Here is a 54,803-nt window from a genome sequence, read left to right on the forward strand (position 1 = left end):
CTATCGGTCACCAGTCGCCAGGGAGAAGTTGGCGGCGTGAAACCTTAATCGGTGTCCAAGATTACTTGACCAGTTCAGCTTGCCCCCGATGAGGCCTTCAGACCTGCAAAAAAGGGCGATCAGATCGCCCTTTTTTGTGTTGCCTGTCAGCCCCGACGACGCAACGCGTCGATCCGCTCTTCCAGCGGCGGGTGGCTCATGAACAGGCGAGCCATGCCTTGCTTGATACCGCCGTTGATGCCGAAGGCGGTCAGGCTGTCCGGCATATGCACCGGCAGGCCTTGTTCGGAACGCAGGTGTTGCAGCGCTGCGATCATTGCCCCGGTACCGGCCAGGCGTGCACCGGCTTCGTCTGCACGGAACTCCCGTTTGCGCGAAAACCACATGGTGATTGCGCTGGCCAGGAAACCCAGCACCAGCTCGGCAAAGATGGTCGCCACGAAGTAGGCAATGCCGCGGCCGCCTTCGTTCTTGAAGATCACCTTGTCGACAAAGTTGCCGATGATCCGCGCGAAGAACATCACGAAGGTGTTCACCACACCCTGGACCAGCGCCAGGGTGACCATGTCGCCATTGGCTACGTGGCCGATTTCGTGGGCCAGCACGGCTTTCACTTCGTCGTAGGAGAAGCGTTCCAGCATGCCCTGGCTGACTGCAACGAGTGCGTCGTTCTTGTTCCAGCCGGTGGCAAAGGCGTTGGCTTCATAGGCCGGGAAGATCCCGACTTCAGGCATCTTGATGCCGGCCTCGCGGGACAACTCCTCGACGGTCTGCAGCAACCATTGCTCATGCCGGGTACGTGGCTGGGTGATGACCTGGGTGCTGGTGCTCATCTTCGCCATCCACTTGGAGATGAACAGCGAGAACAGCGAGCCGGCGAAACCAAAGACCGCACAGAAAACCAGCAGCTGATTGAGGTTCAGGTCAACCCCGTTGGCCGCCATGAACCCGTTGAAGCCGAAAAGGCTCAAGGTGATGCTGGCAATCAGCACGACCGCAAGGTTAGTGGCCAAGAACAGCAGGATGCGCATCATGGTTGTAGAGTTCTCCTCATGCTTAATATGTCGCGTACTGCGGGGTATATAAGGTGCCGCATAGGGTGATTCAACCGAGCGACTATTTCAAACTGTGTCCTACAGCCGGAATGTAGAGGCTTGAAGGGAATTTCCGACGGGGAAAAGATCGTTCGATTGGTTCATCGTTGCCTTGAAGCCCTTTGATTTAGGGGGCGAGTGGTTTTTGCGGCGTCGGTGAAGTGGCAGGGCAGGGGAGAGGAAGAGAAGTGTTGCCAGATACTCGCCGTACGACCGATTGTCGGTCGTACGGCGCCGTTTCTCTTACTGGCGATAGGACTTGAGGAAGTTGCCGATACGACCGATGGCCATGTCCAGGTCATCCACGCGCGGCAACGTCACCACACGGAAGTGATCCGGCCACGGCCAGTTGAACGCGGTGCCTTGCACCACCAGCAGTTTTTCCGACAGCAACAGGTCGAGCACGAACTTTTCGTCGTTGAGGATCGGGCATACCTTTGGGTCGATCCGCGGGAACGCGTACAACGCCCCCATGGGTTTCACGCAACTGACGCCCGGGATTGCATTGAGCAGTTCCCAAGTACGGTTGCGCTGCTCCAGCAGGCGGCCTTGGGGCAATACCAGATCATTGATGCTCTGGTAGCCGCCCAGGGCGGTCTGGATGGCGTGCTGGCTCGGCACGTTGGCACACAGGCGCATGTTGGCCAGCATGTCGATGCCTTCGATATAACTCTGGGCGTTGTGCTTGGGACCAGAGATGGCGATCCAGCCGGAACGGAAACCCGCCACGCGGTAAGACTTGGACAGGCCGTTGAAGGTCAGGCACAGCAGGTCTGGCGCCAGGGAGGCGGTGCACACGTGTACGGCGTCATCGTAGAGGATCTTGTCGTAGATCTCGTCGGAGAACACCACCAGGTTGTGCTGGCGTGCCAGTTCGAGCATGCCCAGCAGCACTTCCTTGGAATACACGGCGCCGGTCGGGTTGTTCGGGTTGATGATCACCAGGGCCTTGGTATTCGGGGTGATCTTGGCCTTGATGTCGGCCAGGTCCGGGAACCAGTCGGCGCCTTCGTCACACAGGTAGTGCACCGGGTGGCCACCGGCCAGGGTCACGGCGGCGGTCCACAATGGGTAGTCCGGCGCCGGTACCAGTACTTCGTCGCCATTGTTGAGCAGGGCCTGCATGGACATCACGATCAGCTCGGACACGCCATTGCCCAGGTAGATGTCTTCGATGCCGACACCTTCGACCTGCTTCTGCTGGTAGTACTGCATCACGGCCTTGCGCGCACTGAACAGGCCTTTGGAGTCGCTGTAGCCCTGGGCGGTGGGCAGGTTGCGGATCACGTCCTGGAGGATTTCCTCCGGCGCTTCGAAACCAAAGGGCGCCGGGTTGCCAATGTTCAGCTTGAGGATGCGATGGCCTTCCTCTTCCAGGCGTTTGGCGTGCTTGAGCACTGGGCCGCGAATGTCGTAGCAGACGTTGGCGAGCTTGTTCGATTTGCTGACCTGCATGGCGATGTGATCCTGAAAATGAACGATCCAGACGGTGTGGGCACTACCGTACTGTGAATCCTGCGAAGGCCGCACCCATAAATACGTTTGAATGCCGGTAGCGCGGGTGCCAGACTGGCGTTTTGAAGAGGCGCAATCATACGTGCCGCCTGATCCATGGAAAAGACACAGATCAGGCTTTTTCAGTTGCCGAGGTGTACCGATGGAAAAGTTGGATAAAACGCTGGAGGAATGGCGGGAGATGCTCGACCCCGCGCAATATCAGGTCTGTCGACTGAAGGGCACTGAGCGCCCGTTCTCCGGCAAGTACAACGCCACCACCACGGATGGCGTGTACCACTGCATTTGCTGCAACGAACCGCTGTTCGATTCCAGCACCAAGTTCGATGCGGGCTGTGGCTGGCCTAGCTTCTACGAGCCGATTGCCGAGAGCGCGATGATCGAGATCCGCGACGTCAGCCACGGCATGATCCGCACCGAAGTCACCTGCGCCAGATGCGATGCGCACCTGGGGCATGTGTTCCCGGACGGCCCGCCGCCGACCGGCTTGCGTTACTGCATCAACTCGGTGTGCCTGGACCTCGTTCCGCGTTGAATTGAACCGCGCTGCACCCTGCAGGAGCCCGGCAAGACGGGCTCCTGCAAGGGAGGGGTAATAGCGAGGTATCAATTTCGCCAATTAAATTGCACGCAATTTAATTGGCGACTATCTTTTTCCTTCTTTCCCCGCTATCCGAGGCACTGCCATGAGCAACAACCTGCTGAGTATTCCTTGCACCACCATCAAGGGTGAGCAAAAGACCTTGGCCGATTTCGCCGGCAAGGCCATCCTCGTGGTCAACACCGCCAGCAAGTGCGGCTTCACCCCGCAGTACAAAGGCCTGGAGCAACTCTGGCAGCAGTACAAGGACCAGGGTTTGGTGGTATTGGGTTTTCCTTGCAACCAGTTCGGCAAGCAAGAGCCCGGTAACGAAGGCGCGATTTCCGAATTCTGCGAGCTGAATTTTGGTGTCAGCTTCCCGCTGTTCAAAAAGATCGACGTGAATGGCAGCGACGCCCACCCTTTGTTCGTACAGCTGAAAAAGCAGGCACCGGGTCTGCTGGGTTCCAAGGGGATCAAGTGGAACTTCACCAAGTTCCTGATCGGTCGTGACGGCCAGGTGGTCAAGCGTTTTGCCCCGACCACCAAGCCCCAGGACCTCACCCAAGAGATCGAAGCCCTGCTCAAATGACTGTCTCCCTGGCGCTCGACCATCAACTGTGTTTCAAGCTCTACGCAGCTTCCCGGGCGGTGACCCGAGCCTACAAGCCGATGCTCGATCAACTGGGCCTGACCTACCCGCAGTACCTGGTGATGCTGGTGCTATGGGAGTGGCACGCCGCAACGCCGGCGCTACCCACGGTCAATGCCTTGGGCGAGCGCCTGATGCTCGACTCTGGCACGCTCACGCCACTGCTCAAGCGCCTTGAGCAGCTTGGCTGGGTCAGGCGTCAACGCAGCGCCAGGGATGAGCGCGAAGTGCACCTGAGCCTGAGCGAAAGCGGTGTGCAATTGCGCGACCAGGCCCATGGCCTGAAAACCCGGCTGCTGTGCGACAGCGGCATCGACCTGAACCAGGCCGACACGTTGCGCGATGGCCTGGACCAGTTGCTCCGGCAGATCAAAGACTTGTCGCCTTCGGCACCCATAGATCCAGCAAGCCGCTGAGCTCCTCGCGGCGAAATGGCTTGGCCAGGTAGTCATTCATGCCTGCAGCCCGGCAACGCTCGCGTTCTTCCGACAGGGCGTTGGCGGTCAGTGCGACAATCGGCAGGTCCGGCCAGCGCCCGCTGCGACGGATCTGTCGGCTGGCCTCGTAACCATCCATCACTGGCATATTGCAGTCCATCAGCACCATGTCGAAGGGTTGTTCCTCAAGAAACCTGAGTGCTTCGCCACCGTGGGCGGCCACGATCACCTCACACCCCAGTTTGCTGAGCATGCCCTTGGCCACCAGTTGGTTGACCGGGTTGTCCTCCACCAGCAGGATGCGCGCCCGGTGCATCAGGGGCGCGGCGTCCATCTGGATCGGGTCGAGGATCAGTTGCGCTTCGCTGCGCAGGTTGCGTTGCAGGATCTGATACAGCGCGTTGCGGCTCAATGGGCGCGCCTGTTGCTGCAACGGCGCCAGTGCCGCGACTTCTTCGCTGGGCATGAAATTGCCATAGGCGGTCACCAGCAGGATCGGCGCGCTAATGGCGGGGCGCAGGCGGAACAGGCATTCGGGGCAGTCGGTGATCAGCAGGTCCGGGGCTTGTCCGCTCAAGTCATCGTCTTGCGTGTAGCAGTGCGGTGTCAGCCCCCAGTGGGGCAGCAGGGTGGTGAGCAGCTCTGTGAGGCCACTGCCGGCACTGGTAATGGCGATGACTTCCCCCTTGAGCGGTGTCGGTTGCACCGCAGGCAAATGGGTCGGCAATGGCAGGTCGGCGCAGAACTGGCTGCCGAAGCCCACCTCCGAGCTGATGCTCAAGCGGCCCTGCATCGCTTCACACAGGTTGTGCGTCAACGCCAGGCCCAGGCCCGTGCCGCCAAACTGGCGGGTGATGCCGGCGCCGGCCTGGGTGAAGGGTTGGAAGATCTTCACCTGAGCTTCCTGCGCAATGCCGATGCCGGTATCACACACCTCGATGCGTACCCGGCCCTCCTGCGCGCTGAGGCGAACATCCACACGGCCGAAGCGGGTGAATTTCAAGGCGTTGGACAGCAGGTTACTGACGATTTGCCGCACGCGGGTCGGGTCGCCCAAGACCTGGGCGGGAAACTGCGGGTCGATCAGGCAGGTCAGTTCGACGCTCGGCGCCGCGTTCTGCGACAACAGGTTGGCGGTGTCTTCCACCAGTGAGCCCAAATCGAACGGGATGCGCTCCAGCTCCAACTGGCCGGCGTCGAACTTGGAGAGGTCGAGGATATCGTTGAGCAGCTCCACCAGCACTTTGCCAGAGTCATGGGCAATGGACAGTTGCTGGCGTTGCTCGGCGTTGAGTGGGCTGTCCAGCGACAGCGCGATCATCCCCAGCAGGCCATTGAGCGGGGTGCGAATCTCATGGCTCATGTTGGCCAGGAAGGCCGCCCGCGCCTGGGCCATGCCCAGTGCATGCATCTTTGCGGCTTCCAGTTCGTCGTTGGACTGGCTCAGTCGCTGGTTGCTGGCCTTGAGCTCCAGGGTGCGGGCAGAGACGATATCTTCCAGTTGCCCCAGGTATTCGGTCAGCCGATCTTCAGCGTGACGGCGTTGCTGGATCTCTGTCTCCATGTTTTCGAACTGCTGGTTGGCGACGTTCACCAGCACGCCGATTTCGTCGTGCTCGTGGCCCGGTGGGCAGTCCAGGCGGGCCTGCCGGCGATTGCTCAGCTCGCGGATAATGCGCACCAGAGGCTGGGTCAACATCACGTAGAACAAGCCCAGCAGGATGCCGGTCAGCAACAGGCTGCGGGCGAAGCCGTTGAGTAGCGTGATCTCGGCACGGCGCAGAAAGCGGCTGCCAAAGGCGTAGGTATCCACATCCAGGCGCAGCACGCCAAGGGATTCGTTGGGCATGTGGCTGAGGAACAGGCGGTCCTCAAACTGACGGTTGGCACCGAACAGGAAGTCGCTGATAGGGCGGTAGGTGCTTTCTTTGCGCGGTCGGTCGACATCGGCCAGCACCACGCCGTTGTTGTCGATCAACTGGGCGTGAACGATGGCGGGGGAGTGCAAAAGGCCCAGGGTCAGTTCCTGGGCCAGTTCGGCGTCGATGTTGTAGGCGATGCGTGACGCGGGGTTGTGGCTGATTTCGATCAGCGAGCGAATTTCACGGTTGATGGATGCGTCTTCGCTGGCATAATCAATACCGATCTGGATCAGGCTGAGCAAGGTTCCCAAGACGAAACCGACCAGCACAGTCAATCTGGCTTGTTTATAAGACAAGCGGTGGGCGAACTTGATATCCATCGAGTGTTGAACCACTTCACGTTTCCCTTCGCCCGGCAAGCATAGCTGAACATCCACAAGCTCTGGCTTACCCGGCATGAATCGTTTTTTACGCAGCCTCGTGCGGTCTGCCGCAGGGTTGCCAATACGCCATCTTTTGCAAGAACTTGCCAGAGGAATAATCGTGGACTCTCGATTGAATGCCTTTCTTGAACGGGCTGAAACCGTGCTCGCCCGCCTGGAGCCATTGTTGCCCGCGCCGCGCCAGGCCATCGATTGGAACCAGTGCCTGGCGGCGCGCTGGCAGCGCGAAGGCCGCAGTGGTTTCCTGTTGCCGCTGGACGTGAGCCTGGACATGCGCCTGTCCGACCTGATTGGCGTGGACAAGCAACGTGAAACACTGGCGCGCAATACCCAGCAATTTATCGATGGCCTGCCCGCCAACCATGCACTGCTGTGGGGTTCGCGCGGCACGGGTAAATCGTCCATGGTGCGCGCGTTGCTGGCCCAGCACGCCAAGGCGGGCCTGCGCCTGATCGAAATCGAGCGTGATCATCTCGCTGATCTGCCGCGTGTGGTCGAGCAACTGATCAAGTTGCCGCAGCGCTTTATCCTGTTCTGTGATGACCTGTCGTTCGAGGCCGGCGAAGGCGATTACCGCGTGCTGAAAAGCGTGCTGGACGGCTCCCTCGAACAGGCTCCGGAAAACGTACTGCTGTACGCGACTTCCAACCGCCGTCACCTGGTCCCGGAGAACCAAAGCGACAATGACAACTGGAAACGCGTGGATGGCGAGCTGCACCCCAGCGAAGCGGTGGAAGACAAAATTGCCTTGTCCGACCGTTTTGGCCTGTGGCTGTCGTTCTATCCGTTTACCCAGGAGCATTTCCTGGATGTGGTGGAGCACTGGATCGGCGAGCTGGCGAGCAAGGCTGGTTTGCAATGGCAGCGCGATGAAGCCCTCGACATCCTCGCCGTGCGCTGGGCGACCGGACGCGGTAACCGCAACGGCCGTTGCGCGTACCAATTTGCCCGTTACTGGGTAGGCCTTAAATTGTTGGAGCTTCAACCATGATCAATCTACACAGCGCTGGCACCGACCTGGATGGCTATCCGATGCTCTGCGCGCAACTGGAGTCGCTGCTGGCCGATGAGCGCGACTTCATCGCCAACAGTGCGCAGTTTTCTGCGTTTCTGTTCAATCAGCTGGGCGACTTGAACTGGGCCGGCTTCTATCTCAACCGCAACGAAGAACTGGTGCTCGGACCGTTCCAGGGCCAGATCGCCTGTGTGCGCATTCCCTTCGGTCGCGGGGTCTGCGGGGCGGCGGCCGTAACGCGGCAAACCCAGCGGGTGGAGGATGTGCATGCGTTTCCCGGGCACATTGCCTGCGACAGCGCATCGAACAGTGAGCTGGTGGTGCCTTTGGTCAAGGACGGCAAGCTGGTTGGCGTTCTTGACCTCGACAGCCCGTCGCTTGCACGCTTTACGCTCCAGGACCAGGCGGGCATTGAACAGCTGGCGGCGATTTTCCTGCGTCTGACCGACTGCTGATCACGCAAGGGGCAGCAATGCCCCTTACTGACCCTCTAGGCTGTGGAGCTGCACTTGCAGCAACCTTTCCAGTTCCAACATGAACTTTTCCAGGGTTTTCGCACCCGCCTCGATTAACGTCCAGTCATCGCCACGGGCACACGCCTGTTCGAGGGCTTCACACTGCCCGGCCAATGAGGCCGCCTGAACAATACGGGCGGCACCCTTGATCTTGTGGGCCTGCTCAATGATCTCCTGAAGCGGGGCGTGTGCGGTTATCAGTGCGGTCAGTGCCTGGCGATCGTTCCGGCTGCTGCTCAACAGCTCCTCCAGCAGTCGCCTATTCAGCTGTGGGTCGCCGCCGGTCAAGGCCTCGAAGTTGCCAAGGTCCAGGTGCAACTCCACTGTTTGAGGGGCGATCTGCGCCAGTTGTCGCTCCAGAGTCGTGAGGCTGATGGGTTTGAACAGGCAATCGTTCATACCGGCCTGAGCACAGCGTTGTTTCTCTTCAGGCTGTGCATTGGCGGTAAACCCAAGCACCACGCACGGTGGCAGTTGCTCGCGCTGTTCGTATTCGCGGATCGAACGACTCAACTCGTAGCCATTCATGATAGGCATGTTGCAGTCGGCGATGACCAGGTCGAAGCGTTCCTGGCGCCAGGCCTGGAAACCGGCTGCGCCATTCTGGGCTGCCGTGAACTGGTGGCCCAGGTAGCCCAGTTGCTGGCACATCAGCAAGCGGTTGGCGGGATGGTCGTCCACCACCAGCACATTGAGTACCGGCGTGGTTGCGGGCTTCTCGGGTTTCTGTTCATCGGCTGCCTGTTCCGGCAGCAGTCGCGGCATTCGCAGGTTGACATGCACCTGGGTGCCCACCATGGGCACGCTGCTCAGGCTCAGTTCTCCCCCCATCATTGCGCACAGGCTGCGGCAGATCACTAGCCCCAGGCCCGCGCCGCTCCTGGCGAGCTGCCCGGAATTGTCGGCCTGGGCAAAGGGTTCGAACAGGCGTTTCTGATCGTCGCGGCTGATACCTATCCCGGTATCCTCCACCACCAGCTTCATCTCGACCTGTTGCGCCAGTTCGGTGCGCAATACTTCGACGCGGATTTTTACCTGGCCACGTTCGGTGAACTTGATGGCATTGCTGATCAGGTTCGACAGCACCTGCTTGAAGCGCAGCGGGTCGATCAGGACTTCGGTGTCGTCCTGGTCGGGCTTGAACTCTAGGGACAGGCTGAGGGTTTTCTGGCGCGCCAGGCCGTCGAAGACACGCACCACCGACTCGATCACCTCGCGCAGGTTGACCCGTTCCGGCGCCAGGCTCAGGCGGCCGGATTCGATACGTGCGATGTCCAGGATATCGCCGATCAGCTCCAGCAGATCCTTGGCCGAGTTGTAGGCAACTTCGATGGCCGGGCGATCCAGGTGGCCATGGTCGGCGCGTTTGAGGGTCAGCTCCAGCATGCCGATCACCGCGTTCATCGGCGTGCGTATTTCATGGCTCATGGTAGCGAGGAACGTGCTCTTGGCCCGATTGGCTTCGTCGGCGCGCTCTTTGGCCGCGCGGATCTCATCGAACAATTGGCGGCGCTCGCTGATGTCAATCCAGCCACCGATGATTCCCTGCACCTCCCCGGTAGAGTCGCGGTAGGGCAGAATCCAATGATAGATCGTCAGTTTCTTCCCGCGAATATGCAGGGTGCGGTCCAGGATCAGCGGGTTACCTTCGGCCATTACCCGCTGGTAGTCGGCATGGTACTGCTCCGCGTCCGTCTCGAGGGCTTCGCTCATCTGCAGGGCACTTTTGCCGATCACGTCCTCCCGTTTGACTTCGAACACTTGCAGGTAGCTGTCATTGCATGTCTGCAGCAGGCCTTTACGATCGCGCACATAGATGGGGTGCGGGGTTTCATTGACCAGCGCGCGCATGAATTCGAACTGATCGTTGAGGGCACGCTCGGCCATCTTGCGGTGCTTGATCTGACGGCGCATGTAGGCGTTCCAGGCCAGGGAGATCAGCAGTAGCAGCCCGGTGCCGATGATGATACGGGCTATCAGTTGGTGGTAGTTGCGCCAATAACTGTCGGAGGCGGCGGTGTAGCCCCGCCAGCGGCTGTTGATCACCCCCAGTTCATCCGGAGCGATGCTCAACAAGGCCTTGTCGAGAATCGAGCTGAGTTCGGTGGCGCTACGGGATGTGGCCAGGGCAAACGTGGCCGGGAAGGTGCCGATGCTCGTGCTCATCTGCAGCTTGTCCTGGAACACCTGGGACGACAGGAAGTAGTTGGCGACTACCAGGGAGTTCACCGCGCCTTCCACGTGTCCCTGGGCCAACAGTTCCGAAGCCTTGAAGGTGTCGCTGGCTTTGACCAGTTGGACCTGGGGAAAATCGCGACGAAGAATAGCCTCCAGAGGATTGCCTGGCGTGATTGCCAGGCGTTTGCCGGCCATCTGCTCCAGGTTCGAGGGTGCATTGGGTTCTTTGCGTGTCAGCAGGACATAGGAGTTTTCCAGGTAGGGGCGGCTGAAGTTCAGTTGCGCCTCCCGCTCGGCGCTGGGCACGATGGCACCGATGATGTCGGCCTTGCCGGTGTCCACCTGCTCGATCATTGCGTTGACGTCGCGTTCGCGCTGGATCTCGAAGCGCAGCCCGGTGCGCAGGCGGACCAATTCCAGCAGGTCGGCGGTGATGCCGCGGAAGTTGCCATCGGCATCGAAAAAGGTCAGTGGTGCGAAGGTTTCATTCACGACCACCTTGACTACCGGATGGTCTTTCAACCAGCGCTCTTCACGTTGGGTCAGTTGCAGCTTCTGGTCGGACAGCAAGATGTCGCTGCCGGCACTCCAGCGCTTGGCGATCATTTCCCGTTCGTTCATGGGCACGGTGGTCAGAACCGCGTCGACAATACTCAAGAGGGTGCGTTGATGTTGGGACATGGCGAAGCTGAACCCGTAGGCTTCGTGTTTACCGAAGTTGGCCATGCGGATGTTCTTCAGGTAACCCTTGTTGATCATGTAATGGGTGGAAATGGTATCGCCAAGGAAGACGTCTGCCTGGTCGAACGCCACCGCATTCAGGGCATTTTGATAAGAGGGGTAGGCACGGATGATTGCCTTGGGGTACAGCTTTTCCACTTCCGCCAAGGGCAGGTAGTGGTAGACCAGGGCCAGGCGCATGCCGGCCAGGCCATCGTTCAGGCTGCGGGTTTCACCTTCGCGGGTGACCAGCACCGGTTGGTCGACGGCATAGGGTTCGGACAGCGTGAGATTCGGGTTCGCCGCCTCGAAGCCGTTGGAGGAGCCCAGTAAATCGATATCCCCGATTTCGAGCGCACGGATGGCCGCTTCACGGGAAGGGTAGCGCAGTACCTTCACTGGCAAGGCCAGCGCCTTGGCCAACAGGCCGGCGTAATCAGCGGTAAGTCCTTCGTAGTCGCGACCGCTGGACGTGAGGTCGAATGGAGGATAGTCAGGGGCCGCAGTGCCCAACACCAGTTCGCGCTTGTTTTGCAGCCATTGGCGCTGGGTCTTGTTAAGGTTTGTTTCCAGTTGAACGGAGCCTGCACGGCTCAACAAGGTGAAATGTTCCGGGCCCGTTTGATGGTTCGCGAGCACGGCGGTGCTGAAGCACAAACCGGCACTCAATATAATCAGATAGTCCTTTATACGCCTGGGCATCCGCTTTCTCACACTAGCGCGTTTCGTTTTGCCATCTCGATAAGTTCTACCAAGGATTTGGCTTGAAGTTTTTGCATCAGCCTCTTTTTGTAAGTGCTTACTGTTTTGTTGCTCAGAAACATACCTTTTGCAATTTCCTTGTTGGTGCGGCCTTGTGCAAAAAGTTGCAAAACCATAAGTTCGCGGTCGTTGACGTTCTTGAACAGTTCAAGTTCCTGGGACTCGACGCCGTCTGCACCGCTGCTGTTCAGCGCCTGGCTGGGGAAGTAGTTGTAGCCGGACAACACCGCGCGGATGGCACTCAGCAATTCGCTCAGGTCGCCTTCCTTGCACACGTAGCCGTCGGCGCCCGAGCGCATGCAGCGTGTGGCGAACAAGGTGGGGGATTGGGCCGTCAGGATCAGGGTTTTCATCTGCGTGTTCATGGCATTGAACCGGCAGAGCACCTCGAGCCCGTCGAGCTTGGGGATGCTGATATCGAGGATGATGAGGTCAGGCAAGCATTCGCGGACCATTTGTATGGCATCGCATCCGTTGTCTGTTTCTCCCACCACTTTGTAACCTTCGTGTTCCAACAACATTCGGATGGCAAGCCGTATAACCGGGTGGTCATCGATAATAAAAACTGAGTTCATGATCACATTCCGTGCAAGTGCAAATAAAGCGGGCACATTAGCTCAGAAGGGGAGGCAGGAGCATGAGCTCAGGGGGGAGTAGATATAAAACAGGAAAGTTCCTACATTAAAAAAGGTAAATACCTACACGTTGCTCAGGCTGTGCGAAGTGATATGCCAGCGCTTGTGAGGGGAATGAATTAAATGTTGCCGCTATAGAATTAGCTGGCTCGGTACAGAGCTTTTTCTTCGGGACCTGACGTTTAAAATCCTACATGTGCGATCTGAGTAATGGGCAGATCAAACGTGCCAGCTCATCTTTGTTCAGCGGCTTTGACAAATAGCCGAGCAATGGCAGGCCACGGTCCACCGCTTGGGCGATCAGGGCGGAAAGTTCTGTCGCGGGCAGTCCGCTCAGGAGGATGGCAGTTGTGGTAAAGCGTCGGCGACTGGCGATTTCAATCAGCTCGAGTCCCGGCAGGTCGGGCAGGCATTGATCGCACAGGATGATGTCGAAGGGTATCTCGGCCCGCGACATCAAACAGATAGCCTGTTCGGCGTTCTCGGCCGGGGTTACTCGTGCGAAGCCGAAGCTTCTGAGCAGGCACTGGGTGGCGAGGAGTTGAAAGGGATGATCCTCCACCAGCAGGATACGAAGCGGATAACTGGGCATTGGGGGCACACGGTGAGTCAAGCGTCGATGGAGGGCGCGTAGGAACTGTTCGCCTGGGTCGCCCGGAGCGTGCGTGATTATTCAGCAGGTGCCTGTGCGAATTCGATCAGGCCGCTCTGTTCCCTTCGTAGGTCGATTCCTCTCGGACAACAGGCGGCTTGATCGTACTCGTCATTGGGGGCTGGAGCGCCCGGTCATTTCACGGGCCATTTCGGTGGCATAGCTGTCGGTCATGCCGGCGATGAAGTCGATCATGCGCAGGAACGAGGCGTGCAAAGGCCATTGGGGATTTGGCGCGTTGTTACCCAGCAGGTCGAGAATGCGCCGATTCTTGAACGACGGCGTACGCCCGCCATGCTGCTCCAGGGCTGCGCCGCAAAAGGCGTTCAGCAGAATTTCCAAGGTGGTGTAGGCGCCGATTTCATGCAATGTCTTGCGCTTGTCCTGGAAGATCTTCTTGCGCGCCATGTCCTTGGCGTCCAGCACGCAACGCTTGGCCGGGCCGTGCATGTGCTCCACCAGGTCGCCGGGCAGGGTACCGGCGAGCAAGGCATCCTGTTGTTCGACAAAGGCCCGCGCGGCCGCGTTGGTCAGGTGTTCGATAGCCTTGCCCCGCAGGATCGCCAGCTTGCGCCGCCGGGAGTCCTGCGCGCCGAGTTGGCGATAGGTCTGCGGCAGGTCATCGCCTACCAGGTCCAGCAGCAGCGACTCGACCTCGGTGTACTCCAGCAACTCCATTTCCAGGCCGTCTTCCAGGTCGATCAGGGCGTAGCAGATGTCATCTGCTGCCTCCATCAGATACACCAGCGGATGCCGGGCCCAGCGCTGTTCTTCGAGTTGCGGCAGGCCGAGCTTGTGGGCGATCTGCTCGAGGATCGGCAGTTCGCTCTGGTAACAACCGAACTTGTGTTTCTTGTAGCCCAGGGAGTCGGCGTGGCGGGCGGTCCAAGGGTATTTCAGGTAAGTGCCCAGGGTGGCGTAGGTCAACCGCGTGCCACCGTCGAACTGGTGATATTCAAGCTGGGTGAGCACGCGGAAGCCTTGGGCGTTGCCTTCGAAATTGAGGAAGTCATTACGCTCGGCGCTGCTCATGTCATCCAGCCAACCGCGGCCTGCGGCCTGCTGGAACCAATGGCGGATGGCGTCTTCGCCGGAGTGCCCGAACGGGGGGTTGCCGATGTCATGGGCCAGGCAGGCCGATTGCACCACCATGCCCAGGTCGCTCGGGTCGCACCAGTCGGGCAGGGCGCTGCGCAACGTTTCGCCGACGCGCATGCCGAGGGAGCGGCCTACGCAGCTCACCTCCAGGGAATGGGTCAGGCGGGTGTGAATGTGGTCGTTGCTGGAGACCGGGTGCACTTGGGTCTTGCGGCCCAGGCGGCGAAATGCGCCAGAGAAGATAATACGGTCATGGTCTTTGTGGAACGGGCTACGGCCCAGTTCTTCCGGGCTGTGCAGCGGTTTGCCTAGACGTTCGCGAGTCAGCAGGGTGGGCCAATCCAAGGCGGGTACTCTCCGTGCGGTGAATGACCCTCCCAGCTTCCCGGTTCAGCGCGGGCTGGGCAAGCGAAAATCTACAGCCCGGCCGCGTCGATATCGATTAACAGCAAACGCTGACCGTTATCAAAGAACTGTCCGGCGGTGAGGCAATACTGGTTGGTGGTCGCGTCGCGGTAGGTCGAGGAGAGGGTCAGACGACGCTCGTCCCACCCTTCGGCCAACAGGTGATAGAAATACGGGCGCCACGACCAGTTATGGCCCAGATAAAGGCTGTCGGCCTGCCAGGCGTCCTGGCGCCATTCGAAATTGGGCGTCAGCTGAGTGCCGTGTCGGTCGCATTGGTAGAAGCGCAGCAGCCAGGGGAACGCCGGCAGTTGGGGTAATTGGCTCAGCGGCGCCTGTGCCTGGGCCCAGGTTTGCAGGATTTTCATCAGCTCGGCCAATTGCTGGCGCAATTGCATGATGCGCCCGCGTTCCGCCAGTTTTTGCTGAACGTAGGCGGTGCGCAACTCTGCAAAACGCGGCACGAAGGCGTCGGCGGCAAACCAGTCCAACTGTGCCTGGGCAAACAGATAGCCCTGCACATAACGCGAGCCGCACTCCAGGGCGAAGCTCAACTGTGCTTCGGTTTCCACGCCTTCGGCAATGATCCAGCAGCCGGTTTTCTCGGCCATCTGCGCCAGCGCCCGCACCACTTCGCTGCTCGGCCCGCCGCGGGCGGCTTCCTGGAACAGGCGCATGTCCAGCTTGAGAATGTCTGGTTGCAATGCCAGCACCCGGTCGAGCTGAGAATAGCCGGCGCCGAAGTCATCGATGGCGATACGCGCACCGGCCTCGCGGTAACGCGCGACCACGTCAGCCAGGCGCTGGATGTCGCCACCCAGTTCGGTGATCTCGAACACGATCCGTCGCGGGTCGACACCATGGCTGTGAATCTGTTTCAGGCTCGGCAGGGCTTGGCCCGGACGCAGGCGGTTGATCCAGCGCGGCGAGATGTTCAGGCTCAGGAACCAGTCGGCGGGTGCTTCATGCAAGCGGCTCAGGGCATTGTCGCGAATCTGCCGGTCGAGACGGCGCAAGGTCACGCCTGGGGTGCGCGGGTCGGCGAACAGCGGCCCCACCGATTGCAGGCGCCCGTCGGCCTGGCGCAGGCGGCCGAGGGCCTCGACACCGGCGATGCGGCCAGTGGCGGTATCGATAAACGGCTGGAAGCAGGCGAGCGGTTGCCCGTCGATCACGGGGCCTCCTTAAGCGAGGTGGCTGAAAAAAGGCCCGGCCCTCGAAAACGAGGGCCGGGCCGATTCTGTTAGCAAGAATGCAGCCAGCCAGGCTCAACTTTTGCGCGAAGTGCCCTGCATGGCCAATTTGATCAGCGGGATCAACCCGGCACCGAGACGCACCAGGCGTGTCAGGCTGCTGATACCGCCGCCCTTGGCGCCTTTGCCGGTGAAAAAGCCCATCAGCGTCACCGCAGCCACGCCCCACAGCGGCGCGTGCTTGATGCCAAGGCTGTCCTGCCAGTTACTGCCCAGGTTGCGCACCTTGTTCAACGGCAGCATCAGTTGCTGGGACTCGTGGCGGATTTCCTGACGGTGCATTTCCATGCGCAGCCTGATCAACGCTTTACGCATTTCCCGCCGTGACGTGTTTTTTGGCATTTCAGTCAGGCTCATGGCAGCAGACGCTCCCGGTCATTGGCCAGCTCTTCGAGGGTGGCGTGGAATGGCGTGGATTCATCGAACACCGCCGCTTTCAAGCGTACCCCGCAAAAGGCTGCGGCCAGGCTGTAGAACACGCAGAGGCAGATGATTCCGGTCAGGCGGTAGCCGGTGTCCCAGACCAGGATCATCACCAGTGTCGACAACCCCACCAGCAACAGGAGTGCAAACACCAGCGCCAGGCCGGCAAACAGCAGCAGGCTGACGGTGCGAGCCTTCTGTTCCTGCAATTCAATGCCGAACAACTCGACGTGGCTGTGCAGCAAGCCCAGCACGGCTGCGCCCAGGCGCCTTGAAGTCGTCCCCGTGGACGAGCCGGTTTCGCCGATAGACATGATTAGCGCCTTGTGGCCAGCAGGCCGATCAGAAAGCCCACGCCGGCGGCAATGCCCACCGACTGCCAAGGGTTGGCTTGCACGTAATCTTCAGTCGCAGTGACCGCCGCCTGGCCGCGTTCACGCAGCGAGTCTTCAGTCTGCTTGAGGGTTTCGCGGGCCTGGAGCAGGGTATCGTGGATCTTGGCCCGTAGCTCATCAGCCTGGTCACCGGCGAGCACTTTGGTGTCGTCCAGCAACCTTTCGGTATCAGTCACCAGGGTTTGAAAATCCGCCATCAATATTTCTTGAGCAGTCTTTGCAGTTCTTCTGGCCATGGTTATCTCCGTGATGGGCTGTTTTGTACTTAGTGGTTTCGAGTCACCGGCGTCGGTGAAGGTTCAGTGCAATTGTGTGGTACAGCTTTTGCTTTGCCTTGGTGCGCAGGCCCCGGGGCCTGCGCCGAATCCGGGCGGTCGGGCAGGAAGCCTTGAAAAACCTTACCCTAAATAACTGAAACTCGCGGAAAAACCCTGTCGGCAACGGCCTGTTGTGTTGATCGCTGCGCTAAATCGGTTCATGCCCTCTGCAGAGGGGCGGGACCGGCGGTGCCAATTTAGTGCGCGCAACCCGGGCTTGAACCGCTTTGGTGCTTTTTGCCTTACTGCAGGCCTGCCAACTTCCATGGAAAATGTGCAAAGTGCAGTGGACACGCTTGTCCACAGCTCCAACACCCTGTTTATCCTGATCGGTGCGGTCATGGTCCTGGCCATGCACGCTGGCTTCGCCTTCCTCGAAGTCGGCACGGTGCGCCAGAAGAACCAGGTCAACGCCCTGTCGAAGATCCTCAGCGACTTCGCCATCTCCACCCTGGCCTATTTCTTTATAGGCTATTGGATCTCCTACGGGGTGAGCTTCATGCAACCGGCGGCAGTGATCAGCGCCGACCATGGCTACGGCCTGGTGAAGTTCTTCTTCTTGCTGACTTTCGCGGCAGCGATCCCGGCGATCATTTCCGGGGGGATTGCCGAGCGTGCACGGTTTGCGCCGCAACTCTGCGCAACCGCGTTGATCGTGGCGTTTATCTACCCGTTTTTCGAAGGCGTGGTGTGGAACGGCAATTTCGGTCTGCAGGCCTGGTTGCTCGCAACCTTCGGCGCCAGCTTCCATGATTTCGCCGGCTCCGTGGTGGTCCACGCCATGGGCGGCTGGCTGGCGCTGGCGGCGGTGTTGCTGCTTGGCCCGCGCAACGGGCGCTACCGCGAAGGGCGCCTGGTGGCGTTCGCGCCGTCGAGCATTCCGTTCCTGGCATTGGGGTCGTGGATCCTGATTGTCGGCTGGTTTGGTTTCAACGTGATGAGTGCGCAAACGTTGAATGGCGTCAGTGGCCTGGTGGCGGTCAACTCGCTGATGGCCATGGTTGGCGGCACCGTCGCGGCTTTGATCATCGGCCGCAACGATCCGGGTTTCCTGCATAACGGCCCGCTGGCCGGGCTGGTGGCCATCTGTGCGGGTTCCGACCTGATGCACCCGGTGGGCGCACTGGTCACTGGCGCAGTCGCCGGTGGTTTGTTCGTGTGGTTCTTTATCGCCGCCCAGGATCGCTGGAAGATCGACGACGTGCTGGGCGTGTGGCCGCTGCACGGCCTGTGCGGCGTGTGGGGTGGCATTGCCTGCGGCATCTTCGGCCAGACGGCACTGGGGGGCCTGGGCGGTGTCAGCCTGGTCAGCCAGCTGATCGGCACTGCCCTTGGTGTGCTGGTCGCGCTGGTCGGTGGCCTGCTGGTGTACGGCGTGATCAAGCGCGTGCACGGGCTGCGCCTGAGCCAGGAAGAGGAGTATTACGGCGCGGACCTGTCGATCCACAAGATCGGCGCGGTCAGTCAGGATTGATCGGCTCGTCTGCCTGGCGATAAAAACCGTGCAGCAGGCGGTAGCGGTTGTGTCGCACATCGTCAACCCGCGCCTGCACCTGTTGGTCCGGCAGGCCCAGCAGGATCAGGGCGTGGGAGGCGAGCATCAGGCTTGACTCCAACAGTTCGGGCACCACTTCGCTGGCGCCTGCGGCCTTCAGTTCAGCCAGTTGGCTGTCATCGCGGGTGCGCACCAGGATCGGCACTTCGGTGTTGATCCGGCGTGCTTCCTTCAACACCACCAGCGCGACATCGGTGTTGTCCACCGCAATCACCACCAACCGCGCGCGTTCCAGGCCGACCGCACTGAGCAAGGCGCCACGCCGGCAATCACCGTAGTGCACGCTGCTGTCTTCGGTGGCGGCTTCCTGTACCCGTTCCGGGTCGTCATCCAGAGCGATGAATGCCTGTTGTTCCTGGCGCAGAAAGCGCCCGATGGATTGGCCGACGCGACCATAGCCGCAGATCACCGCGTGACCGTGCAGCTCGGCGTTGAGCGCGGTGATGGCTTCCAGTTGTACTTGCTGGTTGGGCTTGCGGTGCAGGCGCAGGGCAATGCCCGGCGCGGCACGCAGCAGCAGCGGCGTCAGTAGCATCGAGCAGAAGGTGGCGGCGAGCAGCAAGCCGTTGAATTCATCCGGGATCAACCGGCTCTGTTGCATCTGTGCCATCAATGCAAAGCAGAACTCGCCGCCCTGGGCCAGCGCCAGGCCGCTGCGCCAGGCGGTTTCGCTGTCGCTGCCGCGCAGCTTGACCAGCGCGGCGACCACACAGCCCTTGACCAGCATCAGGGTGAGGGTCAGGGCGAGGATCAACAGGCTGTGGCTGACGAACAGTTGCAGGTCGATCAGCATACCGATGCTGACGAAAAACAGCCCCAGCAGGATGTCGCGAAACGGACGGATATCTGCCTCGATCTGATGGCGGTAGTGGCTTTCTCCCAACAGCATGCCGGCCAGGAACGCGCCGAGGGCAGGGGAGAGCCCCAGCAGGTGGGTGAGCCAGGCGGTCAGCAACACAATCACCAGCGCCAGCAGTACGAACAACTCGGCCGAATGGGAGGCGGCGACTTCATGAAACAAGCGCGGCAACAACCAGCGACTGGCGAGCAGCAAGCCGACAAACAACACCACGGTCTTGCCCAGGGTCAGTGGCAGCGCCCAGTACCAGGCTTGTTCACCGGTGCCGGCAAACACCGGCACCAGGGTCAGCAACAGCACCGCTACCACATCCTGGAACAGCAACACGCCAATCGCGTTCTGGCCATGGCTGCTGAAGATTTCACCGAGGCTGGTCAACTCCTTGCTGACGATGGCCGTGGATGACAGCGCCAGCCCTGCGCCCAGTAACAACGCGACGCCTGGCGCCACACCCAGGATCATCAACAAGATGCCCAGCAGCGCCCCGCAGCCCAATACCTGCAAACTGCCCAGGCCAAACACCACGCGGCGCAGGGCGAGCATCTTGGTCAGGGAGAACTCCAGGCCCAGGGAGAACAGCAGGAACACCACGCCCAGTTCGGCGAGGTCGGGCAGCTCTTCGCTGTCATTCACCCAGTCCAGTGCGGTGGGTCCTACGGCCAGGCCGACGCACAAGTAGCCCAGCACCGGCGGCAGTTGCAGCCGGCGAAACAGCGCAATCACCACCAGGGATGAGGCCAGAATGATCAGCAGGTTGGCAAACACACGCATCTCCGTTGCAAGGGGGCAGGCAAAAAGCCGCGAGAATCGCTGAAACAGTTATAGGCCATGGTGACCTGGGTCAGGGTTTTTGGGGGCTGGTTTCTCGCCACAGATTTTCGTCAGGCTTAGAATGTTGGCCTACTTTCTGATCAGGTCCATTCGTCATGCTTCCTGAATGCCAGCTATTCGGCACCCTGGGTTGCCATCTGTGTGAAATCGCCGAAGCCGAAATCATGCCGCTCGTCGAACACGGGTTGCTGGTGGAACTGGTGGATATCGCCGACCCCGACGACCTGACCGAAGCCTACGGCCTGCGGATTCCGGTACTTCGCAGAGTGGACACCGGGGCGGAACTGGATTGGCCATTTGACTCACAACAGGTCGTGGCCTTCCTTCGTTGAGTTTATGCGATGGCAGGTTTCCAAATATTAAGTTACTGTATGTTTGTACAGCGATTGAGTAGAGGGAACGCCCGTGGTGAATGTTGAACAACTGAAAAGCAGCGTCAATCGCATGTCCGCCGATGTCGTGCGCGACGCGGTGAACGAGCTGCGCCTCGATGGCCTGGTCACAGAAGGCAAGACGCCTTTTAACAAGGTGCATTTCAATACCTGCTTTGCCGAGATCGAGGCGCTGTTCCAGCGTGCCGGTTACCACAAGCAATTGGATGTGGTGGGTTACCAGGGCTTGTTGTACGCGTTGTACGATCCAGGCCGCTGGGAAGCGGTGGACGTGCTGCGCTGGCTCAAGGAATTCACCGAGGCCGCCAGTGCCTCGCCGATTCTGCGGGCGGAGCTGGCCAAGGCTTGAGATCCGCCCTAGGCTCAAGCCCGCCCGATGCGGGATAATGCCCGCCGATTTTCCCAGGCTTCGAGCATTTCATGTCCACTTCCGTTTTTATCGCCTCCGAGCACCAAGCCAGCACCCTGTATTTGCCGCCCGGTCCTTGGGCGACGGTGCTCGATTGCCTCTGCGAGCACTTCCCGGCGATCGGCCGTGGACAGTGGCTTGACCGCATCGCCCGTGGCAGGGTGCTGGACATCAACGGCAGCCCCATCAGGCTGGACTTGGCCTACAAGGAAGGCCTGTGTATCTATTACTTCCGCGAAGTGCCCAACGAGAAAGTCATCCCGGTGCAGGAAACCATCCTGTACGCCGACGAGCACTTGGTGGTCGCTGACAAACCGCACTTCCTGCCCGTGACCCCCGCCGGTGAATACGTCGAGCAAACGCTGCTGCGGCGCTTGATTCGCCAGTTGGATAACCCATCGCTGGTGCCCCTGCACCGCATCGACCGGCATACGGCGGGGCTGGTGCTGTTCTCGGCCAACCCGGCCAGCCGCTCGGCGTATCAGCAACTGTTTCCCACACGCCAGATCGACAAGTTCTACGAAGCCATCGCTCCGGCCCTGCCGAACCTGACGTTCCCCCTGGTGCATAAAAGCCGCCTTGTCGATGGCGAGCCGTTCTTTCGCATGCAGGAAGGGCCTGGCGCGAGTAACACCGAAACGGCGGTGGAAGTGCGGGAAAAAAACGGTGATCTATGGCGCTATGGCCTGTTTCCCGTAACCGGCAAGAAACACCAGTTGCGTGTGCACATGACCGCACTCGGTGCGAGTATCTGCAACGACCCGTTCTACCCGGACGTGATCAAGGACGCCGTGGACGATTACGCCAACCCCCTCAAACTGTTGGCCCAGGGCGTACGGTTTATCGACCCGGTCACAGGTGTCGAGCGCAACTTGCGCAGCCAGATCACCCTCGACTGGTAACTGCCAGAAACGACAAGGCCCGCGCGAGGCGGGCCTTGATGGCAAACGCTAAGACTTACAAGTCTTTGACGGTGCGAACCTGATCTTTGTTGATGCGGGTGCGTTTGCCGTCAAGCTGTTCGAATTCGTAGAAACCCGAATCTTCGTTGTATTTAGGGGTGTCGACGGCCTGGATTTCGCGACCGTCATTCAGGGTGATCACTGTCGGCGAGGCACAACCGGCGAGGGTGGCGAGGCCCAGTGCAAGCATGAGAGCGGCGATGGTCCGTTGAGTCATGAGTTTGTCTCCGAGATAATTCTTTTGAATAGCTGACCTTGTGACGCTCACGGCGTCGACAAAGTTCCGGGTGCGAGGTTCATTCTGACACGCCCGGGCGCGTCTGTAACAGCTCCGGCGTATTAAGGTTGGCCAGGCGCGGGTCATCCGCCGGGCACTCCAGGCCCACGCCGCCCAGTTGCAGGAAGAGCTTGCGCGGGCTGCGCTCACCGGCTTGCCAGGCGCTCTCCACCGCGTCCCGCAGGGCGGTGGGGAGGATGCAGATCAGCGGCTCCCAGAACTCACCATGGCGTACCATCACCGGCAGCCGAGGGTTGCGCCGTGCAGTGTCACACAGGCCGGCGAGCAACCCTGCGTCGATATGCGGCACATCGCACGGCAGTATCAACAGGTGTGTGTGGCGCGCAGCGGCGAGTCCTGCGCGGATACCGGCAAGCGGGCCGGGAAAATCCGGGCTGTCGTCGTTCACCAGTTGGTCGGCGTACGCGGCGTAGTGCTCCAGGTTGCGGTTGCACGAGATGATCAGGTCATCCGTCAGCGGCCGCACCAGGCGCTGCAGATGGGCGATCAAGGGCTGACCATGCCATTCCAGCAGGCCTTTGTCCTGGCCGCCCATGCGCTGGCCACGCCCACCGGACAGCAGCAAGACCGAACAGGGCAGTGATGATGAATCGATAGGCATGGCGGTTCCGCAGCGGCAGTAAAAGGGGGGGCTGTGATATAACATCGGGCTGTTCCTTCGACAACCGGACCGTGCCATGAAAGCCAAGGCAGATGCGCCCTTCGTACCCCTGAATATCGCTGTATTGACCGTCAGCGACACCCGCACCCTCGACACCGATACCTCCGGCCAGGTCTTTGTCGACCGCCTCACCGCTGCCGGCCATAACCTGGCCGAACGCGTGCTGCTCAAGGACGACCTCTACAAGATCCGCGCCCAGGTCGCCCACTGGATCGCCGAAGACGTGGTGCAAGTCGTGCTGATCACCGGCGGCACCGGCTTTACCGGCCGTGACAGCACCCCCGAAGCCGTGAGCTGCCTGCTGGACAAGCAGGTCGATGGTTTTGGCGAACTGTTCCGCCAGATCTCCGTGGCGGACATCGGCACCTCTACGGTGCAGTCCCGCGCCCTGGCCGGCCTGGCCAATGGCACCCTGGTGTGCTGCCTGCCAGGTTCCACCAATGCCGTGCGCACCGGTTGGGACGGTATCCTCGCCGAGCAATTGGACAACCGTCACCGCCCATGCAACTTCGTCCCGCACCTGAAACAGGCCGAGCCTTGTGAATCCCGTGGGTAAGCCGGGCAAGACCGGCGCCCTGATGCCGGTGGAAGACGCGTTGGCGCAACTGCTGGCCATGGCCGAAGCCGCACCGATCCGCGAGCAGGAAACCTTGCCCCTTGCGCACTGCGACGGGCGTGTATTGGCCTTGGACCTGGTCTCCACCCTCGACCTGCCACCCTGGCCGAACAGCGCCATGGACGGCTATGCCGTGCGTCTGTCGGACTGGACCGGCGAGCCCCTGGTGGTCAGTCAGCGCATCTTCGCAGGCCAGGCGCCGCAACCTTTGGCTGCGGGCACCTGCGCGCGCATCTTTACCGGCGCCCCGGTACCCGAAGGCGCCGACTGCGTGGAGATGCAGGAAAACGCCGTGGTCCATGCCGACGAGCGCGTGAGCTTCACCGAACCCCTGCACCTCGACCAGAACATCCGTCCACAAGGCCAGGAAACCACTGCAGGCGAGCTGGTTTTGTCGGCAGGTACGCGCCTGGGTCCGATTGAACTCGGACTTGCCGCCTCCCTGGGTCGTGACCGCCTGGACGTGGTGCGCCGCCCGCGTGTGGCGGTGCTGTCCACCGGTGACGAATTGATCGAGCCGGGCCTGCCACTGGGGCCGGGACAGATCTACAACAGCAATCGGCGGGGGCTGTGCTCGTGGTTGACCCGTATTGGCTGTGAAGTGATCGACGCCGGCATCCTGCCCGACGACCTTGAGCAAACCCGTACGCGCCTGGGCGACCTGGGCAGTGTCGACCTGATCCTGTCAACCGGCGGCGTGTCGGTGGGCGAGGCGGATTTCCTCGGCATTGCCCTGCGCGAAGAGGGCGAACTGGCCCTGTGGAAACTGGCGATCAAACCGGGCAAGCCGCTGACGTTCGGGCATTTTCGTGGCGTGCCGGTGATCGGCCTGCCAGGCAATCCGGCGTCGACGCTGGTGACCTTTGCGCTGTTGGCCCGGCCTTATCTGCTGCGCCGCCAAGGTGTGCAGGATGTCGAGCCGTTGCGTTTCGAAGTGCCGGTGGGCTTCACATGGCCTAAACCTGGCAACCGTCGCGAGTACCTGCGTGGTCGCATCGAACAGGGCAAGGCGATCATCTACCGCAACCAGAGCTCTGGTGTGCTGCGCAGCGCGGCGTGGGCGGAGGGGTTTGTCGAGGTGTTGGAAGGCACGACGCTGGCGATCGGCGATCGGGTCAACTTCATCCCGCTCAGTGAAGTCCTGAACTGACCCAATCCAAATATGGGAGAGGGCAAGCCCCCCTCCCACATTTGGATCTTCATATGCCTCAGTAATCGTCGCCGCGTTCGGTGATGTCGCGCTCCACCGGCCCCGCATCCGGGTCATACCCCACCGGGAACTTGCCCTTCAACGTCCAGGCAAACGCAATGATCTCGGCAATCGTGCGGTACAGCTCCTCGGGAATACTGTCGCCCAGCTCCATCCGTGCCAGCAGCTTGACCAGTTCGGCGTTTTCGTAGATCGGTACTTCATTTTCCCGCGCCAGCTTCAGGATTGCTTCGGCCAGGGCGTCATCGCCCTTGGCCGTCAGCGTGGGTGCCTGCTGGCCGTCGTACTTGAGGGCAATCGCCTGGCGCGGCGGTGTCGGGTTCTTCATGCGGTTTCATCCACCCAGCGTTGTTCCAGTCCGGTTTTCGGCCCGCGCGGTGGGATGCCGAGGTGGCAATCGAGGTCGCCGACGTTGATGCCCGAGGTCACCAGGCGTTCGCGCAGGGTGCCCAGGTGGCTTTCGATCAGGCTGGCGGTGAAGGGGCGGGAGGCCCACAGCTGGCTGGAGAGTTTGCCCTGGATCAATTGTGCCTGGACCTGCAACGGCCCGAGCGGCTCCATGTCGAAAGCCAGTTCGACGCGCCAGAGCATCTGCTTGGCGTCCTTTTTCTCCTTGCGTTCGGGCTGGTCCTTGTCCGGTGCCTGTTCTTCGCGCTGGAACTTGACCTGCAACGGCACGATGTCCTGCAACGTGCGCATGGGGATTTCCAGTTGCCAGGTGGTTTGCAAGCGGCCGTCGGCAGTCGTGCCGGTCTGTTCCAGGCTCGACAGCTGATGGCTTTGTAGGCGTGAGATGGCTCCGGCGGCCAGGCGCAGCAGGTTTTCCAGGTCGCCTTCGCCTTCCAGTTTCGCCATCAGCCGTTCAGGCAGCGGGAAGCTGGCAGGTATCTGGCGGGCGCTGACTTGGCCGAGGGTATTCAAAGGGCTGCGCACGAAGTTGGGCAGCGCCTGGGCCAGGGTGTTGGCGGCGAGGATCGCTGTCATGTTGGTGCTGGCGGGCAGGGCAGGCAACAGGTCCGCGACCAGGCGCAGCAACGCACCCTTCATGTCCAACGGCGGAATTTGCGGGTTCTGCCCGGCGAGCAGCTTGGCTTCAAGGAAGGCGCCGCTGTTCTGGATGACTTGCGCCAGTACCTTGGGGTTGCTGACCTGCGCCAGGTCCGGCAGGGCAGCCAGCAGGCGGTCGGCGGCGGCGCGCAGGTCGGCGGAAGTACTGTCGCCGCGTGGCAGGTTTTGCAGGGCGGTGACGACTGCATCCAGCGAGCCCTGGCGACTCTGTTGGGTCGACAGTTGCTGGCTGACGGCCAGTTGATCCTTGAGCCCGCTCAGCGGCACAAAGCTCAGGGTCTGCGCGTTCTGCACCACGGCGCTGAGCAGGCTGCCGACGCGCAGGGGCTGAGGGCTTTCCACGGTCAGGGTCGCGCCCGCCAGGGCGTTGTTGAGCACAGTGACCAGCGAGCGGTAGATCGCCGGCTGCGCTGTGCCCTGGGGCAGCATCTGGGTGGTCAGCACCTTGGCCTGCAACAGCGTGCCTACCGGCATCTGGTTTGTGTCAATGCGGGTGAGGGCGGCGACATTGGCGCTCAAGGCCTGCTGCAGGCTGAGGGTCAGGTTGCCCGCAGTCGTCTGGCTCACTGCCACATTGCTGCCCAGCGGCAGTGGTTGGGGGCTGCTGGCCTGTACCAGGGTCTGGCGGCCGCCTTCCAGGGTCAATTTGAGCAGCAACTGGAAGGCTTCCCCGCCTTGTTTCAGGGCGATGACTTCAGCGTTCGCGGTTTTGCCAGGGTCGATCAGGCCGATCTGCGGCTCCAGCAGTTTCAGCAGCTCGCCGGCCGCGGGTGCGGGGCCAGGCCCGGCTGTCGGGGCGGGTGCAAGCGTAGGAAGGTTGATCTCACCGGTCATCGCGCGCGTCGTCTCTGGGGAAATTGCCCTCTTTAGAGTAGGGCATCACATGTATAATGCCGCCCGTCTGCAACGAGAGCGGTAAAAACCTCACAACTATTTGATCCAGCTCTCTAAAATCGGTCGCCAAAGCCGTTATTGTGCATTTCTCTTTAACGGCCGCTGCACCGCCGACTTGAACCGTAAAGGCCCGCGATCTTTTGACCAGCCCTCTTCTTGAAGCCGTAGCGCTTGCCTGTGAACGCGACCTGCGCCTGCTGTTCGAGCACCTCGAACTGCGGCTCAAGGGCGGCGACATGGTGCAGATCAGCGGCCCCAACGGCAGCGGCAAGACCAGTTTGCTGCGCCTGCTGGCCGGGCTGATGCAGCCGACCGCCGGTGAGGTTCGACTCAACGGCAAGCCCCTCAACGAACAACGCAGCGAACTTGCCCGCAACCTGGTGTGGATCGGCCACGCCGCCGGCATCAAGGACGTACTGACCGCCGAGGAAAACCTCAGTTGGCTCAGCGCCCTGCATCATCCCGCTTCCCGCGATGCCATCTGGCAGGCCCTGGCCGCTGTCGGCCTGAAGGGTTTCGAGGACGTTCCCTGTCACACCTTGTCCGCCGGCCAGCAGCGCCGCGTGGCCCTGGCGCGTTTGTATCTGCCCGGCCCGCCGCTGTGGATTCTCGACGAACCCTTCACCGCCCTCGATAAACAGGGCGTCGCCCAGTTGGAAGAGCACCTGGCCCGGCATTGCGAGCAGGGCGGTCTGGTCGTTCTCACCACTCATCACACCCTCAATCGCGTGCCCGCCGGTTATCGTGACTTGGACCTGGGGCGGTGGTCGCTATGAGCGTATTCGGCCTGTTGGTTGCCCGCGAAGCACGCTTGCTCTGCCGTCGCCCCGCCGAACTGGCTAACCCGCTGGTGTTCTTCGCGATTGTCATCGCGCTGTTCCCGCTGGCGGTTGGCCCCGAGACTAAACTGTTGCAAACCTTGTCCCCAGGACTGGTGTGGGTGGCCGCGCTTTTATCGGTCCTGCTCTCGCTGGACGGGCTGTTTCGCAGTGATTTCGAAGACGGTTCCCTGGAACAGTGGGTCCTTTCGTCGCACCCCCTGCCACTTCTGGTTCTGGCCAAGGTACTGGCACACTGGGCTTTTTCCGGCCTCGCGCTAGTCTTGCTCTCGCCGCTGCTGGCGATGATGCTCGGGTTGCCCACCGAATGCCTGCCGATCCTGCTGCTGAGCCTGTTGCTCGGTACGCCGGTGCTCAGCCTGTTGGGCGCGGTAGGCGCGGCATTGACCGTGGGTTTGAAGCGGGGCGGCCTGCTGCTGGCCCTGTTGATTCTGCCTTTGTACATCCCGGTATTGATCCTGGGCAGCGGTGCCTTGCAAGCCGCGCTCATGGGCATGCCAGCGACCGGTTACCTGTTGTGGCTGGGTAGCCTGACCGCCCTGGCGGTCACCCTGACACCCTTTGCTATAGCGGCCGGCCTGAAGATCAGCGTCGGCGAATAATGAGGTCTGGTTAAGCGTTGTCTTAACCAGTAAAGACCCTAAGCTTTTCGCAACGACGAAAAGCAACCGTGATGGAAACAGCAATGAACTGGACCTGGTTTCACAAGCTCGGCTCGCCCAAATGGTTCTATGGCATCAGCGGCAAGCTGTTGCCGTGGTTGAGCGTAGCCGCCGTGTTGCTGATCGGCATCGGCCTGGTCTGGGGCCTGGCCTTCGCGCCGCCGGATTACCAGCAAGGCAACAGCTTTCGCATCATTTATATCCACGTACCTGCCGCGATGCTGGCCCAGTCCTGCTACGTGATGCTGGCGGTGTGCGGCGTTGTCGGCCTGGTGTGGAAGATGAAACTGGCGGATGTGGCCCTGCAATGCGCCGCGCCCATCGGCGCCTGGATGACCGCCGTGGCGCTGGTCACCGGCGCGATCTGGGGCAAGCCCACCTGGGGCTCGTGGTGGGTGTGGGATGCGCGACTAACGTCCATGTTGATCCTGCTGTTCCTGTACTTCGGTCTGATTGCCCTGGGCAACGCGATCAGCAATCGTGACAGCGCCGCCAAGGCTTGCGCGGTGCTGGCGATTGTCGGCGTGATCAACATCCCGATCATCAAATACTCGGTGGAGTGGTGGAACACCCTGCACCAGGGCGCCACCTTCACCCTCACCGAAAAACCGGCGATGCCGGTAGAGATGTGGGCGCCGCTGCTATTGATGGTGCTGGGGTTCTACTGCTTCTTCGGCGCCGTGCTGCTGCTGCGCATGCGCCTCGAAGTGCTCAAGCGTGAAGCCCGTACCAGTTGGGTCAAGGCCGAAGTGCAAAGCAGCCTGGGAGCGCGTGGATGAGTTTTGCTTCTTTCAGCGAGTTTCTCGCCATGGGCCATCACGGCCTGTACGTCTGGACCGCCTATGGCATCTGCCTGGCGGTGCTGGCCCTCAACGTCGCCGCGCCGATCCTGGCCCGCAAGCGTTACCTGCAACAAGAGGCGCGTCGTCTGCGCCGGGAGACCGAAAAGTGAATCCGCTGCGTAGAAAGCGTCTGTTGATCATCCTTACCATCCTGGTGGGCGTCGGCATTGCCGTGGGCCTTGCCTTGAGCGCCTTGCAACAGAACATCAACCTGTTCTACACCCCGACTCAGATCGCCAACGGCGAAGCGCCGGTGGACACGCGGATTCGCGCCGGCGGCATGGTGGAGAAGGGCTCGCTGAAACGCTCTGCCGACTCCCTCGACGTCACCTTCGTGGTCACCGACTTCAATAAAGCCGTGACCATCACCTACCGCGGCATCCTCCCGGACCTGTTCCGCGAAGGCCAGGGCATCGTCGCCCTGGGCAAGCTCAACGCGGATGGTGTAGTGGTGGCTGATGAAGTGCTGGCCAAGCACGATGAGAAATACATGCCGCCGGAAGTCACCAAGGCGTTGAAAGACAGCGGCCAGTCGGCTCCAACACCTGCCAAGGAGGGCTAAGCCATGACGTCCGCACTGTTTATTCCGGAGTTGGGCCAGTTGGCGATGATCCTCGCCCTGTGCTTTGCCATCGTCCAGGCCGTGGTGCCGTTGCTCGGTGCCTGGCGTGGCGACCGTTTGTGGATGAGCCTGGCGCAGCCGGCGGCCTGGGGCCAGTTTGCTTTCCTGCTGTTCGCGTTTGGCTGCCTGACCTATGCCTTCATGACCGACGACTTTTCCGTCGCCTATGTGGCCAACAACTCCAACAGCGCGTTGCCCTGGTACTTCAAGTTCAGCGCCGTGTGGGGCGCCCACGAAGGCTCGCTGCTGCTGTGGGCGCTGATCCTCGGCGGCTGGACCTTTGCCGTGTCGGTGTTCTCGCGCCAACTGCCGCAAGTGATGCTGGCCCGGGTGCTGGCGGTGATGGGCATGATCAGCATCGGCTTTCTGTTGTTCCTGATCATGACCTCCAACCCGTTCAGCCGCATCCTGCCGCAGATCCCGGCGGACGGGCATGACCTCAACCCTTTGCTGCAAGACATCGGCCTGATCGTGCACCCGCCGATGCTCTACATGGGCTACGTGGGTTTCTCCGTGGCTTTTGCCTTCGCCATTGCCGCCTTGCTGGGTGGGCGCCTCGATGCGGCCTGGGCGCGCTGGTCGCGGCCCTGGACCATCGTCGCCTGGGCGTTCCTCGGGATCGGCATCACCCTGGGTTCGTGGTGGGCTTACTACGAACTCGGCTGGGGCGGTTGGTGGTTCTGGGACCCGGTGGAAAACGCCTCCTTCATGCCCTGGCTGGTGGGTACGGCGCTGATTCACTCGCTGGCCGTCACCGAGAAGCGTGGCGTGTTCAAGAGCTGGACCGTGTTGTTGGCCATCGCCGCGTTTTCCCTCAGCCTGCTCGGCACCTTCCTCGTGCGTTCGGGGGTGCTGACGTCGGTGCATGCGTTTGCGTCCGACCCGGAGCGCGGCGTGTTCATCCTGATCTTCCTGCTGTTTGTGGTCGGCGGCTCCCTGACCCTGTTCGCCCTGCGCGCCCCGGTGGTCAAGAGCCAGGTCGGCTTCAACCTATGGTCGCGGGAAACCCTGCTGCTGGGCAATAACCTGGTGCTGGTGGTAGCCGCGTCGATGATCCTGCTCGGCACCTTGTATCCGCTGGTGCTGGATGCCCTGAGTGGCGCCAAATTGTCGGTCGGCCCGCCGTACTTCAACGCATTGTTCATCCCACTGATGGGCCTGCTGATGGTGGTAATGGCGGTCGGCGTGCTGGTGCGCTGGAAAGACACCCCGGTCAAATGGCTGGCCGGCATGCTGATGCCGGTTCTGCTGGGCAGTGTGGCCCTGGCGGTGATCGCAGGGGTTGCCTACGGCGACTTCAACTGGGCGGTGCTCGCCACCTTCCTGCTCGCCGCCTGGGTGTTGCTGGCCGGCGTGCGCGATATCTTCGACAAAACCCGCCACAAAGGCCTGATCAAGGGCCTGCCAACCCTGACCCGCAGCTACTGGGGCATGCAGGTCGCCCACATCGGCATCGCCGTGTGCGCCCTCGGTGTGGTGCTGTCCAGCCAGAACAGCGCTGAACGCGACCTGCGCCTGGCGCCGGGCGAGTCCATGGACCTGGCCGGTTACCACTTCATCTTCGAAGGCGCCAGGCACTTCGAAGGGCCGAACTTCACCTCCGACAAAGGCACCGTGCGCGTCGTGCGCAACGGCAAGGAGGTGGCGGTGCTGCACCCGGAAAAACGCCTGTACACCGTGCAGAGCTCGATGATGACCGAAGCCGGGATTGACGCAGGTTTCACCCGTGACCTCTACGTCGCATTGGGTGAACCGCTGGGCGACGGCGCCTGGGCCGTGCGGGTGCATGTGAAGCCGTTTGTGCGCTGGATCTGGTTCGGCGGTTTGCTCACGGGCTTTGGTGGTTTGCTCGCCGCGCTGGACCGGCGTTATCGGGTCAAAGTGAAAAGCCGGGTGCGTGAAGCCCTCGGCCTGCAAGGAGCGGCGGCATGAAGCGTTGGTTGATGGTGGTACCGCTGGCGATGTTTCTGGTGGTGGCGGTATTCCTGTATCGCGGGCTGTACCTGGACCCGGCCGAGCTGCCTTCGGCGATGATCGGCAAACAGTTCCCGGCGTTCAGCCTGCCGACCGTGCAGGGCGACAAGACCCTGACCCAGGCCGACCTGCTGGGCAAACCGGCGCTGGTCAACGTGTGGGGCACCTGGTGCATCTCCTGCCGCGTCGAACACCCGGTGCTGAACAAGCTGGCCGAGAAGGGCGTGGTGATCTACGGCATCAACTACAAGGACGACAATGCCGCCGCCTTGAAATGGCTGGCGGAGTTCCATAACCCGTACCAGTTGGATATCCGCGATGAAGACGGCAACCTCGGTCTGAACCTCGGTGTTTACGGCGCTCCGGAAACCTTCTTTATCGATGCCAAGGGCGTGATCCGCGACAAGTACGTCGGCGTGATCGACGAGGTGGTCTGGCGCGAGCAACTGGCCGCCAAGTACCAGGCCCTGGTCGATGAGGCCAAGCCATGAAGCGTCTGTTAGCTGCTGCGGTCCTGGCGCTCGGATTGGCCGGTGTGGCCCACGCCGCCATCGACACCTACGAATTCGCCAACGACGCCGAGCGCGAGCGTTTTCGCGACCTGACGAAGGAACTGCGCTGCCCCAAGTGCCAGAACCAGGACATCGCCGACTCAAACGCGCCGATTGCCGCCGACCTGCGCAAAGAGATTTTCCGCATGCTGGGGGAGGGCAAGGACAACCAGCAGATCATCGATTTCATGGTCGACCGCTACGGTGATTTCGTGCGCTACAAACCGGCCCTCACTGGCAAGACCGCGCTGCTCTGGTTCGGCCCTGCCGGGCTGTTGCTGGCCGGCGTTGTCGTAATGGCCGTGATCGTGCGCCGCCGCCGCGCCGCGCCAACCGATGGTTCCGACGCGCTGTCCCTGGATGAGCGTAAACGCCTCGACCAATTGCTGGACACCAAGACTGATGATTGATTTCTGGCTCGCAGCCGGCCTGCTGCTTCTGATTGCCCTGAGTTTCCTGTTGATCCCTGTCCTGCGCGGTCGCCGTGCCCAACGTGAAGAGGACCGCACCGCGCTGAACGTGGCGCTGTACCAGGAACGCGTCGCCGAGCTGCAAGTGCAGCAGGACGAAGGCGTATTGAATCCTGCGCAACTCGACACCGGCCGCGCCGAAGCTGCCCGCGAATTGCTGGCCGATACCGAAGGCGTGGAAAAGCCCCGTGAGTCGCGCCTGGGCAAGCCGCTGCCCTTGTTGGCGGCGTTTCTGGTGCCGGTCCTTGGCGTTGCCCTGTACTTGCACTATGGGGCCAGCGACAAGGTCGAACTGACCCGCGAATTCTCCCAGCCGCCGGTGTCCATGGAAGACATGACCCAGCGCCTGGAACGGGCCGCCGCTGCCCAGCCTGATTCGGCGGAAGGCCTGTACTTCCTCGGTCGCGCCTACATGGCCCAGGACCGCTCCGCCGATGCCGCTAAAGTCTTCGAGCGCACCGTGGCCCTGGCCGGGCGTCAACCGGAGTTGCTCGGCCAGTGGGCCCAGGCGCAGTACTTTGCCGACAACAAACAGTGGTCGCCCAAGGTCCAGGCCCTGACCGACGAAGCCTTGAAGCTCGATCCGAAGGAAGTCACCAGCCTCGGCCTGCTGGGTATCGCCGCCTTTGAAGGTCAGCGTTATCAAGAGGCGATCGACTACTGGAATCGATTGCTGGCCCAACTGCCACCGCAAGACAACTCCCGCGCCGCCCTGCAAGGCGGTATCGACCGCGCGGCCGAGAAGCTCAAGGAAAGCGGCGGCACGGTTGCGCAAAAGACCGTGATGAAAGTCCGCGTGGACCTGTCCGCCGAGGCGAAGGCCAAAGCCCTGCCCACCGACAGCGTGTTCATCTTCGCTCGCGCCGTCAGTGGCCCGCCGGCCCCCTTGGCGGCCAAGCGCGTCACTGTCGCCGAACTGCCGATCACCGTCGAACTGGGCGATGCCGACGCGATGATGCCGCAATTGAAACTGTCCAACTTCCCCGAAGTCCAACTGGTTGCGCGCATATCCCGGGCCGGTCAGCCGACCACTGGCGAGTGGATCGGCCGCAGCCAACCCCTGGCCAGCAGTACCACTGCCTTGCAGCAGCTGACCATCGACAGTCCGGACCAGTAAATCGAGGAAACGCCCATGACCGCATTTGCACGCATCACCCTGCTCAGCCTGGTATTGGGCCTGAGCGCTTGTGCGGTCCACCGCCCACCTCCGGCACCTACCGGCCCGACCATTCCACCGTCCCCGTCGACCCAACCGAGCACCAAACCGTCCGGCCCGGTGACCCCGCCGCCGAAGCCCGTGCCGACCAAGTCGCCGACGTTTGCGCCACCTCCAGGCGCTGCCAGCCACTGGGACGGCAAGATGCAGGTGTATGTACTGGACGACCAGCCCGACACCTTCTATCGCCAGCGCACGTATTACCGCTGGAGCAACGGCTGGAGCCGCTCGATCAGCCCGAACGGGCCGTGGGAAGACACCGATGTGCAGGGTGTGCCGCCGGGGTTGAGCAAGCAGTACGCGCAATGACAAAAGGCGACCTATTACACAGGTCGCCTTTTTTTGCGCTTTGAAATCCGCTCTTTCAAACACTGGAGATCAAAGAAAGGTGGGAGGGGGCTTGCCCCCGATGGAAAGAATGCGGCACCCCACTACGCCTGAGGCGGCGAAGGGCTGCCAGACGCTGAACATGAAAGTGTCGAGGGGGGGGCGCCGAACGTGGTGCGCGACGCGTCGCTCTCCGGTAATGTGACTGCCTCCGGCCTGGCGGCCGGGGGCTTGCTGGATATACTTAGCGGCAGGGCTGAAGGACCGTGGCGAGACTGCCCTCGGCCCGCGCGAAGACCGGGTCCAGGCCCGCAGCCGCGAAGGGTCGCCTGTAGCGCAATACGTATGACGACAAGCGAAGAGGGTGTTCTGATGCCAGGCAGGTTGATCTATCTCATCGGGCCTTCGGGCTCGGGCAAGGACAGCCTGCTGGATGCCGCACGCCCACGTTTAGCCGAGCGCGGCTGCCGCATTGTACGCCGCGTGATCACTCGCTCGCCGGAGTCGGTGGGCGAAGCGGCGCAAGGGGTGAGCCCGGATCGGTTTGCGCAGATGCAGGCCGAGGGTGCGTTTGCCCTCAGTTGGCAGGCGAATGGCTTGTCCTACGGCATTCCCAGGGTGATTGACGACTGGCTGGCAGCGGGGGACGACGTACTGGTCAACGGCTCCCGTGCACACCTGGCGCAGACCCGCGAGCGCTATCCGACGTCGCTGGTGTTGCTGTTGACGGTGGACCAGGCCGTGTTGCGCCAACGCTTGATCGCACGGGGCCGTGAGGCGTTGGCGGATATCGAAGCGCGCCTGGCACGCAATGCGCGGTTCACCGCCGAGCTGATCGCCGGTAATGGCGCGGGGTTGTTCGTGCTGGATAACTCCGGGCCGCTGGACCACACGGTCGAGCGCCTGCTGTGCTGCCTCGACCACGGGCATTCGGCATGCGCTTGACCTCGCGCTGCACCGGCCTACGGATGGCGCTAGGTCATTAACCCTTCAACATAGCTGATAAACGCCTTGGCCTTGGCACTCGGCATCCGACCCGTCGGCAATACCGCCCAGAGATCCTTGGGAGGCAGTTCCCAATCGGTCAACACAGCTTTCACCTCCCCCCTGGCCAATTCCGGCGAGAACATCCATTCGGACGTCATCGCCAGGCCATGGTGGGCGAGTACGCCTGCGCGCAAGCCTTCGGAAGAGGTGACACGCAAGCGCCCGCGAGCGGCAATAGTGTGTTCGTGGGGGCCTTGTTTGAACGACCAGAGCGGGCTTTCCCCGAGGCTGTAGATCACGGCCTGGTGGTTGAGGATATCCGCCGGGCTTTGTGGCTCGCCGAAACGTTCGAAGTAGGCCGGTGTACCGAACACCCGGCTCGGGCTTTGGCCAAGCCGGCGAGCAGTGAGGCCGGAATCGCTCAGGTTGCCGATACGCAGAGCAACGTCGATGCCGTCTTCAACCAGGTTGAGGAGGCGGTCGTCAAGCAACACGTCGATGTTCAGGCCGGGGTGTTGGTCCAGGAACGGTCCCAGGTTGGGAATGATCCGCATGCGGGAGAACGTCACGCCGGCGCTGACCCGCAGGTTGCCCGTCAAGCCAGCGCCTGCGCCACGGGCGGCCTCGTCAGCTTCGTCGGCTTCGAAAATGGCGCTCTTGGCTTTCTCGAAAAATGCCAGGCCTGCCTCGGTAGGGGTCAGGCCCCTGGTCGAGCGCAGTAACAACCGCACGGCCAGGCGGGCTTCCAACTGCGCGATGCTTTTGGAAACGGCGGGCTGGCCTACGCCCAGTTGTTTGGCGGCGGCCGAGAAGGAGCCGGTCTCGACGACGTGAACGAAGGTTTCCATGGCAGTGAGACGGTCCATCGGATGTTCCTGTTGACTGGGCGGCGCTCAAGCCTAAGGCGCTGGGCTAGCGGTGTCATGCGTTTCCCGTGGTGAGCCGTTGAGTTTTCAATATTCGGTAAAACAGCCGTCAGTCAGACATGCGCATTTTGTGCTTGAGTAAAGATAACTCTAGAGTTACTTTTATTCGGGCCAAGCCAAGGAGGCTGGGGTGCAAAGCAGGCTATTGATCAAGGAACTGCAAGACGCGGGTTGGGTTTTGGATCGGGTAACGGGCAGTCATCACATTTTTATCCATCGTTATAGCCCGTACACAATCCCGGTACCCCACCCCAAGAAGGACCTGCCACTGGGCACCCTCAGAAGCATCAGGAAACGCGCCGGGCTGTTTGATTTTTAAGGAGAGCACTCATGCAATACCCAATCTGTATCGAATGGGGCGATGACTTCACCGCCACCGGTATCCAGATCCCCGATATCCCCGGTGCAGTCACCGCCGGGGACAGTTTTGAAGAGGCCTACAAAGCCGCCGTGGAAGTTGCGCACATCATGCTGCAAGAGATCGCCGCAGAAGGTGGGACGATTCCGATGCCAACGTCGGTCGCCCGTTATCATGCCCATGAGGACTACGCCGGGATGGGCTGGGGCATGTTGGAGTTGGACGTCACGCCCTACCTGGGTAAGACCGAGAAGGTCAATGTGACCCTGCCCGGTTATGTCATCCAGCGCATCGACCGCTATGTGCGGGAGCACAAGGTCAAAAGCCGCTCGTCATTCCTGGCGGACGCGGCGTTGGAAAAACTGGTGCGATCCTAGGGCTATCAGGCGGTGTCAGGGTTGGAAGCGTGCGTTGTCGGATGAGCACGTTTTTTTTGCCCGCCTTTTTTCAGGCATGTTTGAGTGAGTTTCCTCATGTTTTAAATTAAGATTTTGATTAAGTTAAAGGGGTGTTTTACAAGATTTTTGCCTAGAAAAATCAACTTCATAGTGTTGTTGGTATGTCGGGAATAGTCGGCTGTTAACTGATTTTGTGTGTTTACTTTGCAGGTGTGTTCATTAAGTATTGTTGAAAAGAACTCGCGCTGGTGAAGAAGCCGTTAATTTGAGAATTTAATGGGCTGCCAATGGACTGGTCAGCGTTGATATTTCTCATACATGGACGAATGGCTGTTCACTGTTCAGAGTATTCATGATCATGCACTTTCCTGTCCGACAAACTTCACAGCAACCCCCTGTTCACCCGTCGCATTCCCTTTTGTCTGCGTTCGATAACGGCGCCTCGTACTGGACCAGCAAAAAGAGGTCGCTCAGCACCGCGCAGGCAGCGAAACATATCACTCGAGGTAACTTCAAGTTTCATGATCGAGATCGAGACAATAAAGTCGTGGTGGGCTTTAGTTTTTCCGGCGTCTTTACTGCGGCCCAGAAAGAGCGCGCCAGGCAGGCATTGAAGGCTTATGCCGATGTCGCCAACATTTCCTTTGTTGAAAACGGTGCCCAGGTCGATGGCTCTATCGTCATCAGAGGCATGCCAGGCTCCTGGTCGGGCCACGGAGAATTTCCCAACCGATACCAATCGAACGTAACGGCGAAAGTTGGGACGGCAGGCGCGGGCGCCAATCCTGGAGTGGGCAGTCATTTCATGTTCCTGTTGGCCCATGAGTTGGGGCACACCCTGGGCCTGCAACATCCGGGCGGTTACGACGGCGGTGGCACTTACGAGGCCAATGCCGATTATACGCAGGACACCAAGGCCCGCAGTGTCATGAGCTATTGGTCGGAGCGCAAGCAACCGGGTCATGACTTCAACGAACAACAACCCGCAGCGCCCATGATGGACGATATCGCGGCGCTCCAGCGCTCATACGGGGCGAATACGCGCACCCGTGCCACCGATACCGTGTATGGGTTCAACTCCAACACCGATCGTGCGCACTACAGCCTCAAGAGCGCCCGCGACAAGCCCGTCTTCTGCGTCTGGGATGGTGGAGGCGAGGACACCCTGGATTTTTCCGGCTTTGGCAATAAACAAAACATCAACCTCAATGCCGAGGCGTTTTCCGATGTGGGGGGGCTGCGGGGTAATGTGTCGATCGCCAGGGGCGTGATCGTTGAGAACGCTATTGGGGGCTCCAACAGCGATGTGTTGACGGGTAACAGCGCCAATAACCGCTTGAAAGGGGCTGGCGGCAGCGACACGCTGCGCGGCGGTGCCGGCGCCGACACCTTTGTATACGACCGCGTCAGCGACTCAACGCCCCAGGCTCCCGACTTTATTCAGGACTTCACCAGCGGTAGCGACAAAATCGACGTGGCCGGCGTACTGCGCGAGGCGGGGCTCACGTCGCTGAACTTCACGGATAGCTTCAGTGGTCGTGCCGGCGACGCGGTGCTCAGGCATGACACGGCAACCGGGCGCTCCACACTGGCGGTGGATACCACGGGAGATGGCACGGCAGATCTGTTGATCAGCAGCCAAGGCCAAATCAAACAGGAAGATGTGATCTGGAGCGGTGAGAGAGAGGTCGTGGCGGTGACGTCCACTCCAGCCACTGACCCCGAGCCGGAGCCTGAACAGGATCCTGTGCTTGACTCGACTTCAGAGCCGGATCCGCTTTCAACGCCCGGGCCCACACCCTGGTTTGGATCGCGGGTGGGCAAACAGATCGTTTCAGGGGTCTCGCGCTTCGCGAACTGGATATTCAGCTGGTTCCGGTGAACGCTTGGAAACTGTTGTCAATTGCAAGTATTGGAGTGTGAGTTTTTATAGGTTTGTTTATGGCGCATGCACGGCGTTTCAGTTGGTATGACTCACGTACTTGCTTGGCGTACTTCTCTGTGCGATTTTGCTTGTGTGTTCATGGTTTGTTTGTTTGCAAGTAACTGGTGTGAGTATTAGTTGTTGTTTCCTTTTTTAAAAGTCTAGCGAGTTGCTCATGAAGATATCAAATGTTTCCCCTGTTGCGAGCAGTAGCAGGATTATGGGTTCTGACAATTTAAAAACAGATGGCCATCCCACTTCATACACGACGGATCAAGCGGCGAAACATCTCACGCGAGGCGGTTACAAATGGCGAGATCGGAATAACGACGGAAAAATAGATCTTTCGTATACCTTGGATTCCAGATTCACCCCTCACCAGAAATCGCGGATCAAGGAGGGGCTTCGGTCCTGGGCGGAGGTGACCAACCTGTCGTTCAAGGAAAATGCCAAGGGGGCCGATGCCTCCCTCCGTATCTCACCCTTAGCGGGAGATAGAGGGGGAGTAGCGAGTCTGCCCAATAGCTTTTCGATCGGTACGGTCGACATCGGCACTCAGGGGGCTGATGGAAAGCTGGAACACGGGACTTTGTTTGATAAGGTAACAGTCCATGAAATTGGCCATTCCATCGGTCTTGAGCATCCCCACGACGACGGTCCGCCTTACCGAGAGGACTCAACCACCTACACCGCCATGAGCTACCACGATTCATCCTTTGGCGATTATCCTTACGGCGGCAAAAAAATCGCGGCCCCCATGATGCACGATATCGCCGCTGCGCAGAGGTTGTACGGGGCGAACACCCACACCCGAAAAACCAACACGGTCTACGGCTTCAACTCCAACACCGGTCGAGATTTCTACAGCCTGAAGAGCGCCAAGGACAAACCTGTTTTTTGCGTCTGGGATGCAGGTGGAACCGATACCCTGGACTTTTCCGGTTTCCGCCAGAAACAGAAAATCAATCTGAATGCTGAGTCCTTTTCGGATGTTGGCGGCCTGAAAAACAACGTCTCCATCGCCAAGGGCGTCACGTTGGAAAATGCGGTGGGTGGTTCCAGTGATGACAGCCTGATCGGTAACCCTATCGGCAACCGCCTCAAGGGCGGTGGCGGGGCGGACAAGCTCGAGGGCGGCGGCGGTGCGGATACGTTTGTCTATGACAGCATCGCAGACTCCACGCCTGAGTCCCCTGATTTGATCATGGATTTTGCCAGCGGTACTGACAGAGTCGACATCTCCACGCTATTGAAGCGCGCTGCTGTGAAGGTCCTCTACATTGTTGACCGATTCAGCGGGCGTGCGGGCGAGGCGGTATTGAGCCACGACGCGAGCAACGGGCAGGGACGCCTGGCGCTTGACCTGACAGGTAATGGGAAGCCTGATTTTCTGGTGAGCTGTAACGGGAAAATCCACTACAAGGATTTGATGGTCAACCCTGAACCTCCCACCTCAATTGAACCAGAGCCCGATTTGACGACAGCTCCGGAACCAGAGCCCAGCCCGCCGAGGACTAAAAGAGAGAACGCAGCAAAAGAGCAGGGGGGCGGCAAAACGCACTCTTACAGTTCGGCTTCTGAATCGAACTGCCAAAAGGTCGACACCTTGGAGGATTTCACCAGTGGCAAGGATAAAATCGATTTATCCAGGATGCTTGAAAAGTCGGGTGTTTCGCTGACACAGGTAGACAGGTTCACGGGAAAGGCCGGTGAGGCATTCATCATGAAATCAGACTGTGATGGCCTGTACTGGGTAGCCGTTGACCTGGACGGGGACAAATGCAGTGATTTTGTCGTCAATAGCCCTAACGTGATAAGCGCCGCAGACGTGGTGGGTATGAAGGTGAACCAGGCCTACGATCAGCAGTTATCCCGACGTAACTGATGGTCTTGCAAAAGGCGCGTCGCCGTTTGAAACGGCATCCAGTCAAAGCCGTCCGTCATTGCTGGCGGACGGCTTTGGCATAGCGAAACAAGCGCCTCAGGCAGTGGCCACCGAGGCTTCGCGTGAAGCGCTCAGGAACCGTAATAGCGCGATCAAGGGGAACGCACTGCCCACCAGCATTACACCCAGCCAGCCGCCGTGTTCATACACGCTGCTGGCAATCGCCGAGCCGAAGGCACCGCCGATGAAGATGCTGGTCATGTACAGCGCGTTCAGGCGGCTGCGGCTGTTGGCGTCGAGGGCGTAGATGGCGCGCTGGCCGAGCACCATGTTCATCTGCACGCAGAAGTCCAGGACCACGCCAGTCACGGCCAGGCCAATCACGCTGTACAGCGGGTGCACGAAGGCCGGCAGGAAGCTCAACGCGGCGAACAACATGGCCAGCAGCGAAGCGCGGTGGGTGTGACCGGCATCGGCCAGGCGACCGGCGATGGGTGCGGCTATGGCGCCCAGTGCGCCGACCAGGGCGAACAGGGCGATCTCGCTTTGGCTCAGGCCATGGTTACGCGCCAGTTCCAGTGGGGCGGCGGTCCAGAACAGGCTGAAGGTGGCAAACATGCAGCCCTGGTAGAACGCCCGTTGACGCAGCACCGGTTGCTCACGCAGCAAGGTGCCGAGGGAGCGCAGCAGTTGACCATAGCTGGCAGAGTGATCCGGCTGACGCTTGGGAATGGTCAGCATCAACACCACACTGATAAACGCCATCAGCGCCGCCGCCGCCATGAACATCGCCCGCCAGCCGAAGTGGTCCGCGACCACGCTGGACACCGGCCGCGCCAGCAGGATGCCCAGCAACAGGCCACCCATGATGCTGCCGACCACACGGCCCCGGGATTCGGCGGGCGCCAGGTGCGCGGCCAGCGGAATCAGGATCTGCACCGACACCGAACTGAAGCCGATCAGCAGCGACACCAGCAGGAACAGGTTCGGCTGCTCGGTGACCGCTGCGCCCAGCAGGCTGGCGATAGCGATCACGGTAGTGGCGATCATCAGCTTGCGGTTTTCCAACAGGTCGCCCAGGGGTACCAGGAAAAACAGCCCCAGGGCGTAGCCGATTTGCGTCAGTGAAACGATCAGGCTGGCCATGGCCGGCGTAAGGCCGATGTCCGGCGCGATCAGCTCGATGATGGGTTGCGCGTAGTAGATGTTGGCAACGATGGCGCCGCAGCAAAACGCAAACAGCATCACCATGCTCCGGGTCATGGTGCTTGTAGCGTGGGAAGTAGCGTTCATGGTGTTCTCATAAAAGCGAAGGAAGTGGGGCGAGCCTAAAGACAACACCGTAGCCCGGGTAGGCCGCTGGTAGTGATAACACTCATGCCCGGTAATGATGAGTGAATCGTTAACTTTCTGCGCGAAGGCTGATGATACATTCAGGCACCACTGCTGAAACAGGAAATCCATTGCAATGAAGATCACGTTGAACAAGATGCTCCTGGCTTCCACGCTGGCCGCCGCCATGGCCGTGGGCCTGGCCCAGGCTGCCGAGACGCCTCGCGTGGGCGTACGCGGCGCCATCACGGCGATGGACGGCGATGCGATGCACGTCAAGGTCAACAGCGGCGAAGAGGTGGTCGTGCACTTGACCAAAGACACCCAGGTGCGCGCGGTCACCCTGGCCAAAATCGATGAGATCAAGCCGGGCAGCTACATCGGCTCGGCCGCGATGCCCAACGACGATGGCAGCCTTACCGCGCTGGAAGTGCACGTGTTCCCGCCAGCCATGGCCGGCACCGGCGACGGGCACCGCGCGTTTGATTTGAAAGAAGGCAGCAGCATGACCAATGGCACCGTCGGCGACCTGGTAGTGAGCAACGGGCGCACGCTGACGGTGAAATACAAAGGCGGCGAGCAGAAGATCGTGGTGCCGGAAGATGTGCCGATCGTCAACCTGGAGCCGGGTGACCGCGGCCTGCTCAAGCCGGGCGTGAAGGTGGTACTGTTTGCCGCGCAGGGCGCGGATGGAACGATCACGGCCCAGGCGATCTCCGCCGGTAAGGATGGCGTGACACCACCGATGTAACGGCCAGACACAGAGCCAAATGCGGGAGGGGGCTTGCCCCTCCCACATATCAATTACTGGCCGCTGTAGATCTGGTCGAACACCCCACCATCATTGAAGTGGGTCTTCTGTACGGTACGCCAGTCTCCAAAGGTCTTCTCTACCGACAGGAAGTCGACTTTCGGGAAGCGATCGGTGTACTTGGCCAGCACCTTCGGATCACGCGGGCGCAGGTAGTTGTTGGCCGCGATTTCCTGGCCTTCCGGCGACCACAGGTACTTCAGGTAGTCTTCGGCCGCCACGCGGGTGCCTTTCTTCTCGACCACTTTGTCGACCACCGACACCGGCGGCTCGGCTTCGGCGGAGACGCTCGGGTAAATCACTTCGAACTGATCACGGCCGAATTCGCGGGCGATCATTTCCGCTTCGTTCTCGAAGGTCACCAGCACGTCGCCGATCTGGTTGGTCATGAAGGTGGTGGTGGCGGCACGGCCACCGGTGTCCAGTACCGGCGCTTGCTTGAACAGCTTGCCAACAAAGGCCTTGGCCTTGTTTTCGTCACCGCCGTTCTTCAGCACATAACCCCAGGCCGACAGGTAGGTGTAGCGGCCATTACCCGAGGTTTTCGGGTTGGGCACGATCACTTGAACGCCATCCTTCAACAGGTCCGGCCAGTCTTTCAGGGCTTTGGGGTTGCCTTTGCGCACGATGAAAACGGTGGCCGAGGTGAACGGCGCGCTGTTGTTCGGCAGGCGGGTGACCCAGTTGTCCGGCACCAGTTTGCCGTTGTCCACCAGGGCGTTGATGTCGGTGGCCATGTTCATGGTGATCACATCGGCCGGGAGGCCGTCGATGACCGAGCGTGCTTGCTTGCTGGAGCCACCGAAGGACATCTGCAGCGTCAGTTTGTCGTTCGGGTGCTCGGCTTCCCAGTGTTTCTGGAAGGCGGCGTTGTAGTCCTTGTAGAAGTCGCGCATCACGTCGTAGGAGACGTTGAGCAGTGTGACGGGGGCAGCCTGGACGGCGCCCGCCAGGGCAAGGCCGGCGGCCAGAAGAGAGGCGCTAAGGAGTTTTTTCACTGCTCATTCCTTGTTGTTCGAGAAGGTTGCTGATTGAGTGGGGGCAATTTGCCAGCGACTATAGCTGGCGTCGCATAGACGCTTAAAGATTAAAACGAACTTTGCTTATTCCACTTTCTTGAAAAGATGACTGCCACAGCGTGAGCAGAACGCTGCGTTTGGCTCATGACTGTCTTTCTTGCACACCGGGCAGTCATGCTGCAATTGTTCACCGCGCATGGCACTGGCCAGTTCGGCGGTGAAAATCCCGGTGGGCACGGCGATGATCGAGTAACCGGTGATCATCACCAGGGACGAAATCACCTGGCCCAGCGGGGTCTTGGGCACGATGTCGCCAAAGCCCACCGTGGTCAGGGTCACGATGGCCCAGTAGATGCCCTTGGGAATACTGGTAAAGCCGTGCTCCGGGCCTTCGATCACGTACATCAGGGTGCCGAACACCGTCACCAGGGTGCACACGCTGACCAGGAACACCACGATCTTCTGCTTGCTGCCGCGCAGCGCCGCCATCAGGTAGTTGGCCTGCTTGAGGTAGGGGCTGAGCTTGAGCACGCGGAAGATCCGCAGCATCCTGATGATGCGGACGATCAGCAGGTACTGCGCGTCGCTGTAATACAGCGCAAGGATACCGGGCACGATGGCCAGCAAATCCACCAACCCATAAAAGCTGAAGGCGTAGCGCAAGGGTTTGGGCGAACAGTACAGCCGCAGCCCGTACTCGATCAGGAAGATGAGGGTGAACCCCCACTCGATGTACGCCAGCACGTCGGCGTAGTTCTGGTGAATCTGGTCAATGCTGTCGAGCATCACGATCACCAGGCTGGCGAGGATGATCAGCAGCAGGATGCCATCGAAGCGCCGCCCGGCGACTGTGTCACTTTGAAAAACCATGACGTAGAGCCGTTGGCGCCAGTCGTTGTTGCTGTCCATAAAGCCCGCCTGAATCGAATATCGAGCAAGCCTAGGGGGATTCGAAGGGGCTGTCCATGCGGGGTTTCTGAAGCACTCGAACACCTGCGCGTATCAGCCAGCAGGCGAGTATGAATGGCGCGGTCAACGCGGGCAGGTGCAGGGCCGCAAAGCCCGGTGTGAGGAGGATCGCCAGCAGGATACCGAGCAGCGGCAACCAGGGTTGGCGACGCATCTGGCTCAATGCCATGGCCGCCAATGCCGGGTTGTAGCTGTGCAGGCCGAGGAGGGCGCCCGCAGGTTCGTCCAGCCACAGCGCAAGCAGCACACCGACGCTGGCACCGATCAGCGCCCATACAGCGGCGCGGCGGTTGGCCAGCCACAGACCCAGTGCAATCAGCGCGCCCGCCACTGGTTGGTCCAGCAGCATGATCTGCGCAAGCCCGGTAAAAGGCGCCGTGAGGATAGCCAAGGTGTCGGGTTCGCCCAGGGCAAACGTGTTCTGCGGCACCGTGCCCAGCAACAACCAGCCCAGGCCGACAAAAGGCACCGTGTAAGCGGGCAAGTCATTGGGCTGGTCGGCGTGTTTCAACCATTGCCGTGTCAACATCGCCGCCAGTCCGCCGCACGCCAGGATCAGCGGCGGCAACAACGCCGACCAGGCAAAGTGCTGGCTGATCAATAAGCCCAGCAGAACGCCGTTGTAGCTGTAAAGGCCGGCCTGGCGTTCGGCCTTGGGATAACCGCGACGCTGGGCCGTGAGCAACCCCGCCACGCCACCCAGCAGCGCCCCGCCGAACAAGGCCGGGGCGCCGATCAGGATCGCCAGCAGGCACAGCAGGCCGCACAGCGGCTGGCGCTGCAGGAAGATCTGGCTGAAGCCGTTGAGCAGCGCTTCGGCCCAGTCAGGGCAGGATGGGTTGTGCATGGTGATTAATCAGTGGGACCGAGTTGTTCCCATCGGAGGCAAGCCCCCTCCCACACTTGATTGGGTTCACAGATCCGAATGTGGGAGGGGGCTTGCCCCCGATGAGGGCCTTACAGACGCTAAATCAGCGTCTCGATACGCAGCGAGTTGGTCGACCCCGGCTGCCCGAACGGCACCCCCGCCGTAATCACCAACGTATCCCCACGCTCCGCCATGCCCTGTGCCTGGGCTATCTCCAGTGCCGTGGAGCACACCTCATCCACTTGGCGCAGGCGGTCATTGACCACCGAGTGCACGCCCCACGCCACGCTCAAGCGCCGCGCCGTGGACAGGTTCGGCGTAAGGTTGAGGATCGGCGCCACTGGCCGCTCCCTGGCCGCGCGCAGGCTGGAACTGCCCGACTCGCTGTAGTTCACCAGCACCGCCACCGGCAGGATGCTGCTGATGCGGCGGATCGCACAGCTGAGTGCGTCCGACACCGTGGCATCCGCCTTGGGCCGGTTGACGTCGAGCTGGGTCTGGTAGTCCGGGCCGTTTTCCACCTGACGGATGATCTTGCTCATCATCTGCACGGCTTCCAGCGGGTACTCGCCGGACGCCGTTTCCGCCGACAGCATCACCGCGTCCGCGCCTTCGGCCACGGCGTTGGCGACATCGGTGACTTCGGCACGGGTCGGCGCCGGCGAGAAGCGCATCGACTCCAGCATCTGTGTGGCCACCACCACCGGTTTGCCCAGTTGGCGGCAGGTACGGATGATGTCTTTCTGGATCTGCGGCACGCTCTCGGCTGGCACTTCCACGCCCAGGTCGCCCCGGGCCACCATGATGGCGTCGCTCAGTTCGGCGATTTCTCGCAGGTGCTGCACAGCCGAGGGCTTTTCGATCTTGGCCATCAGGAAGGCCTTGTCGCCGATCAGCTCGCGGGCTTCGCGGATATCCTCCGGGCGCTGCACAAACGACAGCGCCACCCAGTCCACGCCCAGTTCCAGGCCGAAGCTCAGGTCGCGCCGATCCTTGGCGGTCAGTGGGCTGAGTTCCAACAGGGCTTGTGGGACGTTCACGCCTTTGCGGTCCGACAGTTCGCCACCATTGAGCACGGTGGTGTCGATGGCGTCAGTATGTTTGGTGATGACCCGCAGACGCAGCTTGCCGTCATCCAGCAGCAGGTCCATGCCCGGCTCCAGCGCCGCGATGATTTCCGGGTGGGGCAGGTTGACCCGGCGCTGGTCGCCCGGCGTCGGATCCAGGTCAAGGCGCAGGGCCTGGCCGCGCACCAGTTGCACCTTGCCCTCGGCAAAACGCCCGACTCGCAGCTTCGGCCCCTGTAAATCCATGAGGATGCCCAACGGGTAATTCAGCTGGCGCTCGACCTGGCGGATCCATTGGTAGCGCTGGGCGTGGTCGGCATGATCGCCGTGGCTGAAATTGAGCCGGAAGATATTCACCCCGGCTTCCACCAGTTCGCGGATGTCATCGATACCGTCGGTGGCCGGGCCCAGGGTGGCGAGGATTTTGACCTTCTTGTCAGGCGTCATGTTGGGCAGTCTCAAGGATCAGGATGGCGCGGAAGTCGTTGACGTTGGTGCGCGTCGGCTCGGTGACGATCAACCCGTCGAGGGCGGCGAAATAGCCGTAGCCGTTGTTGTTGTCCAATTCGTCGCTGGCCGACAGGCCGAGGGCTTCGGCGCGGCGGTAACTGCAGGGGGTCATGATGGCGCCGGCGTTGTCTTCCGAGCCGTCGATACCGTCGGTATCACCGGCCAGGGCGTATACGCCGGGCAGGCCCTTGAGGCTATCGGTGAGGCTCAGCAGGAACTCCGCGTTGCGCCCGCCACGGCCAGTGCCGCGCACGGTGACGGTGGTTTCGCCACCGGAGAGAATCACGCATGGCGCCGCCAGCGGCTGGCCGTGTTGCACGATTTGCCGGGCAATGCCGGCGTGTACCTTGGCCACGTCCCGCGCTTCGCCTTCCAGGTCGCCGAGGATCAATGGGCTGAACCCGGCCTGGCGCACTTTCACCGCCACGGCTTCGAGAGATTGCTGCGGGCGGGCGACCAATTGGAAGTGGCTGCGCGAGAGCACCGGGTCGCCGGGCTTGACGGTTTCCGAGGCCGGGTCTTGCAACCAATTGCGCACCGAGGCGGGAACGTCGATGTGGTAGCGCTTGAGGATCGCCAGGGCCTGTTGCGAGGTGCTCGGGTCGCCCACCGTGGGCCCGGAGGCAATCACCGTGGCCTGATCGCCGGGTACGTCGGAAATCGCATAGGTGTAGACCGTCGCCGGCCATGCGGCTTTCGCCAGGCGGCCGCCCTTGATTGCGGAGAGGTGCTTGCGCACGCAATTCATCTCGCCGATGGTCGCGCCGGATTTGAGCAGGGCTTTGTTGATGGCCTGTTTGTCGGCCAGGGTGATGCCTTCGGCGGGCAGTGCCAGCAAGGCGGAACCGCCACCGGACAGCAGGAAGATCACGCGGTCGTCTTCACCGAGGTTACCGATCAATGCCAGAACGCGCTTGGCCACCGCGAGGCCCGCCGCATCGGGCACCGGGTGCGCGGCTTCGACCACTTCGATTTTTTTGCAGGGTGCGCCGTGGCCGTAACGGGTGACCACCAGGCCGCTGACGTCGCCCTGCCAGCAGTTCTCCACGACCAGCGCCATGGCGGCGGCCGCCTTGCCGGCGCCGATCACGATCACACGGCCGCTGCGGTCGGCGGGCAGGCAGGGTTCAAGGACTTGCCGGGGGTGGGCGGCGTCGATGGCTGTGGCAAACAGCGCGCGAAGCAGGTGTTGCGGATCGACCGACATAAGCGGGCTCCCGGGGATTTTTGTTATTAGAGGTGCGTCAATTTCAGGCTTGGAATGGGGTCAAATGGTGGGAGGGGGCTTGCCCCCGATGGCATTCTTTCATTCAACATTTTTGTCGGTTGATACACCGCTATCGGGGGCAAGCCCCCTCCCACATTTGACTGCAGCTCATCAGGGGTTATTTATCGCGAATCGAGAAGTTCGCCATATGCTCCAGGCCCTTGATCAGCGCCGAATGGTCCCAGTTGCCGCCGCCAATCGCGGCGCAAGTGCTGAACACCTGTTGCGTACCGGCGGTGTTCGGCAGGTTGATTCCCAGCTCCTTGGCCCCGGCCAGTGCCAGGTTGAGGTCTTTCTGGTGCAGGTTGATACGGAAGCCCGGATCAAAGGTGCCCTTGATCATGCGTTCGCCATGCACTTCGAGGATTTTCGACGAGGCAAAGCCGCCCATCAGGGCTTCACGCACCTTGGCCGGGTCGGCACCGTTCCTGGACGCGAATAACAATGCTTCGGCCACCGCCTGGATATTCAGCGCCACGATGATCTGGTTGGCGACCTTGGCGGTCTGGCCATCGCCATTGCCGCCCACCAACGTGATGTTCTTGCCCATGGCCTGGAACAGCGGCAAGGCGCGTTCGAAGGTCTGCGGCTCGCCACCGATCATGATGCTCAGGGTGCCGGCCTTGGCGCCGACTTCGCCACCGGACACGGGCGCGTCCAGGTACTGCGCGCCGGTCTCGTTGATCTTCGCGGCGAATGCCTTGGTGGCAGTGGGGGAGATCGAACTCATGTCGATCACCACCTTGTTCGGCGACAGGCCTGCGGCGACGCCGTCCTTGCGGAACAGCACGTCATCCACCTGAGGTGTATCCGGCACCATCACGATGATGAACTCGGCTTCCTGCGCCACCTGCTGCGGGTTGGCCAGGGCCACGGCGCCAGCGTCGATCAGCGCTTGCGGGGCCTTGCCGTGGTGCTCGGAGAGGAACAGTTGGTGGCCTGCTTTCTGCAGGTTCGCGGCCATGGGTTGGCCCATGATGCCGGTGCCGATGAATCCGATTTTAGCCATGAAAGAATCCTCTTTTTATTAGATGGCGTTATGGGTTTTCAACCAACCCAAACCCGCTTCGGTGGTGGTCAACGGCTTGTATTCACAGCCGACCCAACCCGTGTAGCCGATGCGGTCCAGATGCTCGAACAGGAAGCGGTAGTTGATCTCACCGGTGCCCGGCTCGTTACGCCCCGGGTTGTCCGCCAACTGGATATGGTTGATCTCGCCCAGGTGCGCGGCCATGGTGCGGGCCAGGTCGCCTTCCATGATTTGCATGTGGTAGATGTCGTACTGCAGGAACAGGTTGTCGCTGCCGACCTGTTCGCGAATCGACAGGGCCTGCGCCGTGTTGTTCAGGTAGAAGCCAGGGATGTCGCGGGTATTGATCGCTTCCATCACCAGCTTGATGCCCACCGCTTGCAGTTTTTCAGCGGCGTACTTGAGGTTGGCGACGAAGGTTTTTTCCAGGGTTTCGTCATCAACGCCGTGTGGGCGGATGCCTGCCAGGCAGTTGATCTGGGTGTTGCCCAGCACCTGGGCGTAGGCGATGGCCAGCTTGACCCCGGCGCGAAACTCTTCGACGCGGTCCGGGTGACACGCCAGGCCGCGTTCACCCTTGGCCCAGTCACCGGCCGGCAGGTTGAACAGCACCTGGGTCAGGCCGTTGGCGTCGAGCTGCGCCTTGATTTCAGCGGAACTGAATTCATACGGGAACAGGTATTCGACCCCTTGGAAACCGGAATCGGCAGCCGCTTTGAAGCGGGCAAGGAAGTCCTGTTCGGTAAACAGCATGGACAGGTTGGCGGCGAAACGCGGCATAGGGTTCTCCTTAATCGAGCAGGGAAATGGCAGTCGGCGCATCATTGCCGACCAGCGCCAGATCTTCGAATTCATTGACGGCGTTGATCTCGGTGCCCATGGAAATATTGGTCACGCGCTCCAGAATAATCTCAACGATCACCGGCACCTTGAATTCTTCGATCATTGCCTCGGCGCGGCGCAGTGCCGGCGCGATCTGGCCTGGCTCGAACACGCGCAGGGCCTTGCAACCCAGGCCTTCGGCGACGGCCACGTGGTCTACGCCATAACCGTTGAGCTCCGGGGCGTTGAGGTTGTCGAAGGACAGCTGCACGCAGTAGTCCATTTCAAACCCACGCTGGGCCTGGCGGATCAAGCCCAGGTAGGAGTTGTTCACCACCACGTGGATATACGGCAGCTTGAACTGCGCGCCCACGGCCAGTTCTTCGATCATGAACTGGAAGTCGTAGTCGCCGGACAGCGCCACCACCTTGCGGCTCGGGTCGGCCTTGACCACGCCGAGGGCGGCGGGGATGGTCCAGCCCAATGGGCCGGCCTGGCCGCAGTTGATCCAGTGGCGTGGCTTGTACACGTGCAGGAACTGCGCGCCGGCAATCTGCGACAGGCCGATGGTGCTGACGTAGCAGGTGTCTTTGCCGAACACCTGGTTCATTTCTTCATACACACGTTGTGGCTTGACCGGTACGTTGTCGAAGTGCGTCTTGCGGTGCAGGGTGGCCTTGCGCTGCTGGCAGTCGTGCAGCCAGGCACTGCGATCCTTGAGTTTGCCGGCAGCTTTCCACTCGCGGGCCACTTCAATGAACATTGTCAGGGCGGAGCCGGCGTCGGAGACGATGCCCAGGTCCGGGGTGAAGACGCGGCCAATCTGCGTGGGCTCGATGTCGACGTGAATGAACGTGCGGCCCTCGGTGTACACCTCCACCGAACCGGTGTGACGGTTGGCCCAGCGGTTACCGATGCCCAGCACCACGTCCGACTTGAGCAGCGTCGCGTTGCCATACCGGTGGGAGGTTTGCAGGCCGACCATGCCGACCATCTGCGGATGATCGTCAGGGATGGTGCCCCAGCCCATCAGGGTCGGGATCACTGGGATGCCGGTCAACTCAGCGAATTCCACCAGCAGCTCGCTGGCGTCGGCGTTGATCACGCCACCACCACTCACCAGCAGCGGGCGCTCGGCCTGGTCCAGCAGGGCCAGGGCTTTTTCCACCTGCAAGCGGGTGGCCAAAGGCTTGGCGAGGGGCAGCGGCTGGTAGGCGTCGATGTCGAATTCGATCTCGGCCATCTGCACGTCGAAGGGCAGGTCGATCAGCACCGGGCCGGGGCGGCCGGAGCGCATTTCATAGAAGGCTTTCTGGAAGGCATACGGCACTTGGCCGGGCTCCAGGACAGTGGTTGCCCACTTGGTCACCGGCTTGACGATGCTGGTGATGTCCACGGCCTGGAAATCTTCCTTATGCATGCGGGCGCGGGGCGCTTGCCCGGTGATGCACAGGATCGGGATGGAATCGGCCGAGGCGCTGTAAAGACCCGTGACCATGTCGGTGCCCGCCGGGCCCGACGTGCCGATGCACACGCCGATGTTGCCGGCCTTGGTGCGGGTGTAGCCCTCGGCCATGTGGGAGGCGCCTTCAACGTGGCGAGCAAGGACGTGATCGATGCCACCCACCTTCTGCAAGGCCGAATACAGCGGGTTGATCGCGGCGCCTGGGATACCGAAGGCGGTGTCTACGCCTTCACGGCGCATGACAAGGACGGCGGCTTCGATTGCTCTCATTTTGCTCATTATTTTGGTGCCTCTTGCGTTTTGTAATTGTATACAAGTGGTGTCTGTCCAAAGTGTATTCACGGCGGGCTGCGCAGGTCAATGCATTTTATAAACTGGCCTTTGCGTTCGTCGGAACGGCTTTTTTCGACGTATGGAGCTTTTGTGCGAAAATATTGTATACAAAAATAAAAGTCATTGTGTTCTATTTGTCGGGTGGAGCATCTGATCATTCAGACCTGCACCGCGTTCCCAATAACAAAAGAAGGACGGCACCATGAGCGCTTTAACCTTGAAAATTGCCACCCAACTGGCCAGTCAGGCCCTTGCTGCAGGGCGCAGTGTTGCGGCGGCGCCGCTGACCATCGCGGTACTCGACAGCGGCGGTCACTTGATCGCCCTGCAACGGGAGGACGGCGCGAGCTTGCTGCGCCCGCAGATCGCCATTGGCAAGGCCTGGGGGGCGATTGCCCTGGGCAAGGGGTCACGCCTGCTGGCGCTGGACGCGCAGCAACGTCCGGCCTTTATCGCCGCATTGAACAGCCTGGGGCAGGGCAGTGTGGTGCCAGCGCCGGGTGGGGTGTTGATTCGAAGTCAGGAAGGTGTGGTGCTGGGCGCGATCGGGATCAGCGGGGATACGTCGGATATTGATGAGCAGTGTGCGATCACGGCGATCGAGGGGGTGGGGTTGATGGCGGATGCCGGGGTGTCAGCTTGATTCTGTGTTGACTTGCCCCCGATTGGCACACACACACACGGTGTGTCAGTCCGGCTCACAGCCCTTGAGCACCAACCGGATAATGGTCTGCGCCGCCGCCTCGTAATCCGCTTCATCCAACTTGGCCTTGCCGGTCACTGCCGAGATCTGCCAGTCGAAATCCGCGTAGGTCTGTGTGGCCGCCCAGATGCTGAACATCAAGTGATTGGGGTCAATCGCCGCGATCAGGCCACGATCCACCCAATCCTGGATGCACGCGATGTTGTGTTTGGCCTGGGCATTCAGTTGCTCGACCTGATCAGCGCTCAGGTGCGGCGCGCCGTGCATGATTTCGCTGGCGAACACCTTGGAGGCAAACGGCAGGTCGCGGGAAATGCGTATTTTCGAGCGGATGTAGTTGCTCAGGACTTCCTTGGGGTCGCCCTGCGGATTGAATGGCGTGGAGGCGGCCAGGATCGGCTCGATGATGCTTTCGAGCACCTCGCGGTAGAGGTTGTCCTTGGACTTGAAGTAGTAGTAGACGTTGGGCTTGGGCAGGCCGGCCTTGGCGGCGATGTCGCTGGTTTTGGTCGCGGCGAAGCCCTTGTCGGCGAACTCCTCGCTCGCCGCCCGCAGGATCTTTTCTTTGTTGCGCTCGCGAATGGTGCTCATAAACCTGGAGTTTCCTTGCCAAGACTGGCGGTTGCGCATGGTAGCACCGGCTATCCGCGCGCCTCAACAATCTGCCCGTCGGGCCTTGCGCCGCGTTATGCTCGCGCCATCTCACTCTTACGGAAGCCCGATTCATGGCAGGAAGCAGCTTGTTGGTGTTGATCGACGATATCGCCGCGGTACTCGATGACGTTGCCCTGATGACCAAGATGGCGGCGAAGAAGACCGCCGGGGTGCTGGGCGATGACCTCGCGCTCAATGCCCAGCAGGTCTCCGGCGTGCGCGCCGAACGGGAAATCCCCGTGGTGTGGGCGGTGGCCAAGGGCTCCTTCGTCAACAAGTTGATCCTGGTGCCCGCAGCGCTGTTGATCAGTGCGTTCGCGCCGTGGGCGGTGACGCCGTTGTTGATGCTCGGCGGCGCCTACCTGTGTTTCGAAGGTTTCGAGAAACTCGCGCACAAGTTTCTGCACAGCAAGGATCAGGACCAGGCTGAACATGCGCAGTTGGTCGAGGCCGTGGTCGATCCGGCAACCGACCTGGTGGCCTTCGAAAAGGACAAGATCAAGGGTGCCATTCGTACCGACTTCATCCTTTCCGCCGAAATCATCGCCATCACCCTCGGCACAGTGGCCGATGCGCCGCTGATGCAGCAGGTGATCGTGCTGTCCGGCATTGCCATCGTCATGACGGTGGGCGTCTACGGACTGGTGGCCGGTATCGTCAAGCTGGATGACCTGGGCCTGTGGCTTACCCGCAAGCCCGGTCAGGTGGCGCGCAGTATCGGCGGTGCCATCCTGCAAGCGGCACCGTACATGATGAAAAGCCTGTCGGTGATCGGAACGGCGGCGATGTTCCTGGTCGGCGGTGGGATTCTTACCCATGGCGTGCCGGTGGTGCATCACTGGATTGAAACGGTCAGCCGGGGTGCGGGCGGGGTGGCGTGGTTGGTGCCGGTGGTGCTGAACGGCATTGCGGGAATTGTTGCGGGGGCAGTGGTGCTGGCAGTGGTCAGCGCAGTGCGCAAGCTCTGGAACGCCGCGAAGGCTTGATCCGTTGGCAATAAAAAAGGCCATTCATTCGAATGGCCTTTTTGCGGACAGATTTTCTGAGTGACGTGCTGGACCTGTCAGGTGTTGCTGGCGCAGGCTTCTACTCATCGAGACGGGACGCGCTCAATCCTGGCGGGTGAGCCATTCAAGGAGTTTTTCAGCTTCAGCACCTCGCCTGCCAAACAAAGAGTGAAATTCCACTGGTGTCAAGAAGTCGTCTGTCGTTATTTTACAGGTTCACCAAAAATCGCCCAGCTCATAAGAACATCTGCTTCTGAGC

The 54,803-nt window shown here is 61.0% G+C and carries 57 protein-coding genes (1 of these 57 running past the window's edge); 29 read left to right on the forward strand and 28 right to left on the reverse strand.

What is annotated here, in order from left to right:
- Positions 1 to 146: 146 nt before the first annotated feature.
- Entirely contained in the window at positions 147 to 1,034 is an 888-nt protein-coding gene (gene htpX / locus AC3WP7_RS25430) for a protease HtpX (RefSeq protein WP_058427954.1), read from the reverse strand.
- Positions 1,035 to 1,337: 303 nt separating this feature from the next.
- Positions 1,338 to 2,549, reverse strand: coding sequence for a pyridoxal phosphate-dependent aminotransferase (locus AC3WP7_RS25435; RefSeq protein ID WP_093123285.1), 1,212 nt, complete (start codon positions 2,547 to 2,549; stop codon positions 1,338 to 1,340).
- A gap of 202 nt (positions 2,550 to 2,751) precedes the next feature.
- On the opposite strand from AC3WP7_RS25435, the gene msrB reads away from it, so the two are divergent.
- The 3 genes from msrB (at position 2,752) to AC3WP7_RS25450 (ending at position 4,257) form a co-directional block, all read left to right on the forward strand.
- Positions 2,752 to 3,144, forward strand: a complete 393-nt coding sequence (msrB, locus tag AC3WP7_RS25440; protein ID WP_102592536.1) for a peptide-methionine (R)-S-oxide reductase MsrB — start codon at positions 2,752 to 2,754, stop codon at positions 3,142 to 3,144.
- Between the two features lie 151 nt (positions 3,145 to 3,295).
- Positions 3,296 to 3,781 carry a glutathione peroxidase gene (locus tag AC3WP7_RS25445; protein ID WP_058427952.1) on the forward strand — a complete coding sequence of 162 codons (486 nt, stop codon included), beginning with the start codon at positions 3,296 to 3,298 and terminating at the stop codon, positions 3,779 to 3,781.
- A complete protein-coding gene (locus AC3WP7_RS25450) occupies positions 3,778 to 4,257 on the forward strand; it encodes a MarR family winged helix-turn-helix transcriptional regulator (RefSeq protein ID WP_102592535.1) in 480 nt (159 codons plus the stop codon). Before AC3WP7_RS25445 ends, AC3WP7_RS25450 begins: the two co-directional genes overlap by 4 nt.
- Here the strand turns inward: AC3WP7_RS25450 and AC3WP7_RS25455 are convergent.
- The gene (locus AC3WP7_RS25455) at positions 4,211 to 6,520 is read right to left on the reverse strand and encodes a hybrid sensor histidine kinase/response regulator (protein WP_071488508.1); all 2,310 of its coding nucleotides are present in this window, start codon (positions 6,518 to 6,520) and stop codon (positions 4,211 to 4,213) included. The two genes, AC3WP7_RS25450 and AC3WP7_RS25455, sit on opposite strands and share 47 nt — an antisense overlap.
- Positions 6,521 to 6,683: 163 nt before the next feature.
- On the opposite strand from AC3WP7_RS25455, the gene AC3WP7_RS25460 reads away from it, so the two are divergent.
- The gene (locus AC3WP7_RS25460) at positions 6,684 to 7,574 is read left to right on the forward strand and encodes an ATP-binding protein (RefSeq protein ID WP_071488507.1); all 891 of its coding nucleotides are present in this window, start codon (positions 6,684 to 6,686) and stop codon (positions 7,572 to 7,574) included.
- On the forward strand, positions 7,571 to 8,053 hold the full coding sequence (locus AC3WP7_RS25465) for a GAF domain-containing protein (protein WP_092247726.1): 483 nt from the start codon (positions 7,571 to 7,573) through the stop codon (positions 8,051 to 8,053). The genes AC3WP7_RS25460 and AC3WP7_RS25465 overlap by 4 nt, the downstream gene beginning before the upstream one ends.
- A gap of 24 nt (positions 8,054 to 8,077) precedes the next feature.
- Here AC3WP7_RS25465 and AC3WP7_RS25470 read toward each other — a convergent pair whose 3' ends face one another.
- The 8 genes from AC3WP7_RS25470 to AC3WP7_RS25505 all read right to left on the reverse strand — a co-directional run bounded on the left by AC3WP7_RS25470 (position 8,078) and on the right by AC3WP7_RS25505 (position 16,870).
- Positions 8,078 to 11,713 carry a transporter substrate-binding domain-containing protein gene (locus AC3WP7_RS25470; RefSeq protein WP_093123274.1) on the reverse strand — a complete coding sequence of 1,212 codons (3,636 nt, stop codon included), beginning with the start codon at positions 11,711 to 11,713 and terminating at the stop codon, positions 8,078 to 8,080.
- Positions 11,714 to 11,721: 8 nt separating this feature from the next.
- Entirely contained in the window at positions 11,722 to 12,348 is a 627-nt protein-coding gene (locus AC3WP7_RS25475; RefSeq protein WP_092247732.1) for a response regulator transcription factor, read from the reverse strand.
- 250 nt (positions 12,349 to 12,598) lie between these two features.
- Entirely contained in the window at positions 12,599 to 13,000 is a 402-nt protein-coding gene (locus tag AC3WP7_RS25480) for a response regulator (protein ID WP_092247735.1), read from the reverse strand.
- A gap of 171 nt (positions 13,001 to 13,171) precedes the next feature.
- Positions 13,172 to 14,503, reverse strand: coding sequence for a deoxyguanosinetriphosphate triphosphohydrolase (locus AC3WP7_RS25485; protein WP_058427944.1), 1,332 nt, complete (start codon positions 14,501 to 14,503; stop codon positions 13,172 to 13,174).
- Between the two features lie 71 nt (positions 14,504 to 14,574).
- The gene (locus tag AC3WP7_RS25490; protein ID WP_071488502.1) at positions 14,575 to 15,738 is read right to left on the reverse strand and encodes an EAL domain-containing protein; all 1,164 of its coding nucleotides are present in this window, start codon (positions 15,736 to 15,738) and stop codon (positions 14,575 to 14,577) included.
- A gap of 93 nt (positions 15,739 to 15,831) precedes the next feature.
- Positions 15,832 to 16,173 (reverse strand): hypothetical protein, encoded by a 342-nt coding sequence (locus AC3WP7_RS25495; protein WP_092247738.1) that lies wholly within the window; start codon positions 16,171 to 16,173, stop codon positions 15,832 to 15,834.
- The gene (locus tag AC3WP7_RS25500) at positions 16,170 to 16,553 is read right to left on the reverse strand and encodes a phage holin family protein (protein WP_012723020.1); all 384 of its coding nucleotides are present in this window, start codon (positions 16,551 to 16,553) and stop codon (positions 16,170 to 16,172) included. Before AC3WP7_RS25500 ends, AC3WP7_RS25495 begins: the two co-directional genes overlap by 4 nt.
- Before the next feature lie 2 nt (positions 16,554 to 16,555).
- Positions 16,556 to 16,870: an ElaB/YgaM/YqjD family protein gene (locus AC3WP7_RS25505; RefSeq protein ID WP_012723021.1), complete on the reverse strand. Its 315-nt coding sequence runs from the start codon at positions 16,868 to 16,870 to the stop codon at positions 16,556 to 16,558.
- A gap of 346 nt (positions 16,871 to 17,216) precedes the next feature.
- Between AC3WP7_RS25505 and AC3WP7_RS25510 the strand changes: the two genes are divergently transcribed.
- The gene (locus AC3WP7_RS25510; protein ID WP_071488501.1) at positions 17,217 to 18,425 is read left to right on the forward strand and encodes an ammonium transporter; all 1,209 of its coding nucleotides are present in this window, start codon (positions 17,217 to 17,219) and stop codon (positions 18,423 to 18,425) included.
- Here AC3WP7_RS25510 and AC3WP7_RS25515 read toward each other — a convergent pair.
- Complete coding sequence (locus tag AC3WP7_RS25515; RefSeq protein WP_083351560.1) at positions 18,412 to 20,136, reverse strand: cation:proton antiporter; 1,725 nt, start codon at positions 20,134 to 20,136, stop codon at positions 18,412 to 18,414. The two genes, AC3WP7_RS25510 and AC3WP7_RS25515, sit on opposite strands and share 14 nt — an antisense overlap.
- Before the next feature lie 155 nt (positions 20,137 to 20,291).
- Here AC3WP7_RS25515 and AC3WP7_RS25520 point away from each other — a divergent pair, with 155 nt between their 5' ends.
- From AC3WP7_RS25520 to AC3WP7_RS25530, 3 genes are all read left to right on the forward strand, one after another.
- Complete coding sequence (locus AC3WP7_RS25520; RefSeq protein ID WP_058427940.1) at positions 20,292 to 20,528, forward strand: glutaredoxin family protein; 237 nt, start codon at positions 20,292 to 20,294, stop codon at positions 20,526 to 20,528.
- A gap of 73 nt (positions 20,529 to 20,601) precedes the next feature.
- Complete coding sequence (locus AC3WP7_RS25525) at positions 20,602 to 20,937, forward strand: hypothetical protein (RefSeq protein WP_010565034.1); 336 nt, start codon at positions 20,602 to 20,604, stop codon at positions 20,935 to 20,937.
- A 71-nt stretch (positions 20,938 to 21,008) separates the two neighbouring features.
- Entirely contained in the window at positions 21,009 to 21,899 is an 891-nt protein-coding gene (locus tag AC3WP7_RS25530; RefSeq protein WP_092247741.1) for a pseudouridine synthase, read from the forward strand.
- Between the two features lie 55 nt (positions 21,900 to 21,954).
- Here AC3WP7_RS25530 and AC3WP7_RS25535 read toward each other — a convergent pair whose 3' ends face one another.
- Entirely contained in the window at positions 21,955 to 22,176 is a 222-nt protein-coding gene (locus AC3WP7_RS25535) for a YgdI/YgdR family lipoprotein (RefSeq protein ID WP_010211805.1), read from the reverse strand.
- A 79-nt stretch (positions 22,177 to 22,255) separates the two neighbouring features.
- Entirely contained in the window at positions 22,256 to 22,858 is a 603-nt protein-coding gene (gene mobA, locus AC3WP7_RS25540) for a molybdenum cofactor guanylyltransferase MobA (RefSeq protein ID WP_092247744.1), read from the reverse strand.
- A gap of 76 nt (positions 22,859 to 22,934) precedes the next feature.
- Here mobA and moaB point away from each other — a divergent pair, with 76 nt between their 5' ends.
- Positions 22,935 to 23,474, forward strand: coding sequence for a molybdenum cofactor biosynthesis protein B (gene moaB / locus AC3WP7_RS25545; RefSeq protein WP_056857153.1), 540 nt, complete (start codon positions 22,935 to 22,937; stop codon positions 23,472 to 23,474).
- Positions 23,458 to 24,684, forward strand: a complete 1,227-nt coding sequence (locus AC3WP7_RS25550; RefSeq protein WP_102592534.1) for a molybdopterin molybdotransferase MoeA — start codon at positions 23,458 to 23,460, stop codon at positions 24,682 to 24,684. The genes moaB and AC3WP7_RS25550 overlap by 17 nt, the downstream gene beginning before the upstream one ends.
- Positions 24,685 to 24,742: 58 nt before the next feature.
- Here AC3WP7_RS25550 and AC3WP7_RS25555 read toward each other — a convergent pair whose 3' ends face one another.
- Positions 24,743 to 25,072, reverse strand: a complete 330-nt coding sequence (locus AC3WP7_RS25555) for an EscU/YscU/HrcU family type III secretion system export apparatus switch protein (protein ID WP_092247750.1) — start codon at positions 25,070 to 25,072, stop codon at positions 24,743 to 24,745.
- Positions 25,069 to 26,646, reverse strand: a complete 1,578-nt coding sequence (gene fliK, locus AC3WP7_RS25560; RefSeq protein WP_102592533.1) for a flagellar hook-length control protein FliK — start codon at positions 26,644 to 26,646, stop codon at positions 25,069 to 25,071. Before fliK ends, AC3WP7_RS25555 begins: the two co-directional genes overlap by 4 nt.
- Positions 26,647 to 26,846: 200 nt before the next feature.
- Here fliK and ccmA point away from each other — a divergent pair, with 200 nt between their 5' ends.
- From ccmA to phnN, 11 genes are all read left to right on the forward strand, one after another.
- On the forward strand, positions 26,847 to 27,482 hold the full coding sequence (ccmA, locus tag AC3WP7_RS25565; protein WP_092247756.1) for a cytochrome c biogenesis heme-transporting ATPase CcmA: 636 nt from the start codon (positions 26,847 to 26,849) through the stop codon (positions 27,480 to 27,482).
- A complete protein-coding gene (gene ccmB / locus AC3WP7_RS25570; protein WP_092247759.1) occupies positions 27,479 to 28,147 on the forward strand; it encodes a heme exporter protein CcmB in 669 nt (222 codons plus the stop codon). Before ccmA ends, ccmB begins: the two co-directional genes overlap by 4 nt.
- 83 nt (positions 28,148 to 28,230) lie before the next feature.
- Positions 28,231 to 28,986, forward strand: a complete 756-nt coding sequence (locus AC3WP7_RS25575) for a heme ABC transporter permease (protein ID WP_058427931.1) — start codon at positions 28,231 to 28,233, stop codon at positions 28,984 to 28,986.
- Positions 28,983 to 29,159 carry a heme exporter protein CcmD gene (gene ccmD / locus AC3WP7_RS25580; RefSeq protein WP_061435869.1) on the forward strand — a complete coding sequence of 59 codons (177 nt, stop codon included), beginning with the start codon at positions 28,983 to 28,985 and terminating at the stop codon, positions 29,157 to 29,159. The genes AC3WP7_RS25575 and ccmD overlap by 4 nt, the downstream gene beginning before the upstream one ends.
- The gene (gene ccmE / locus AC3WP7_RS25585) at positions 29,156 to 29,611 is read left to right on the forward strand and encodes a cytochrome c maturation protein CcmE (RefSeq protein ID WP_102592532.1); all 456 of its coding nucleotides are present in this window, start codon (positions 29,156 to 29,158) and stop codon (positions 29,609 to 29,611) included. The genes ccmD and ccmE overlap by 4 nt, the downstream gene beginning before the upstream one ends.
- A 3-nt stretch (positions 29,612 to 29,614) precedes the next feature.
- The gene (locus tag AC3WP7_RS25590) at positions 29,615 to 31,603 is read left to right on the forward strand and encodes a heme lyase CcmF/NrfE family subunit (RefSeq protein WP_093123229.1); all 1,989 of its coding nucleotides are present in this window, start codon (positions 29,615 to 29,617) and stop codon (positions 31,601 to 31,603) included.
- On the forward strand, positions 31,600 to 32,136 hold the full coding sequence (locus AC3WP7_RS25595) for a DsbE family thiol:disulfide interchange protein (protein WP_071488488.1): 537 nt from the start codon (positions 31,600 to 31,602) through the stop codon (positions 32,134 to 32,136). The genes AC3WP7_RS25590 and AC3WP7_RS25595 overlap by 4 nt, the downstream gene beginning before the upstream one ends.
- Positions 32,133 to 32,606 carry a cytochrome c-type biogenesis protein gene (locus AC3WP7_RS25600; RefSeq protein WP_071488487.1) on the forward strand — a complete coding sequence of 158 codons (474 nt, stop codon included), beginning with the start codon at positions 32,133 to 32,135 and terminating at the stop codon, positions 32,604 to 32,606. Before AC3WP7_RS25595 ends, AC3WP7_RS25600 begins: the two co-directional genes overlap by 4 nt.
- Positions 32,599 to 33,783: a c-type cytochrome biogenesis protein CcmI gene (ccmI, locus tag AC3WP7_RS25605; RefSeq protein ID WP_092247768.1), complete on the forward strand. Its 1,185-nt coding sequence runs from the start codon at positions 32,599 to 32,601 to the stop codon at positions 33,781 to 33,783. The genes AC3WP7_RS25600 and ccmI overlap by 8 nt, the downstream gene beginning before the upstream one ends.
- Before the next feature lie 15 nt (positions 33,784 to 33,798).
- Complete coding sequence (locus tag AC3WP7_RS25610) at positions 33,799 to 34,191, forward strand: hypothetical protein (protein WP_071488485.1); 393 nt, start codon at positions 33,799 to 33,801, stop codon at positions 34,189 to 34,191.
- Between the two features lie 390 nt (positions 34,192 to 34,581).
- A complete protein-coding gene (phnN, locus tag AC3WP7_RS25615; RefSeq protein ID WP_102592531.1) occupies positions 34,582 to 35,154 on the forward strand; it encodes a phosphonate metabolism protein/1,5-bisphosphokinase (PRPP-forming) PhnN in 573 nt (190 codons plus the stop codon).
- A 29-nt stretch (positions 35,155 to 35,183) separates the two neighbouring features.
- Here phnN and AC3WP7_RS25620 read toward each other — a convergent pair whose 3' ends face one another.
- Positions 35,184 to 36,062 (reverse strand): LysR family transcriptional regulator, encoded by an 879-nt coding sequence (locus tag AC3WP7_RS25620; RefSeq protein ID WP_102592530.1) that lies wholly within the window; start codon positions 36,060 to 36,062, stop codon positions 35,184 to 35,186.
- A 190-nt stretch (positions 36,063 to 36,252) separates the two neighbouring features.
- On the opposite strand from AC3WP7_RS25620, the gene AC3WP7_RS25625 reads away from it, so the two are divergent.
- The 4 genes from AC3WP7_RS25625 (at position 36,253) to AC3WP7_RS25640 (ending at position 40,687) form a co-directional block, all read left to right on the forward strand.
- Positions 36,253 to 36,441: a type II toxin-antitoxin system HicA family toxin gene (locus AC3WP7_RS25625; protein ID WP_093123217.1), complete on the forward strand. Its 189-nt coding sequence runs from the start codon at positions 36,253 to 36,255 to the stop codon at positions 36,439 to 36,441.
- Between the two features lie 11 nt (positions 36,442 to 36,452).
- The gene (locus AC3WP7_RS25630) at positions 36,453 to 36,857 is read left to right on the forward strand and encodes a type II toxin-antitoxin system HicB family antitoxin (RefSeq protein ID WP_092247779.1); all 405 of its coding nucleotides are present in this window, start codon (positions 36,453 to 36,455) and stop codon (positions 36,855 to 36,857) included.
- Positions 36,858 to 37,230: 373 nt separating this feature from the next.
- The gene (locus AC3WP7_RS25635) at positions 37,231 to 38,760 is read left to right on the forward strand and encodes a M10 family metallopeptidase C-terminal domain-containing protein (protein WP_256579953.1); all 1,530 of its coding nucleotides are present in this window, start codon (positions 37,231 to 37,233) and stop codon (positions 38,758 to 38,760) included.
- Between the two features lie 217 nt (positions 38,761 to 38,977).
- Positions 38,978 to 40,687, forward strand: coding sequence for a M10 family metallopeptidase C-terminal domain-containing protein (locus AC3WP7_RS25640; RefSeq protein WP_139212892.1), 1,710 nt, complete (start codon positions 38,978 to 38,980; stop codon positions 40,685 to 40,687).
- Between the two features lie 96 nt (positions 40,688 to 40,783).
- Here the strand turns inward: AC3WP7_RS25640 and AC3WP7_RS25645 are convergent, their stop codons facing one another.
- Positions 40,784 to 41,980: an MFS transporter gene (locus tag AC3WP7_RS25645; RefSeq protein ID WP_092247785.1), complete on the reverse strand. Its 1,197-nt coding sequence runs from the start codon at positions 41,978 to 41,980 to the stop codon at positions 40,784 to 40,786.
- A 175-nt stretch (positions 41,981 to 42,155) separates the two neighbouring features.
- Here AC3WP7_RS25645 and AC3WP7_RS25650 point away from each other — a divergent pair, with 175 nt between their 5' ends.
- Positions 42,156 to 42,770, forward strand: coding sequence for a DUF5666 domain-containing protein (locus AC3WP7_RS25650; RefSeq protein WP_102592529.1), 615 nt, complete (start codon positions 42,156 to 42,158; stop codon positions 42,768 to 42,770).
- 53 nt (positions 42,771 to 42,823) lie between these two features.
- Here AC3WP7_RS25650 and AC3WP7_RS25655 read toward each other — a convergent pair whose 3' ends face one another.
- The 8 genes from AC3WP7_RS25655 to gcl all read right to left on the reverse strand — a co-directional run bounded on the left by AC3WP7_RS25655 (position 42,824) and on the right by gcl (position 52,126).
- On the reverse strand, positions 42,824 to 43,828 hold the full coding sequence (locus tag AC3WP7_RS25655; protein WP_071488477.1) for a sulfate ABC transporter substrate-binding protein: 1,005 nt from the start codon (positions 43,826 to 43,828) through the stop codon (positions 42,824 to 42,826).
- A gap of 105 nt (positions 43,829 to 43,933) precedes the next feature.
- Positions 43,934 to 44,758 carry an ion transporter gene (locus AC3WP7_RS25660; RefSeq protein WP_092247791.1) on the reverse strand — a complete coding sequence of 275 codons (825 nt, stop codon included), beginning with the start codon at positions 44,756 to 44,758 and terminating at the stop codon, positions 43,934 to 43,936.
- Between the two features lie 31 nt (positions 44,759 to 44,789).
- The gene (locus tag AC3WP7_RS25665; RefSeq protein ID WP_092247794.1) at positions 44,790 to 45,665 is read right to left on the reverse strand and encodes an urea transporter; all 876 of its coding nucleotides are present in this window, start codon (positions 45,663 to 45,665) and stop codon (positions 44,790 to 44,792) included.
- 119 nt (positions 45,666 to 45,784) lie between these two features.
- Positions 45,785 to 47,200 (reverse strand): pyruvate kinase, encoded by a 1,416-nt coding sequence (gene pyk / locus AC3WP7_RS25670; RefSeq protein ID WP_093514418.1) that lies wholly within the window; start codon positions 47,198 to 47,200, stop codon positions 45,785 to 45,787.
- Positions 47,190 to 48,470: a glycerate kinase type-2 family protein gene (locus tag AC3WP7_RS25675; RefSeq protein ID WP_102592528.1), complete on the reverse strand. Its 1,281-nt coding sequence runs from the start codon at positions 48,468 to 48,470 to the stop codon at positions 47,190 to 47,192. Before AC3WP7_RS25675 ends, pyk begins: the two co-directional genes overlap by 11 nt.
- Positions 48,471 to 48,648: 178 nt before the next feature.
- Entirely contained in the window at positions 48,649 to 49,539 is an 891-nt protein-coding gene (locus AC3WP7_RS25680) for a 2-hydroxy-3-oxopropionate reductase (protein ID WP_071488472.1), read from the reverse strand.
- An 18-nt stretch (positions 49,540 to 49,557) separates the two neighbouring features.
- Positions 49,558 to 50,340, reverse strand: coding sequence for a hydroxypyruvate isomerase (gene hyi, locus AC3WP7_RS25685; protein ID WP_093514420.1), 783 nt, complete (start codon positions 50,338 to 50,340; stop codon positions 49,558 to 49,560).
- A 10-nt stretch (positions 50,341 to 50,350) separates the two neighbouring features.
- Positions 50,351 to 52,126, reverse strand: a complete 1,776-nt coding sequence (gcl, locus tag AC3WP7_RS25690; RefSeq protein ID WP_093514421.1) for a glyoxylate carboligase — start codon at positions 52,124 to 52,126, stop codon at positions 50,351 to 50,353.
- 256 nt (positions 52,127 to 52,382) lie between these two features.
- Between gcl and AC3WP7_RS25695 the strand changes: the two genes are divergently transcribed.
- Positions 52,383 to 52,823: a GlcG/HbpS family heme-binding protein gene (locus AC3WP7_RS25695; RefSeq protein ID WP_092247807.1), complete on the forward strand. Its 441-nt coding sequence runs from the start codon at positions 52,383 to 52,385 to the stop codon at positions 52,821 to 52,823.
- A gap of 45 nt (positions 52,824 to 52,868) precedes the next feature.
- Here the strand turns inward: AC3WP7_RS25695 and AC3WP7_RS25700 are convergent, their stop codons facing one another.
- Positions 52,869 to 53,474, reverse strand: coding sequence for a TetR/AcrR family transcriptional regulator (locus AC3WP7_RS25700; RefSeq protein ID WP_092247810.1), 606 nt, complete (start codon positions 53,472 to 53,474; stop codon positions 52,869 to 52,871).
- Between the two features lie 134 nt (positions 53,475 to 53,608).
- On the opposite strand from AC3WP7_RS25700, the gene AC3WP7_RS25705 reads away from it, so the two are divergent.
- Entirely contained in the window at positions 53,609 to 54,523 is a 915-nt protein-coding gene (locus AC3WP7_RS25705) for a DUF808 domain-containing protein (RefSeq protein ID WP_102592527.1), read from the forward strand.
- A 224-nt stretch (positions 54,524 to 54,747) separates the two neighbouring features.
- Here AC3WP7_RS25705 and AC3WP7_RS25710 read toward each other — a convergent pair whose 3' ends face one another.
- Positions 54,748 to 54,803: the end of a hypothetical protein gene (locus AC3WP7_RS25710; RefSeq protein WP_092247816.1), read on the reverse strand. It continues 823 nt past the right edge of the window; only the last 56 of its 879 coding nucleotides appear in the window; its start codon lies off the right edge, out of view; it ends in the stop codon at positions 54,748 to 54,750.

The sequence above is a fragment of the Pseudomonas sp. FW305-3-2-15-C-LB1 genome (assembly GCF_058787615.1).

What these genes read in the sequence shown, in the direction of transcription:
- htpX (WP_058427954.1), bottom strand. Translation starts at nt 1,034, where the DNA reads ATGATGCGCATCCTGCTGTTCTTGGCCACTAACCTTGCGGTCGTGCTG.
- AC3WP7_RS25435 (WP_093123285.1), bottom strand. Translation starts at nt 2,549, where the DNA reads ATGCAGGTCAGCAAATCGAACAAGCTCGCCAACGTCTGCTACGACATT.
- msrB (WP_102592536.1), top strand. Translation starts at nt 2,752, where the DNA reads ATGGAAAAGTTGGATAAAACGCTGGAGGAATGGCGGGAGATGCTCGAC.
- AC3WP7_RS25445 (WP_058427952.1), top strand. Translation starts at nt 3,296, where the DNA reads ATGAGCAACAACCTGCTGAGTATTCCTTGCACCACCATCAAGGGTGAG.
- AC3WP7_RS25450 (WP_102592535.1), top strand. Translation starts at nt 3,778, where the DNA reads ATGACTGTCTCCCTGGCGCTCGACCATCAACTGTGTTTCAAGCTCTAC.
- AC3WP7_RS25455 (WP_071488508.1), bottom strand. Translation starts at nt 6,520, where the DNA reads ATGGATATCAAGTTCGCCCACCGCTTGTCTTATAAACAAGCCAGATTG.
- AC3WP7_RS25465 (WP_092247726.1), top strand. Translation starts at nt 7,571, where the DNA reads ATGATCAATCTACACAGCGCTGGCACCGACCTGGATGGCTATCCGATG.
- AC3WP7_RS25470 (WP_093123274.1), bottom strand. Translation starts at nt 11,713, where the DNA reads ATGCCCAGGCGTATAAAGGACTATCTGATTATATTGAGTGCCGGTTTG.
- AC3WP7_RS25475 (WP_092247732.1), bottom strand. Translation starts at nt 12,348, where the DNA reads ATGAACTCAGTTTTTATTATCGATGACCACCCGGTTATACGGCTTGCC.
- AC3WP7_RS25480 (WP_092247735.1), bottom strand. Translation starts at nt 13,000, where the DNA reads ATGCCCAGTTATCCGCTTCGTATCCTGCTGGTGGAGGATCATCCCTTT.
- AC3WP7_RS25495 (WP_092247738.1), bottom strand. Translation starts at nt 16,173, where the DNA reads ATGAGCCTGACTGAAATGCCAAAAAACACGTCACGGCGGGAAATGCGT.
- AC3WP7_RS25500 (WP_012723020.1), bottom strand. Translation starts at nt 16,553, where the DNA reads ATGTCTATCGGCGAAACCGGCTCGTCCACGGGGACGACTTCAAGGCGC.
- AC3WP7_RS25505 (WP_012723021.1), bottom strand. Translation starts at nt 16,870, where the DNA reads ATGGCCAGAAGAACTGCAAAGACTGCTCAAGAAATATTGATGGCGGAT.
- AC3WP7_RS25510 (WP_071488501.1), top strand. Translation starts at nt 17,217, where the DNA reads ATGGAAAATGTGCAAAGTGCAGTGGACACGCTTGTCCACAGCTCCAAC.
- AC3WP7_RS25515 (WP_083351560.1), bottom strand. Translation starts at nt 20,136, where the DNA reads ATGCGTGTGTTTGCCAACCTGCTGATCATTCTGGCCTCATCCCTGGTG.
- AC3WP7_RS25520 (WP_058427940.1), top strand. Translation starts at nt 20,292, where the DNA reads ATGCTTCCTGAATGCCAGCTATTCGGCACCCTGGGTTGCCATCTGTGT.
- AC3WP7_RS25530 (WP_092247741.1), top strand. Translation starts at nt 21,009, where the DNA reads ATGTCCACTTCCGTTTTTATCGCCTCCGAGCACCAAGCCAGCACCCTG.
- AC3WP7_RS25535 (WP_010211805.1), bottom strand. Translation starts at nt 22,176, where the DNA reads ATGACTCAACGGACCATCGCCGCTCTCATGCTTGCACTGGGCCTCGCC.
- mobA (WP_092247744.1), bottom strand. Translation starts at nt 22,858, where the DNA reads ATGCCTATCGATTCATCATCACTGCCCTGTTCGGTCTTGCTGCTGTCC.
- moaB (WP_056857153.1), top strand. Translation starts at nt 22,935, where the DNA reads ATGAAAGCCAAGGCAGATGCGCCCTTCGTACCCCTGAATATCGCTGTA.
- AC3WP7_RS25555 (WP_092247750.1), bottom strand. Translation starts at nt 25,072, where the DNA reads ATGAAGAACCCGACACCGCCGCGCCAGGCGATTGCCCTCAAGTACGAC.
- fliK (WP_102592533.1), bottom strand. Translation starts at nt 26,646, where the DNA reads ATGACCGGTGAGATCAACCTTCCTACGCTTGCACCCGCCCCGACAGCC.
- ccmB (WP_092247759.1), top strand. Translation starts at nt 27,479, where the DNA reads ATGAGCGTATTCGGCCTGTTGGTTGCCCGCGAAGCACGCTTGCTCTGC.
- AC3WP7_RS25575 (WP_058427931.1), top strand. Translation starts at nt 28,231, where the DNA reads ATGAACTGGACCTGGTTTCACAAGCTCGGCTCGCCCAAATGGTTCTAT.
- ccmD (WP_061435869.1), top strand. Translation starts at nt 28,983, where the DNA reads ATGAGTTTTGCTTCTTTCAGCGAGTTTCTCGCCATGGGCCATCACGGC.
- AC3WP7_RS25590 (WP_093123229.1), top strand. Translation starts at nt 29,615, where the DNA reads ATGACGTCCGCACTGTTTATTCCGGAGTTGGGCCAGTTGGCGATGATC.
- AC3WP7_RS25595 (WP_071488488.1), top strand. Translation starts at nt 31,600, where the DNA reads ATGAAGCGTTGGTTGATGGTGGTACCGCTGGCGATGTTTCTGGTGGTG.
- AC3WP7_RS25600 (WP_071488487.1), top strand. Translation starts at nt 32,133, where the DNA reads ATGAAGCGTCTGTTAGCTGCTGCGGTCCTGGCGCTCGGATTGGCCGGT.
- ccmI (WP_092247768.1), top strand. Translation starts at nt 32,599, where the DNA reads ATGATTGATTTCTGGCTCGCAGCCGGCCTGCTGCTTCTGATTGCCCTG.
- AC3WP7_RS25610 (WP_071488485.1), top strand. Translation starts at nt 33,799, where the DNA reads ATGACCGCATTTGCACGCATCACCCTGCTCAGCCTGGTATTGGGCCTG.
- phnN (WP_102592531.1), top strand. Translation starts at nt 34,582, where the DNA reads ATGCCAGGCAGGTTGATCTATCTCATCGGGCCTTCGGGCTCGGGCAAG.
- AC3WP7_RS25620 (WP_102592530.1), bottom strand. Translation starts at nt 36,062, where the DNA reads ATGGACCGTCTCACTGCCATGGAAACCTTCGTTCACGTCGTCGAGACC.
- AC3WP7_RS25630 (WP_092247779.1), top strand. Translation starts at nt 36,453, where the DNA reads ATGCAATACCCAATCTGTATCGAATGGGGCGATGACTTCACCGCCACC.
- AC3WP7_RS25635 (WP_256579953.1), top strand. Translation starts at nt 37,231, where the DNA reads ATGATCATGCACTTTCCTGTCCGACAAACTTCACAGCAACCCCCTGTT.
- AC3WP7_RS25640 (WP_139212892.1), top strand. Translation starts at nt 38,978, where the DNA reads ATGAAGATATCAAATGTTTCCCCTGTTGCGAGCAGTAGCAGGATTATG.
- AC3WP7_RS25645 (WP_092247785.1), bottom strand. Translation starts at nt 41,980, where the DNA reads ATGAACGCTACTTCCCACGCTACAAGCACCATGACCCGGAGCATGGTG.
- AC3WP7_RS25650 (WP_102592529.1), top strand. Translation starts at nt 42,156, where the DNA reads ATGAAGATCACGTTGAACAAGATGCTCCTGGCTTCCACGCTGGCCGCC.
- AC3WP7_RS25660 (WP_092247791.1), bottom strand. Translation starts at nt 44,758, where the DNA reads ATGGACAGCAACAACGACTGGCGCCAACGGCTCTACGTCATGGTTTTT.
- AC3WP7_RS25665 (WP_092247794.1), bottom strand. Translation starts at nt 45,665, where the DNA reads ATGCACAACCCATCCTGCCCTGACTGGGCCGAAGCGCTGCTCAACGGC.
- pyk (WP_093514418.1), bottom strand. Translation starts at nt 47,200, where the DNA reads ATGACGCCTGACAAGAAGGTCAAAATCCTCGCCACCCTGGGCCCGGCC.
- AC3WP7_RS25675 (WP_102592528.1), bottom strand. Translation starts at nt 48,470, where the DNA reads ATGTCGGTCGATCCGCAACACCTGCTTCGCGCGCTGTTTGCCACAGCC.
- AC3WP7_RS25680 (WP_071488472.1), bottom strand. Translation starts at nt 49,539, where the DNA reads ATGGCTAAAATCGGATTCATCGGCACCGGCATCATGGGCCAACCCATG.
- hyi (WP_093514420.1), bottom strand. Translation starts at nt 50,340, where the DNA reads ATGCCGCGTTTCGCCGCCAACCTGTCCATGCTGTTTACCGAACAGGAC.
- gcl (WP_093514421.1), bottom strand. Translation starts at nt 52,126, where the DNA reads ATGAGCAAAATGAGAGCAATCGAAGCCGCCGTCCTTGTCATGCGCCGT.
- AC3WP7_RS25695 (WP_092247807.1), top strand. Translation starts at nt 52,383, where the DNA reads ATGAGCGCTTTAACCTTGAAAATTGCCACCCAACTGGCCAGTCAGGCC.
- AC3WP7_RS25700 (WP_092247810.1), bottom strand. Translation starts at nt 53,474, where the DNA reads ATGAGCACCATTCGCGAGCGCAACAAAGAAAAGATCCTGCGGGCGGCG.
- AC3WP7_RS25705 (WP_102592527.1), top strand. Translation starts at nt 53,609, where the DNA reads ATGGCAGGAAGCAGCTTGTTGGTGTTGATCGACGATATCGCCGCGGTA.